General features: G+C 33.7%; 50 protein-coding genes and 1 tRNA gene (2 of these 51 only partly in view). 24 read left to right on the top strand and 27 right to left on the bottom strand.

Translation table 11 applies throughout. The features are described from left to right. The 6 genes from P178_RS0112810 to P178_RS0112780 form a co-directional block, all read right to left on the bottom strand. Positions 1–1338 carry the 5' portion of an AAA family ATPase gene (locus P178_RS0112810; protein ID WP_027066590.1) on the bottom strand. Its footprint begins 1287 nt before the window's first position, so the window shows 1338 of its 2625 coding nt (coding positions 1–1338); the start codon lies at positions 1336–1338; its stop codon lies off the left edge, out of view. A 3-nt stretch (positions 1339–1341) separates the two neighbouring features. Then, on the bottom strand, positions 1342–4047 hold the full coding sequence (locus P178_RS0112805) for a DNA methyltransferase (protein WP_027066589.1): 2706 nt from the start codon (positions 4045–4047) through the stop codon (positions 1342–1344). Further along, positions 4047–4253, bottom strand: coding sequence for a helix-turn-helix domain-containing protein (locus tag P178_RS0112800; protein ID WP_027066588.1), 207 nt, complete (start codon positions 4251–4253; stop codon positions 4047–4049). The genes P178_RS0112805 and P178_RS0112800 overlap by 1 nt, the downstream gene beginning before the upstream one ends. Positions 4254–5582: 1329 nt before the next feature. Further along, entirely contained in the window at positions 5583–6248 is a 666-nt protein-coding gene (locus tag P178_RS21985) for a recombinase family protein (protein ID WP_081819445.1), read from the bottom strand. A 462-nt stretch (positions 6249–6710) separates the two neighbouring features. Further along, positions 6711–8276 (bottom strand): trypsin-like serine protease, encoded by a 1566-nt coding sequence (locus tag P178_RS0112785; protein WP_027066586.1) that lies wholly within the window; start codon positions 8274–8276, stop codon positions 6711–6713. A gap of 17 nt (positions 8277–8293) precedes the next feature. Beyond that, positions 8294–8701, bottom strand: a complete 408-nt coding sequence (locus P178_RS0112780; protein ID WP_155941641.1) for a hypothetical protein — start codon at positions 8699–8701, stop codon at positions 8294–8296. Between the two features lie 1491 nt (positions 8702–10192). Here P178_RS0112780 and P178_RS21980 point away from each other — a divergent pair. Continuing rightward, a complete protein-coding gene (locus tag P178_RS21980; RefSeq protein WP_027066584.1) occupies positions 10193–10609 on the top strand; it encodes a BfmA/BtgA family mobilization protein in 417 nt (138 codons plus the stop codon). Then, positions 10609–11292, top strand: a complete 684-nt coding sequence (locus P178_RS22695) for a hypothetical protein (RefSeq protein ID WP_051638294.1) — start codon at positions 10609–10611, stop codon at positions 11290–11292. The genes P178_RS21980 and P178_RS22695 overlap by 1 nt, the downstream gene beginning before the upstream one ends. A 4-nt stretch (positions 11293–11296) precedes the next feature. On the opposite strand, the gene P178_RS0112760 is transcribed toward P178_RS22695, so the two are convergent. Together P178_RS0112760 and P178_RS0112755 are read right to left on the bottom strand one after the other, a co-directional pair. Further along, the gene (locus P178_RS0112760; RefSeq protein WP_027066583.1) at positions 11297–12508 is read right to left on the bottom strand and encodes a site-specific integrase; all 1212 of its coding nucleotides are present in this window, start codon (positions 12506–12508) and stop codon (positions 11297–11299) included. 238 nt (positions 12509–12746) lie between these two features. After that, a tRNA-Ser gene (locus P178_RS0112755) sits at positions 12747–12831 on the bottom strand. Between the two features lie 158 nt (positions 12832–12989). Between P178_RS0112755 and P178_RS0112750 the strand changes: the two genes are divergently transcribed. From P178_RS0112750 to P178_RS0112730, 5 genes are all read left to right on the top strand, one after another. Continuing rightward, entirely contained in the window at positions 12990–13997 is a 1008-nt protein-coding gene (locus tag P178_RS0112750; RefSeq protein ID WP_027066582.1) for a glycosyltransferase, read from the top strand. A 106-nt stretch (positions 13998–14103) separates the two neighbouring features. Continuing rightward, entirely contained in the window at positions 14104–16020 is a 1917-nt protein-coding gene (locus P178_RS0112745; RefSeq protein ID WP_027066581.1) for a BatA domain-containing protein, read from the top strand. Positions 16021–16046: 26 nt separating this feature from the next. Next, positions 16047–17306 carry a dihydroorotase gene (locus P178_RS0112740; RefSeq protein ID WP_027066580.1) on the top strand — a complete coding sequence of 420 codons (1260 nt, stop codon included), beginning with the start codon at positions 16047–16049 and terminating at the stop codon, positions 17304–17306. Between the two features lie 2 nt (positions 17307–17308). Further along, positions 17309–17638, top strand: a complete 330-nt coding sequence (locus P178_RS0112735; RefSeq protein WP_027066579.1) for a hypothetical protein — start codon at positions 17309–17311, stop codon at positions 17636–17638. Between the two features lie 3 nt (positions 17639–17641). After that, entirely contained in the window at positions 17642–18301 is a 660-nt protein-coding gene (locus P178_RS0112730; RefSeq protein ID WP_027066578.1) for an alpha/beta hydrolase, read from the top strand. Here the strand turns inward: P178_RS0112730 and P178_RS0112725 are convergent. Next, positions 18298–18813: an anthranilate synthase component I gene (locus P178_RS0112725; RefSeq protein ID WP_027066577.1), complete on the bottom strand. Its 516-nt coding sequence runs from the start codon at positions 18811–18813 to the stop codon at positions 18298–18300. The two genes, P178_RS0112730 and P178_RS0112725, sit on opposite strands and share 4 nt — an antisense overlap. A gap of 2 nt (positions 18814–18815) precedes the next feature. Continuing rightward, complete coding sequence (locus P178_RS0112720; protein WP_027066576.1) at positions 18816–19592, bottom strand: MBL fold metallo-hydrolase; 777 nt, start codon at positions 19590–19592, stop codon at positions 18816–18818. Positions 19593–19762: 170 nt separating this feature from the next. Between P178_RS0112720 and P178_RS0112715 the strand changes: the two genes are divergently transcribed. Then, positions 19763–21217, top strand: coding sequence for a nicotinate-nucleotide adenylyltransferase (locus P178_RS0112715; RefSeq protein ID WP_027066575.1), 1455 nt, complete (start codon positions 19763–19765; stop codon positions 21215–21217). A gap of 77 nt (positions 21218–21294) precedes the next feature. Here the strand turns inward: P178_RS0112715 and bcp are convergent, their stop codons facing one another. Continuing rightward, positions 21295–21747 carry a thioredoxin-dependent thiol peroxidase gene (gene bcp, locus P178_RS0112710; protein ID WP_027066574.1) on the bottom strand — a complete coding sequence of 151 codons (453 nt, stop codon included), beginning with the start codon at positions 21745–21747 and terminating at the stop codon, positions 21295–21297. 55 nt (positions 21748–21802) lie between these two features. Between bcp and P178_RS0112705 the strand changes: the two genes are divergently transcribed. Further along, positions 21803–22465, top strand: coding sequence for an endonuclease III domain-containing protein (locus P178_RS0112705; protein WP_027066573.1), 663 nt, complete (start codon positions 21803–21805; stop codon positions 22463–22465). A gap of 231 nt (positions 22466–22696) precedes the next feature. On the opposite strand, the gene P178_RS0112695 is transcribed toward P178_RS0112705, so the two are convergent. The 3 genes from P178_RS0112695 to P178_RS0112685 form a co-directional block, all read right to left on the bottom strand. Then, entirely contained in the window at positions 22697–23278 is a 582-nt protein-coding gene (locus P178_RS0112695; protein ID WP_027066572.1) for an RNA polymerase sigma factor, read from the bottom strand. A gap of 410 nt (positions 23279–23688) precedes the next feature. After that, positions 23689–23832 (bottom strand): hypothetical protein, encoded by a 144-nt coding sequence (locus tag P178_RS23455; RefSeq protein ID WP_177214965.1) that lies wholly within the window; start codon positions 23830–23832, stop codon positions 23689–23691. Between the two features lie 74 nt (positions 23833–23906). Beyond that, positions 23907–24488 (bottom strand): RNA polymerase sigma factor, encoded by a 582-nt coding sequence (locus tag P178_RS0112685; RefSeq protein WP_027066571.1) that lies wholly within the window; start codon positions 24486–24488, stop codon positions 23907–23909. A 242-nt stretch (positions 24489–24730) separates the two neighbouring features. Between P178_RS0112685 and uvrA the strand changes: the two genes are divergently transcribed. Together uvrA and P178_RS0112675 are read left to right on the top strand one after the other, a co-directional pair. Continuing rightward, on the top strand, positions 24731–27511 hold the full coding sequence (uvrA, locus tag P178_RS0112680; protein WP_027066570.1) for an excinuclease ABC subunit UvrA: 2781 nt from the start codon (positions 24731–24733) through the stop codon (positions 27509–27511). 151 nt (positions 27512–27662) lie between these two features. Beyond that, complete coding sequence (locus tag P178_RS0112675; RefSeq protein ID WP_027066569.1) at positions 27663–28877, top strand: hypothetical protein; 1215 nt, start codon at positions 27663–27665, stop codon at positions 28875–28877. Positions 28878–28950: 73 nt separating this feature from the next. Here P178_RS0112675 and P178_RS0112670 read toward each other — a convergent pair whose 3' ends face one another. The 3 genes from P178_RS0112670 to P178_RS0112660 form a co-directional block, all read right to left on the bottom strand. Continuing rightward, positions 28951–29820 (bottom strand): RluA family pseudouridine synthase, encoded by an 870-nt coding sequence (locus P178_RS0112670; RefSeq protein WP_027066568.1) that lies wholly within the window; start codon positions 29818–29820, stop codon positions 28951–28953. Between the two features lie 133 nt (positions 29821–29953). Further along, positions 29954–30529 (bottom strand): DoxX family membrane protein, encoded by a 576-nt coding sequence (locus P178_RS0112665; protein ID WP_027066567.1) that lies wholly within the window; start codon positions 30527–30529, stop codon positions 29954–29956. Positions 30530–30641: 112 nt separating this feature from the next. Further along, complete coding sequence (locus tag P178_RS0112660) at positions 30642–30866, bottom strand: hypothetical protein (protein WP_027066566.1); 225 nt, start codon at positions 30864–30866, stop codon at positions 30642–30644. Between the two features lie 229 nt (positions 30867–31095). On the opposite strand from P178_RS0112660, the gene P178_RS0112655 reads away from it, so the two are divergent. Continuing rightward, positions 31096–32133: an AI-2E family transporter gene (locus P178_RS0112655; protein ID WP_027066565.1), complete on the top strand. Its 1038-nt coding sequence runs from the start codon at positions 31096–31098 to the stop codon at positions 32131–32133. Here the strand turns inward: P178_RS0112655 and P178_RS0112650 are convergent, their stop codons facing one another. The 4 genes from P178_RS0112650 to P178_RS0112635 are packed head-to-tail and all read right to left on the bottom strand — an operon-like array spanning position 32134 to position 37524. After that, on the bottom strand, positions 32134–33588 hold the full coding sequence (locus tag P178_RS0112650) for a polysaccharide biosynthesis C-terminal domain-containing protein (RefSeq protein WP_027066564.1): 1455 nt from the start codon (positions 33586–33588) through the stop codon (positions 32134–32136). Then, complete coding sequence (locus tag P178_RS0112645) at positions 33588–34859, bottom strand: glycosyltransferase family 4 protein (protein WP_027066563.1); 1272 nt, start codon at positions 34857–34859, stop codon at positions 33588–33590. Before P178_RS0112645 ends, P178_RS0112650 begins: the two co-directional genes overlap by 1 nt. Then, a complete protein-coding gene (locus tag P178_RS0112640) occupies positions 34859–37294 on the bottom strand; it encodes a YfhO family protein (protein WP_027066562.1) in 2436 nt (811 codons plus the stop codon). The genes P178_RS0112645 and P178_RS0112640 overlap by 1 nt, the downstream gene beginning before the upstream one ends. Positions 37295–37326: 32 nt before the next feature. Then, a complete protein-coding gene (locus P178_RS0112635; RefSeq protein WP_316930013.1) occupies positions 37327–37524 on the bottom strand; it encodes a DUF4834 domain-containing protein in 198 nt (65 codons plus the stop codon). Positions 37525–37667: 143 nt separating this feature from the next. Between P178_RS0112635 and P178_RS0112630 the strand changes: the two genes are divergently transcribed. Further along, the gene (locus tag P178_RS0112630; protein WP_051638293.1) at positions 37668–38753 is read left to right on the top strand and encodes a transporter; all 1086 of its coding nucleotides are present in this window, start codon (positions 37668–37670) and stop codon (positions 38751–38753) included. 88 nt (positions 38754–38841) lie between these two features. Continuing rightward, positions 38842–39960, top strand: a complete 1119-nt coding sequence (locus P178_RS0112625; RefSeq protein WP_027066559.1) for a hypothetical protein — start codon at positions 38842–38844, stop codon at positions 39958–39960. Between the two features lie 70 nt (positions 39961–40030). Here P178_RS0112625 and P178_RS0112620 read toward each other — a convergent pair whose 3' ends face one another. The 3 genes from P178_RS0112620 to P178_RS0112610 all read right to left on the bottom strand — a co-directional run bounded on the left by P178_RS0112620 (position 40031) and on the right by P178_RS0112610 (position 44585). Beyond that, a complete protein-coding gene (locus P178_RS0112620) occupies positions 40031–41290 on the bottom strand; it encodes an aminotransferase class I/II-fold pyridoxal phosphate-dependent enzyme (RefSeq protein ID WP_027066558.1) in 1260 nt (419 codons plus the stop codon). A 118-nt stretch (positions 41291–41408) separates the two neighbouring features. Next, positions 41409–42449 (bottom strand): PLP-dependent cysteine synthase family protein, encoded by a 1041-nt coding sequence (locus P178_RS0112615; protein WP_027066557.1) that lies wholly within the window; start codon positions 42447–42449, stop codon positions 41409–41411. A 78-nt stretch (positions 42450–42527) separates the two neighbouring features. Beyond that, on the bottom strand, positions 42528–44585 hold the full coding sequence (locus P178_RS0112610; RefSeq protein WP_036146777.1) for a S9 family peptidase: 2058 nt from the start codon (positions 44583–44585) through the stop codon (positions 42528–42530). Between the two features lie 125 nt (positions 44586–44710). On the opposite strand from P178_RS0112610, the gene P178_RS0112605 reads away from it, so the two are divergent. Both P178_RS0112605 and P178_RS0112600 read left to right on the top strand, forming a co-directional pair. Next, on the top strand, positions 44711–45037 hold the full coding sequence (locus tag P178_RS0112605) for a YbaB/EbfC family nucleoid-associated protein (protein WP_027066555.1): 327 nt from the start codon (positions 44711–44713) through the stop codon (positions 45035–45037). A gap of 41 nt (positions 45038–45078) precedes the next feature. Then, positions 45079–45531 carry a thioredoxin family protein gene (locus P178_RS0112600; RefSeq protein ID WP_027066554.1) on the top strand — a complete coding sequence of 151 codons (453 nt, stop codon included), beginning with the start codon at positions 45079–45081 and terminating at the stop codon, positions 45529–45531. A 414-nt stretch (positions 45532–45945) separates the two neighbouring features. Here P178_RS0112600 and P178_RS0112595 read toward each other — a convergent pair whose 3' ends face one another. Beyond that, complete coding sequence (locus P178_RS0112595; RefSeq protein WP_027066553.1) at positions 45946–47046, bottom strand: OmpA family protein; 1101 nt, start codon at positions 47044–47046, stop codon at positions 45946–45948. 183 nt (positions 47047–47229) lie between these two features. On the opposite strand from P178_RS0112595, the gene P178_RS0112590 reads away from it, so the two are divergent. Beyond that, complete coding sequence (locus tag P178_RS0112590; RefSeq protein WP_027066552.1) at positions 47230–47556, top strand: YegP family protein; 327 nt, start codon at positions 47230–47232, stop codon at positions 47554–47556. Here the strand turns inward: P178_RS0112590 and P178_RS0112585 are convergent. Continuing rightward, a complete protein-coding gene (locus tag P178_RS0112585; RefSeq protein WP_027066551.1) occupies positions 47542–48564 on the bottom strand; it encodes a threonine aldolase family protein in 1023 nt (340 codons plus the stop codon). The two genes, P178_RS0112590 and P178_RS0112585, sit on opposite strands and share 15 nt — an antisense overlap. Positions 48565–48585: 21 nt before the next feature. Next, a complete protein-coding gene (locus P178_RS0112580) occupies positions 48586–50994 on the bottom strand; it encodes a zinc-dependent metalloprotease (RefSeq protein ID WP_027066550.1) in 2409 nt (802 codons plus the stop codon). Between the two features lie 194 nt (positions 50995–51188). On the opposite strand from P178_RS0112580, the gene P178_RS0112575 reads away from it, so the two are divergent. The 7 genes from P178_RS0112575 to P178_RS0112545 all read left to right on the top strand — a co-directional run. After that, positions 51189–52652, top strand: a complete 1464-nt coding sequence (locus P178_RS0112575; protein WP_027066549.1) for a circularly permuted type 2 ATP-grasp protein — start codon at positions 51189–51191, stop codon at positions 52650–52652. A 9-nt stretch (positions 52653–52661) separates the two neighbouring features. Next, positions 52662–53609 carry an alpha-E domain-containing protein gene (locus P178_RS0112570; RefSeq protein ID WP_027066548.1) on the top strand — a complete coding sequence of 316 codons (948 nt, stop codon included), beginning with the start codon at positions 52662–52664 and terminating at the stop codon, positions 53607–53609. Positions 53610–53638: 29 nt separating this feature from the next. Next, positions 53639–54490 (top strand): transglutaminase-like domain-containing protein, encoded by an 852-nt coding sequence (locus tag P178_RS0112565; protein WP_027066547.1) that lies wholly within the window; start codon positions 53639–53641, stop codon positions 54488–54490. A 64-nt stretch (positions 54491–54554) separates the two neighbouring features. Beyond that, positions 54555–55656 (top strand): peptide chain release factor 2 gene (prfB, locus tag P178_RS0112560; protein WP_143099084.1). Its coding sequence is split into 2 segments (ribosomal slippage): positions 54555–54620 and positions 54622–55656, totalling 1101 coding nucleotides; the frame shifts between segments, so codons are not numbered across the junction. Positions 55657–55722: 66 nt separating this feature from the next. Then, positions 55723–56067: an arsenate reductase (glutaredoxin) gene (gene arsC, locus P178_RS0112555; RefSeq protein WP_027066545.1), complete on the top strand. Its 345-nt coding sequence runs from the start codon at positions 55723–55725 to the stop codon at positions 56065–56067. An 86-nt stretch (positions 56068–56153) separates the two neighbouring features. Further along, the gene (locus P178_RS0112550; protein WP_051638292.1) at positions 56154–56669 is read left to right on the top strand and encodes a hypothetical protein; all 516 of its coding nucleotides are present in this window, start codon (positions 56154–56156) and stop codon (positions 56667–56669) included. A 4-nt stretch (positions 56670–56673) separates the two neighbouring features. Beyond that, on the top strand, positions 56674–57671 hold the 5' portion of the coding sequence (locus P178_RS0112545; RefSeq protein ID WP_027066543.1) for a TonB-dependent receptor domain-containing protein. 1495 nt of this gene lie beyond the right edge of the window; 998 of the gene's 2493 nt are visible here — the first part of the coding sequence; it begins with the start codon at positions 56674–56676; its stop codon lies beyond the right edge, outside the window.

Genomic DNA, 57671 nt, shown 5'->3' with positions numbered 1-57671 from the left:
AGGGACTTGTTCTTCAAAGTTAAAATCAAGTCTTTTCAAATTTTCTATTGCTAAATCATACTTTTCTTTAGCTTCGTCAAATGTTTTTTGAATATCATTTTTTACAAAATCTTCAAATTTTGTAAACCTTTCTCGTGCCTGTTCTTCTAAACCTTGAAGACAAAGTGGACAATTACTATTATCTGACACATTTGGAAAACTTTCTGTTTGGGTGCTTTCGTTGTAAAATTTTCTTGCACTTTCCCATAAAATTTTCCAAGCATTATTTCCAACACCTTGTATTGGTAAATCTGAAAATGCTGTATTTGAGGATTCCTCTAGTGCTTTTTTAGCTGTACAAAAATCATTTAAAATCAGCTTAAGATTGTTTAGATATTGACCTGTTAAGTTATTCTCTAAATTTTGATATTTATTTATCAAAATTTCAAATCGATTGATTTTCTCCTCGTTAGCTTTTAAGTTTTTATTCGGGTCAGCTGCTTTTAATTTATCTATCTCCTTAACAAGAGTTTCAACTCTTTCGCTTTTTGTAGCATTCCATTTTGATTCAGCTCTTAATTCATCTAAAGTTGAGTTTGCATTTAGGTTGTCAAGAAATAATTTTGCGGTTGTTTCTACTGGAACTTCTAACAGTTCGTAGTTAAACTTTTGCATTGATGGACTGGAAAGCTCTAGGGTTAATTGTGCTTCAACATTTTTTACAGCTTCTGCCAATTTTTCCACAATAGATAAACCTTGAGGTATAAAAGCTATTTCATCTTCACCCTCAATGTAATGGTTTGCACTAAATGTGTCGAATACATCAATTTTTTTTAAAGTGTTTTCACTTACTTTTTCATTGATAAGATTGACAGTTGTGAAGTTTATTCCATCAGAAGTATATTCGACATCTGCTTTTTTATCATTTCCTGCACTAGTTGGGTCATATAAATTGGCATTTATTTTAGGTTTCAGACCTCTCGTGTTACAAGAATGCTTTAAAATACTTACGTAACTAGATTTTCCTGAACCATTATCTCCATAAACAATAGTTAGTCCATTTGGTGCAAACTCTAATTCACTTGACTTAGATAAAGCATTTATGTTATCTATGTTAGTGATTTTGGAAAGTAGGATATTATCATCATTTGCAGAGCTATCGGCAAAATCTCTTAAATCATCAAAATCAACGGCATCAAACTCAAAATCAGAAAGCCCAAAATCAACCTTACAAATTTCCTTTAATTCAGAAATGTCGGTTTCAGAAAGTTGACTGTTTCTAATTAAACGGTCAACAGCTACTTGCCAAAAGGAAGGCTTGTTTGCTACCCAATCTATTATGTCATTCAGTATTGGCATATCTTATTTTTTGACGGTCTTTTTTCTTGATTTCTTCTGCTTCGCAAACAGCGTATCCTTCTGTACCATTTCTTCATATTGCTTAAACAAATACTCTAAGCGCTCGGTATCGTTTTTAAAAGGTTGCAAACGGTAACATTGCTCTATGGCAGTATCGAGTGCTTGATGCGCTTGTAGCAAACCTTTGGGCATTGTGGTTGGGTTGTACAAAGTTGCCATTGTTTTGCTCGGGTGTTTGGCTCGCTCATCCAAAATATCAAAGACATATTGATTAAGGTTCTCCTTTTGTTTGGGGGTGATTTCTGGAAAGGGGAAGGTGTTGTAGCACAATTGAGCTGAATACCTATAATCCGTTTTTAATTTTCCACTAATTGCCCTTACCCAAACCATATGCATTCTTGAATGAATTAACCCAAAAATCCAAGGCTCTGCATCATAAACAATATTGGTAGCATCCGATACGATAGTGACACTATTGAGATAAGCTAATGGAATATACGTTCTACTTTCTGATGAAACACGGGGAACAATAATCCCATCTGTTTCTCGGTAAGAAATCTGCCTAAAACGAAAATCATATTTAGCATAATCTCTTGTTGATTTTGCTTTGCTTTCTAAGCGAAATTTGTAAAGCTTAATTGTTCTTTCTTTTATAAGAGGGATTTCCTTCGCTACTTTCTCGTCTTTTGGCTCTATCCATAAACAATATCTAGAATGCCCATTTAAAAAATCCCCTGCACTAGTATATTCTTTAATGTATTTTTTACTGCTGGGATATTTCGAAATTAACTCCTCAGCCTCTTGCTTACTTAAAATCAAATTACCATCATCAGCTGGTTTATTTCCCATAACTAATGGTGGAAATCCTTTAGGCGGTTTTGATTTTGGGAGTACAATCACGTTTGTATTTTTAATTAGATATGGACCGATACTTTTTACCGTTTCAACATAATTGTTTTCAAATAGTAGTATCCTATCGACTTTTGAATGCGAAATGCCAATTATGGCTACTGTAACACCTGCATTTCCTTTGGCATTATTTGTCCATTTAAATGATTTTACTGCAAAATGTATGAATACGTCCAATGCAAATATTTTGCTCCACAAAATCGGTACTTGCACTCCTTGTGTTATAGAGTTTGTTGTAACAAATGCTGCTTTTGAACTTGTGTTGGATATATAGTTTGCAGCGAGCAAAAACCAAGTACCTATATAATCAAGTCGATTAAGATTATCGGTTTTGAAGATTCTATGCATATCTTCACGCTGTTCATCTGAATGTAAGTTGCTTCCCAAATAAGGCGGATTTCCAATTACATACACTTCGTCCTTATCCGTAATTGGACAAACTTCTTTCCAATTTCTTCTAGTGGCATTTCCTTGTTGTATTTGTCCTGCTTCTTTGAGTGGTAAAATCGGCTTGCTTTTACCGTAATCAAAAAGCATTTCTTCAAAAACACGGTTCATTTGGTGTTCTGCTAACCAAAGCGAAAGAATTGCCATTTCGTGGGCAAAGTCGTCTATCTCAATGCCGTAAAACTGTGAGAGATTTACAGAAGTCCATTTAAAGGTGGGGTTGGGTTCTAAATCGGTGATTTTTTGCAAAATCTTAATTTCCAACAAACGAATTTCCTTGTAGGTAATAATCAAGAAATTTCCACTACCACAGGCTGGGTCAAAGAATTTTATTTTAGAAATGCGTTGAATCAATGCATTGAGCTGTTTTACGGTTGTTGCATTTTCAAACTCCTCATACAATTCGTCTAAAAAGAGCGGTTTAATGAGTTTCAGAATGTTTTCTACCGAGGTATAGTGCATTCCCAAATCACTGCGGTAATCTTTGTCAACCACCGCCTGTATCATAGAGCCAAAAATGTCTGGATTGATGTCTTTCCAGTTCAAATCGCCCAATTCAATTAAAATTTGTCTGGCTTTCTTATTGAATTTAGGTGAACTTATTTTTTGCCCAAATAAGCCACCATTTACATATGGGAATTTGGCTAAAAAGTCTGGATAATCTTTACCACTTTTACTGTCTAAACGGTCAAATAATTCATCTAAAAATGTATGGGTGTCCTTTCCGTTTTCTGCGGTGTGTTGAGCCAATGTATTTGTAAAAATACTGTCCTGCTCAAATATTTCTGTGTCTTCAGCAAAAAAGCAAAACAACAATCGAGACAAGAAGATATTGAGGTTGTGAACGCTCTGTTTTGAATTGTAGATGTTTGGATTTTCCTCAATCAACAAATCGTACAAAGAAGCCATTTTATAAGAAGCGTTTCTATCGGCTTCATTGTTATTGCTTGCATTATAAACCTCACTGCCTGCCAACGGAAAAAAGAAGTCGAAATAGTTTGGTAGCTCCTTTACTTTGATATCTAGGTTTTTGCCTTTTTGAAGGTCTTTGGCAACTATTTGTTTATAGTCGGTAACAATTGCAAATCTTGGTTTGTGTTTTAAGATTCGCTCTTCTTTTGTAATGGTGTCAATACTGCTAAACAGTTTGTCAGTCGCTTCAACTTTGAAAAAGATTTTGTTCTTGTAAAGTATTTCGCCATCTACATTGGATAAGTTGTAATCTCCTTTTTTTAGTCGAGTTACAGAAGTTTTTGAAATGCCGTAGGCAACCAACAAGTCAAAGACAAATTCATCTTTCGAGAAGTTGTCAATCAGGTTCTGAACGCTATGTTGTATTTCATTTGATTTCATTAGTTGTCTTGTTCAGGTTTGTTAGAAACTAGCAATTCTTTAATGTCTACATTTAGGATTTCTGCAATCTTGTATAGGTCGTCTATGCTTGGTTGTCTTTTGTTTTGAGCATAAGAGTGAACCATATTGTAGCTCTTTCCCAATTGCTCAGCTAACCAAATTTGCTTAATTCCTTTCCTATCCAAAACCTCTTTAATTCGGTTCATTTTGAATCTTTTTATTCATTCCATCAATATAGAAAAGTTTTTATGAATACTCACTTAATGAGTATAAAAATTATCACTTTGTTTGGGTATCGGTGGGGAAGGCCAAGCTCTTTTGGTTTTTTAGCTTTGGATTTGCGTGTCGTCAAAAACCAAATATGCTTGACTGTACGGTGGCTTTTTTTTAGCTTACAGGTAACTTACCGGCTAAGCTTAGTACAGTGGCATAGAAACATCTCGTTTCCGTCCAGTTCCGAATAGCTTTTGGTTATGTTGTGTATTTCTCAAGGTAAATATTTTCTAAAGTTCGTAATAATCTATTCTTCGATTCTCTTTGTAATTCGAAGAAACCTTTAATTATTGCTTTGTCTATAGTTGCAACCATAACTATTAAAATCCCTATCCCAATTGCAAAATTTTTATAAAGTTCGAGAAATTGGTCGATGTCTTTGCTGTAGTTAGCCTGTCCACTTAGAAAACCTCCAAAAAGAACACTAACCAATATTATTAGCGAATTCCATAAAAAATTGAATCTGTATTTATTCTGACTGTGATATTTAACGGTGTCGATTAAAAAAAGTAAATTGTCTTTTTTTAGTAAATCTTTATTGTCCAATATTTTTGTAAGCTCTTTCTTTCGGATTTTAAGAATTGTTTTTGCGTCCCAACGCTTTTTTTTTGAGTGCGTAACTATAATACTTTTCAATAACTTTTTGCGTAGCATATTGGTTAAGCGCTGAGGACAAAATTGCTGTAATAAATATTGGTATTAAGAGTAATAAATAATATACATTTCGTTCTGGTATTGATTTTTAAATCAGTATTCCAAAAAGTAATATGGCTATTAAAACTGGAAGAACGGAAAGTATTTTTGCTGTTCTACTGTATCTATTAAAGATTAGGACACGATTTGATAGCACTTTATTTAAAAATAAAATTTCTTCTATATATTTCACTTAGCAATAATTATTTTTTTGGAACCATTGAAAACAAAGTAAGGATATAGATAATATAATCTATATGTCCTTTATGTCAGTAATTTAATCAAAACCCTTGTGCTATCAACAATTGCTAATATTAAGCGGTATAATATCCGATTGTAAACGATTCCGATTATAATACATAGTCCTTGTATATGAATTTTTAGCTTCTTTTTTGATTCAACCACAAGGTGTCCTATCTCTTGACCGTATCCATAAATATGGAATAATTCCAAAATATGGATGATATGTTATTATTAGAGTTACCACTAAATGTCCTAGCTTATGATTTCAGCAAACTGATTGCAAATTATAGCTTTTTGCTCATTCTTTTTACTGATTTCTGTAATCATCACCGTATTTTCAAATGTCGTTTGCAATATGCATCTTCCATTTCCTGCTCTTGATCCCAAAACACGACTCCACATTCTTTGCAGTTTCGTCTACCCTGGATCGCAAGATATTTATATAAGGTGGGTTTGGATTTTATCCCCACCAATTTCATAATATCAACAATAGGTAATTTGTTCTCTTGGTAATATGATGCGGCCAACATCGCCTTTTGCTTTGCTTCTTTCCCAAGTCCCTTTTTACGCCCTAGTTGTATTCCCCTTCTTCTAGCGCTTTTAAGACCGGCCGTTGTGCGCTCAATAATAATGTCCCTTTCTAATTGGGCCACGGCCCCGAACAATGTAATTATAAATTTACCGTGTGCGGATGTCGTATCTATGAACGGGTCATTGATACTTTTGAACTTAACGCCAAGCTTTTCAAATTGTTCTACCAATTTTAATAGGTGGGAAATACTTCTGGCTATTCGGTCCAGTTTCCAAACGATAACCGTATCTCCTTCTCGAAGTTTAGAGATCATCAAATCTAGATCGTGGCGCTCGGCCTTGGCACCTGAAGAAACATCCCGGTAGATGTTTTTCTCGGTGACACCTTCTTTTAAAAGGGCGTCGATCTGTAAGCCGGGGTTTTGGGTCTTAGTACTGACCCTTACATAACCAAATAGCATAATGAGTATAATTATAGCTCTAAAAATAAACTAATAAATTATACCGATAAAATGAACCGCTATTTATTTGAAATGTTTAAAGAATAAAAAAGTTCAATAAAACGGTCGTTTGTTTATACTTTTTTAGTTCCGTAAAACGTGAATTACCAGAACTTTTAAAAAGAACGACAAATGGAACTGGATAAGGATTTGTTTGACGCGAATATCGATAGTCCCATAAAACGGCCGTTTTATGGGACCCAGAATTCTGCACTTATCTTCAAATAACTAATGAAAATAAACAATTTGTCATACCCATATAATCGATTTCTAAAATCCATTTGAAATTCTGCCCAGATAAATCCATATCTGAAATTGCTATGCAATATATTCTAGCGAATCTTAAACCAATAAGATTGTTTCAGCTTTCCCTACTTGTCCATTAGGTAAATGTAAATTTCTTAAGGTTTTAATAGTATAAATTTATTCCTTGATTATTTTGTGGGTTTCCTTTATCTTATCCGAAACAATTTCCAGTATGTACAACCCTTTTTTAAGAGCTGTTATATCTAAATCAAACTTCTCGTTATTAAAAGTTCCCTTACCATTCATAACCTCAATGTTGTTTAAATCAATAAGTTGGTAGCCAAAAACATCACTATTCCCAATTTCCGCTGATTTAAAGTCTCCAAATGTGGCACTCTCCTTGGAGATAGTAATTGTTGTACTTGCGGGATTAGGACTTATACGATAATAACCGTATCGCCCAGGTATTGGTCCTGTAAAGAAAGCTGAAACTTGACCAGTACCACAGGTATTCTGATTTCTCACCTCAATACGGATACTATTCTCCGTATAATAAAATGTTGTTGTTCTTCCAGTAGTTGTACGTGAAAAAGAATTGTTAACATACCAATCATAAGGGCTATTACCGCTACCACCGTTTATGGTCACATCAATATAGTTGCTACTTGAACTGTATATACTAATGGACATCGGTGTTTGTCCCTCAACCTGATTTACGTTTAAACGTTCCGTAAATGTGGATCCATTGTTGGAAGTTGCCCTTAACCACCCACTTCCAGATGTTGATGCATTAGATGCCCTTATTATAGCAGAAGTATTGTTTTGTGATACTATTTGTATGTTTCCCGATGCAGTCCATGTTATATTTCCGGTTCCATTCTGCAAAGTATACGTGCTGTTGGTATTACAGACCAAATTATTCCCAGTGATATCAGGTAATTGTAAATTGTTACTTATCCAGCCCCTATAATTGAACAGTCTTGTATATATGGTCGGTTTATTATCTTTTGGAGATTCGCCCCAGCTGCTACAACCAGTAAGAAATCGTTGACTGCTTTTTAGAACGGTTGCCGGCCCTCCGCTATCCCCTCGGGACACGCCTGAATTTACCAACCTTAACGCAAACATATTATTTGAAACAGTAACGTTTCCAGTATTAAGGTTGTTCGCAGAGTTATTAGATATAATGGGCATATCCAGTGTCTGCAAAATATTTGATGGAGTAGTTGCGGTTCCATCCAAAGTATTTCCCCATCCGGTCACCCTAGCCATTCCCCCGGGCAGTGCATCAAAAGCGCTATCAGTTAGTTGAATTGGCAATACGTCGTTGTTATAGTTAAGCGGAGCGGTAATCCTAATAAGGGCAACATCGTTTTCTTGGGTTGCCGGATTGTAATTGGGATGCCTAATAATCTGCGCCACATTTCTATATTGTCCGGTAATGAGGTCATTTCGTTGTGTTATCCCTGCGGATATCGTTATTTCATTTACTCCGATTACATTACCCGTGTTGAAATTTGTTATACAATGGGCTGCGGTCAATATCCATTCCGGAGTTAAGATAGAACCCCCGCAAATATGTTGATTTCGTGCAGCCAATATATGGTATGTACCTGATCCTCGCATTGATATTTGCCAAGGATTCTGGTCTATTGTAGTATTATTGCCTCCAATTATACGCTGTTGGGCATAAGTAGCCGCAAACATTAAGGACATCAGGATTAGTAGGAATTTTTTTTTCATAGTTTTTATATTTATGACTATTCTTCGAGAAGGGTGAAACCTTTGTAATCGTTCGTCACAAGTCCATGCGCTCCAGTAAGACACGATATTAATTTTCCTGTTATTTCAACATCTGAACCTTCATCTGACTTAATTTTTTTTACTGGGAAAATCCTTATGGTCTTTTCTCCATTGATTTCGAACAACGAGGGCAGATGTGTTTCAGCATCCACTTCATAATAGGTCTTGATACCGTTGAAGAAAGGCTGACCATCTTCCACAACTCTTACTTTTGCCGGAATGGCTTCGGTCAGCTCAATAAGTATGTCAGGCTCTATACATAGAGCATTAAGGTCGACATCTTCATTTTCTTGACCATTGGAACAGGACATCATCATTGAGATGCAAAGAAAAATCATCGTTTTGATCAATACTTTTGATTTCATAAAGATAAATTTAGTTAATATTAATTAAAGTAGGAAAATACTTAGATTAAAGTCGATAAACAGTTCATCCGACAAAGATTTCTTTTAAGATGTGGAAAAGTCGAAAGAGTTGCTTAGTCTCCGACGCTTTATGACTCTGTTTCATGTGTTTTTATACAAGAATCGACCCCTATCCAATCTGCCTGCTGAAGATTTAATTTCCTTTACTCCTTTATTTCTTTTATCTCCGGTATGGTATCCGTTTTTCATTAGGCTTTCGTCTTTGGGCATAAAAGAGGAATATGACAGTTTAAAAGAAGCGTTTGGGAGCCGTTCTGTAATGTCATCTCAGCATATCAATTTGCACTTGGAATATGATTTCAAGAGAAAAAGCAAGGAATACCACTTTGATATGGACAGAATGGAATCATTGATAATCCCTTGATTTTATCACTAATGAACATTTCATCCCAATTTTGGATGAAGGCCAAGTAGAAATTTTGATAGTTCTCTAAAAAGGAACCTTTTACGGCACTACAATTTATCTCTGACGTTCAAATAAACCTGTTTCCATTTAATTAGACGAGTATGTTTAATCCCAGGTTTATTTAGAATTAGATAAATCTAAGATTATAATTTAGATAATTGACAAATAGGATCACTCAGCACATTCCCTTTCATTTTGCGAAAAGCTCCATTGCAGGAGAAAGCGCTTCACTACAAAAGGTCTTGAACACAATCCTGAATTTTGACTTTCTATTACGCCTGCCAGTCAATTTTCTTCTTTCCGTTGTGCTGGAAAGAGACACTACTTTCCCGAGCTAAAATTCAGGATTACGTTCGCCAGAACAAATACCACGTTGACACTTTCCTGCACAAAGAATTAAAATTTGAGTTGGGACGAACTGCATAATCATTCGCACGCTCACTTTTATAAGTTCTTACCCAATCTAATTTTAGGTAGGGTTACAGAAAAGGTAACGGCGATGGCGCTATGGGAAGTAACTGATTAAAACTGGAATGAATGGTAATCCGTATTATTTTGCTATAAAAAATAGCGGTAACTAACTGGAAATATAGCATTCCATATCAAAAGAAAAGGAATACGCTCAAGATATAATAAGTAGCTGATCTTAAAGGAAAATGAATGTCAAAATAAAGCAATAGAAACCATGCAAAATGAATTCGAAAAGTATCGCAAATATCTAATTGTCAATCAATTAAAATTGAATAACTTCTGTTTATTACTAAAAAATATTGATATTCCAAGCGTATAAAATAGCTTTTCAAAAGTAGTTGGAAAGTATGAAGATCCTGAAATGAAATGAAGGAATCGAATAGCAAGAGGGTAACACGCTAAAGCTATGTTTCGTTTATTCGATTTTGCCATAAACCTAACGTTTATATGGGTTAACAGGGTTTATTCAATATTTTGAATCTATGGATTATCGCTGCTTTTTAGTAAAAACAATCGTTAACCGCCGTGAATAGGCATCAATTTTACTAAAAACTATGGATAAGGGATATGAAAAAGAAGAATTTGAAACACTAAAGATTAAAAGTTCAGTAGCCGGTCATTTTAGAAAATTTAGTAAAATGTTATCAAGGTCCCAGTCGATGACATTACTCCTGATGATGGACTTTTTTGAAGAAAATGGAATTTCACCGACAGAGAATTTAGGACCACGGATGGAGACCTTGGAAAACAGGATTTCTTTGCTGATAAAGAAACGCATGAACGGAATGATCGCGATACTGAAGGATATCGAAAAATCCCAGACCAAACCTACGGCGGCAATGCTGTATGCCCTCTTTGAACAAACCGAACCGGTCAAAAAGCCAATGATGGTAGAGAAAAAGTACTTCAAAGAAAAAAAGCAGGTACGGTACCAAGAAAGAAATAACGATAACAAAATCACGGGAATGTGATGGAAAAAGTGAACTACATCGCTCACCTGAATGCCGTCTTCGAAAAATTAAACGAGGACGATAGGGTCAAACAAGGGCACATTACCTTGTACCTGGCGTTCTTCCAGAAATGGAACAGGGAGTACTTTAAAAAGACCTTGACCATAAATAGGACAGCCATAATGAAAAGGGCAAAGTTCAAATCAAAAACGACTTACCACAATTATCTGAAGGATTTGAACGACTGGGGATATCTAGTTTACTTTCCCTCCTTTCATCCGGCAAGGGGCTCAAGAGTAAGGCTTCCCATTTTCGGGACAAGTAGTGGTACAACCTCTGGGACACTTCCACGTCAAAATTTGGCCAGCAGCGTACCGGAACCTGGCCAAAATCTGGTACCTTCTTTTAAACATAAAACAAAAGAAAACTTAAATAAACTGGAAAGACCAAAAAATGGCCGGGCTGTTTTAATTTTTTTTAGAGAGAATAATTGGCAGGAAACGGAAGGTAGAAAATTCTATGCCTACTATGAATCAAAAAATTGGAAACTACGAGGAGGTCTAAACATCAAAAACTGGAAAGCGCAAGCTAAAAAGTTTGTAGAGAAGGGTATTGAAGGTAAACAAGAATTGACCACGCCAATTTCTGGCTATCTAAAAAAACTTCAGAGTAGGGTTGAAAGAAATTTTGAAGACCCACTTTAAAGATTTACATAAACTTATTTCTTAAAACTGCCATGTCTTTTCCTACTTTCATATCCAAAATCTTGGCGTAATGTTGCGTGGTTCGCAAATTCGTATGACCGAGCATTTTACTAACGGATTCTATAGGAACCCCATTTGTAAGCGTCACCGTTGTTGCAAAGGTGTGCCTGGCTAAGTGGAAAGTCAAGTTCTTCACAATACCACAGCAATCTGCAATTTCTTTAATATACGAATTCATTTTTTGATTGCTCAGTACGGGCAGAACCAAATCTTTTTCTTTCAAAAGCTCATCATCTTCGTATTTTTCAATGATAGCCAGGGCAATGGGTAAGATAGGAATATTACTTCTAGTATCGGTTTTGGTCCGTCTGGTTTTAATCCATTTCTCGCCGTCTGAACCTATTACGATATCGGCATTGGTCAGTTTCTTAACATCTGCATAGGCTAGGCCTGTGAAACAACAAAAGACAAAGATGTCTCGTACTTGATCTAAGCGTTTTATCTTAAATTTTAAATCGATAATACGTTGAATCTCCCCTTCGGTTAAAAATTCACGCTCAACAATTTTCAGCTTTCCCTTCCAATTTACAAAAGGGTCTTTATCGATCCAATCATTCGCATAAGCTATGCGAATGATTTTTTTAAAATTGGTAATATATTTAATTGCGGAGTTATGCGCACACTTACGGGTCATTTTAAGGTAGTATTCGAAGCCTGTAATGAACTTGTGGTCCACATCTTGGACCGGAATATCATTTTTCTTGTACTTCTTCCTAATATATTCCGTGACGTGTTTTTTACAGGTGCGATAGCGTTCCGCTGTACCAGGGGAGAAACCCTTGCCTATAAGACTTTCGACTTCATCATTATGTTCCTGGAATATTTCTAGGAGCATTTTTTTTATTTTGTCCTTGCCCAATAGTACATCGCGCATATCAGAAGCGGAATAAGAAGCTTTGTCCTGTTCAAAATTCCTCTGAATCGAATAAATTCTATTTTTTATATCGCTTAAATGTCTATTGATTTCTTGAGCATCAGCAGAGTTTCCCATCACTAGTTGGGTTCGAGAGTTCCACAAGTCAAGGTGGACTTTTCGGTGGACGCTAAATTCTGACCGACGGCTGTCAAGTGTTATTCTCAGGAAAATCGTAGTCTTACCTGCAGAATTTACTTTACTTTTTTTGATGAAAAATAGAAGGGAAAGTGGACGTGACATAATTTTGAGCTTAAATTTGCTTTAATTTAATCAAAAAATCACAATTAATAATTATTGTAAGAAACTTATTATCAGTTATTTATGAATATCTGGTGGACCTTTTTGGATTTACTCAACCTCCACCGAATTAGCCCCTTTTAGAATGATATTATTTGATATTAAATGAAATCAATAAAAATGAAAAACCCTGTAAATCAACGATTTACAGGGTTTTTGGTGCCTTTTAAAGGACTTTTCGCGGAGAAAGAGGGATTCGAACCCCCGGAGGTGTGACCCTCAACAGTTTTCAAGACTGCCGCATTCGACCACTCTGCCATTTCTCCTGAGTGCCTCATCAGGTATTCCCTGAATGCGGGGGCAAATATATAAAGGATTTCTTATCTAATAAAGCCTTTTCTTATTTATTTTTAAACTCTTTATTTCTGTCGAATAAAGAATCATTTGAAAAGATTGAATTTCAGTTATTTATTACCTTTCCGCCATGGTAAATTCGTTAGTAAGCATACTAATCCCTTTTAAAGATGTTGAAGATTATTTGGAAGAATGTCTCAATTCTATTCAAAACCAGACCTATAAAAATTGGGAAGTGATTGCCGTTAACGATGGTTCTGTAGACAATAGCCTGGCAATTGCCACTAAATTTGCAACTTTAGACAAACGTTTTAAAGTCTTATCTAATGATGAGTCTGGTATTATAACCGCACTTAGAAAAGCTTATAAACATTGTAAAGGTGAATACATATCCCGAATGGATGCCGATGACCATATGACTCCAGACAGAATACAAATAATGGTACATTCTTTAATAGATAATGGAAAAGGTAGTCTTGCCGTTGGAAAAGTTAAGTATTTTTCAAAACATGGCGTTAACGATGGTTATGACAGATATGAAAAATGGCTAAACAAATTAACGGAAACTGGCACAAACTTTCAAGAAATATATAAAGAATGTGTTATACCATCTCCATGTTGGATGGTTCATAAATCTGATTTTGATAACTGTGGCGCGTTTACCCCAGATAGATACCCAGAAGATTACGATCTTGCATTTCGCTTTTACGAAAAGGAACTAACATGTATACCTTGCACCTCTACCCTACACTATTGGCGAGATTATGATAACCGAACCTCAAGAACAAGTGAGCACTACGCTCAAAATTATTTTCTGGATATAAAATTACACTACTTCCTAAAATTAGAATACCAATCCACTAACGAAATTGTAGTTTGGGGTGCAGGTAAAAAAGGCAAAAAAATAGCCAATACTTTAGTCCAAAAAAAGATTCCTTTTCATTGGGTTTGTGACAATCCCAAAAAAATAGGAAAAGACATTTATGGAGTACAGTTAAAACACTTCTCGATATTGAAAGATATTAAGAATTCAAAAACAATAATTACCGTGGCCAATGAAGAAGAACAGTTAAGTATTCACTCATTTTTTACAGAATTAAATAACACTTCAGCTAAAGATTATTTCTTTTTCTGCTAGCGATTATCTTAGTTTTAAAACGCTTTAAAAATCAAATAAATAATAGTTCAATTCTCGTAAGCTTCTAAATTCAAAATAATTATCTTTGCCCTAATCACAACAAGGAATGCAATTTAAATATCCAGAACTACTTTGGGGTCTTTTACTACTACTCATTCCTATATTAATTCACCTTTTTCAATTACGTCGATTTAAGAAAACGCCTTTTACAAATGTAAAGTTCTTAAAACAAGTTGTTTCAGAGTCAAGAAAAAGTAGCTCCCTAAAAAAGTGGCTATTACTATTTACTAGAATGGGTTTGTTAGCTGCGCTGGTTTTTACTTTTGCACAACCGTTTATAGCAAATGATACCGCACTTCAAGAAAAAGAAACTGTTTTTTATTTAGACGATTCTTTTAGTATGAACGGGCAAATTGAAAATGTAAATCTTTTCAAAAACACCATTCAAGATTTCATCAAATACATACCTAATGAGCAAAGGTTTACTTTGTTTACTAATAAACAAGTGTATAAAGATGTTGAAGTAAAAGACATTCAAAACGAATTACTGAATCTTTCTGTAGCCGCAGAGCAATTAGCAATTGCTGAAATTGTTTTAAAAGCTAATACATACTTTTCAGATAATGCAGCATCACAAAAAAACTTGGTGATCATATCTGATTTTCAGCAACGTATGGGTAATCCAGCAGCTATCGACTCCACCAAATACATTAATATTAGTTTTATAAAACCATCAAACACCATACTGCTCAATACCGCTATTGATTCTGTTTTCATTGCAGAACGAAATAATGAAAATATAGAACTTGTGGCGTTATTGTCAACAAATTCTGAAGAAGAAACCATACCGGTTTCTTTATTCAACAATGATAAACTTATAGCAAAAACAGCAGCAAAGTTTGATGTCACTAAAAATTCTGAAGTTCGCTTTACCATAAATACGAACGAGGTTATTTTAGGGAAAGTAGCGATTAGCGATACAGGGTTGGACTATGACAACCAATTCTATTTTAACATTGATGAGAAATCAAAAATCAAAATTTTGGTCATCGGTAATTCATCATCAGATTTTTTAAAACGTATTTATACCGAAGACGAATTTGATTTCTCTACAAGCACCTTAGCGCAATTAAACTACAGTACTATTGAGAATCAAGACTTAGTAATTCTTAACGAGGTTCAAAAACTTCCTGCTTCTTTAATAACAGCTATTAAAACTTTGAGCAACAATGGTGGCAGTTTTGTTTTAATCCCATCTACTGATGGTGAAATTGAATCCTATAACGAATTGGCTTCATCATTCTATAGTAGCCAATATGTAAACGAAGTCTCTCAAAAAATGTCAATTGCTACTGTAAAAACTGAGCATCCATTATTTGTAAATGTATTTGACAAGAAGGTCACAGATTTTCAATTCCCATCGGTAAACCAACGTTTTAAATTTAAAACTAAAGCGCCAATAGCTTTAGAATTTCAAAATAAAGAACCTTTCTTGTTAGGCGGTAAAAATGCTTTCTTTTTTGCCGCTGCAATCAATAATGATAATTCTAATTTTAAGAATTCACCACTCATAGTTCCTGCTTTTTATAATATGGGAATGAATAGTTTAAAACTTCCCCCATTGTATGTTACAATTGGAAGTGATGTAGAAATTGAGCTACCGGTTACCTTGCAGCAAGATGATATTATAAAAATAGCAGACAAGGAAAATGAATTTATACCACAACAACGAGTTCTTCCTAAAAAAGTACAGATAAATTTTACTGAAAACCCCAAATCAGCTGGTATTTACAGAGTGAAGCATAATGAGCAAACTTTAAGACACATTAGTTTTAATAATAATAGAAAGGAGAGCGAATTACTTTATGCTCAACTTCCAGAAAACAACAATCAAACGTCATTATCAGATTTCTTTTTAGAAAGTCAAAAAAACAATGCTATAAACGAGTTTTGGAAATGGTTTGCTATTTTAGCATTCGCATTTGTTTTAATTGAGACGGCACTTCAAAGATTCTTAAAATAAGCTAATAACGAACCACCCGTAAACCTATGAACACACTCTTAAAATCAGTAACTATAGTAAATGGGAATACAAAAAACCTTCATTTAAAAAAGAGGGATATTCTTATTAAAAACGGAGTTATAGATGCTATTGAAACAAACATTGAGCCTACAGGTAAAACAAAAGTAATAGACATAAAAAATCTACATGTTTCAATTGGTTGGTTTGATAGTGGTGTTAGTTTTGGAGAACCGGGCTATGAAGAAAGAGAAACTATAGAAAACGGATTGCTAACAGCTGCGAAAAGCGGATTTACAGATATTATTTTAAATACCAGTAGCCACCCAACTCCAGACTCATCTTCAGATATAGTTTACTTAAAAAATGCTGCAAAAGAACAACTAACAAATTTACACCCACTTGGAAACCTTACTGTAAAAGGCGAAGGAGAAATACTTGCCGAGTTGTACGACATGCAAAATGCCGGAGCTAAAGGTTTTTATGACTTTAAGTACCCAATGTCTAATGCCAATCTTTTGAAAATAGCCTTACAGTACGCTCAAAATTTTGGAGGATTAATATTTTCTTTTCCGTTGGATAAAAGTATATCTGGTAAAGGAATTGTGAATGAAGGCATTACAAGTACTAAACTAGGTTTAAAAGGAATACCAGCCCTAGCTGAAGAATTACAGGTTGCAAGAGATTTATTCATCTTAGAATATACAGGTGGCAAACTTTTTATACCCACAATTTCTACTGCAAACTCTGTGAAGCTAATTGCAGATGCCAAGAAAAAAGGGCTACAAGTTTTTTGCAGTGTAGCAGCACATAATCTTTTAATTACAGATGATGCGCTAGAAGATTTTGATACACAATATAAAGTAATGCCGCCATTAAGGACTGCAGCGGATTTAAAGGCTTTGCAAAAAGGGGTTAAGAATGGTACTATAGACTTAGTAACGTCTGACCACACCCCTTTAAATGTTGAACTAAAACATGTTGAATTTGACAATGCCGATTTTGGTTCAATAGGTTTAGAAAGCATATTCGGAATTCTTAATAATCTATTAGGATTTGAAGAATCCGTTTTATTACTGACCAAAGGAAGGTCCATTTTTGGTATGGAAGAAATAAATTTAGAGGTTGGTCAAGAAGCTAATCTTACTCTTTTTACTACAGAGGAATCTTTCGAATTCTCAGAACAACATATTATTAGCACCAGCAAAAATGCCATTGCAATAGGTGAAAAAATGAAAGGAAAAGTAGTTGGAACTATTGCAAACAATCAATTAGTATTAAATAATTAACAATGGAGAAATCTCCCGACATACCAGGAAAAACTACGGCTATCATAGCCTATTTGACCATTATTGGTGCAATTATAGCGCTTTCAATGAACAATGAGCCACAGTATCGTTTTGCAAGAATACACACACGCCAAGCTTTTGGTCTACACTTGATGTTTCATGGCTTTGCTTTATTTTCAAGTGTTTGGTTCAATCAATACGCCCTTTATGGGTTATACCTTTGTTACATAGTATTATGGATATATGGTTTTATTGGCGCCTTAAGCAACAAAGAACAAATAGTACCAATAGTAGGTCCATCTTTTCAAAAATGGTTCACTTTTATTAAATAAACAATGACAACAGCTCCCCTATCTTTAGAACACATTATTAGACCTTCTAGCCTAACCGATAAAAAACCACCAGTACTTTTTATGCTGCATGGTTACGGTAGTAATGAAGAAGATCTTTTTTCTTTTGCTCCAGAATTACCAGAAGAATTATGCATTATAGCGGTACGCGCACCTTATATATTGCAACCTTACGGTTATGCATGGTATGCAATTAACTTTGATGATGAAAAAGGCAAATGGAGTGATGATGAGCAAGCCATTGAATCTCGTGATAAAATCAAAAATTTTATTGGTGAAGCATGCTCCACATATGGCTTGGATGAAAGTAACGTAAACCTTTTAGGTTTTAGCCAAGGCACAATTCTTAGTTATGCAGTTGCATTATCTTATCCTGACAAAGTAAAGAATGTAATTGCGCTAAGTGGATATATCAATGAAAAAATACTGGTAGATTCATATGAGGAAAACAATTTCGACAGCCTAAATTTCTATTGTTCGCATGGTGATATGGACCAGGTGATACCGGTAGATTGGGCTAGAAAAGCACCAGAGCTTTTAAAGAATTTGGGTGTAAAACATGTCTATGAAGAATTTCCTGCAGGACATGGAGTTGCTCCGCAGAATTTCTATTCACTTAAAAAATGGATTTCAGATAAAATCTAATTACTACGCGTATACAATAGGTGGTCTATTAAGGTAAAATCTACCCCTAGATCATCTTTTACTTCGTATTTTATTAATAATTCTCCCCAATATTTTCCGTCAGAGAAATCGGTTAAAATCCATTTATGGTTTAGAACTTTAATTTTATTGATTTTAAAATCATTCTGCATTCCCTCATAAGGTACTAACGGGTTACCCCCCTTTTGAGCATTGGTCTCCAATAATTTATCCGCAACATAAGCCGCAGGGTTTTGTAAGTTCAATTCCTCAAAATAAGCAAGGGCATCATCATTATTTTCCAAAGAGAAATATTGCATATCCAGAACCTTTAGAGAAGATTTTTGGACTGAATCTTTTAATTCTTCTACCTGATTTTCTAATCTTTTAATTTTTTCTGTTTTAGCTTCAGCTTTTTGAGAATAAGCTTTAGCCATATTACTACTACTAACCATTAAATACAGGCATATTAAGGATACAAATAAAAATAGGTAAAGAAATATTTTACTCTTCATAATTAAATGGTGATTGTTAAATTATCGTATGCCAAATGTACATTATTCGGCAGCATAATTTCTACTTCGTCATGAAAACCAAGTAAATGACTAATATGGGTAAAATATGCTTTTTCTGGATTTACTTCTTTTATAAAGGCAAGAGCCTCGTCTAAATTGAAATGAGAGATATGTGGTTCTATTCGTAATGCATTTACTACTACAACTTTAGAGCCCTTAATTTTTTTTAATTCTATTGGATCTATAGATTTTACATCAGTTAAATATGTAAAGTCCCCCACCCTGTAACCAAATACCTGTAGTTTATTATGCAAGACATTAATTGGAGTAACTATTTCATTACCAATAAGAAAGGGTTCATTATTCTCAACAAAATTTATATCAACTGATGGAGCTCCGGGATATCTATTTTTCTCCTCAAAAATATAATCAAATCGTTTTATTAAAGACTTTACAACCCTTTTATGGGCATAAATTGGAATATTACCTTGTCTAAAGAAAAAGGGGCGAATATCATCTAAACCAGCAGTATGATCTGAATGTTCATGTGTATATAAAATGCCGTCGAGGTGTTTTACATTGTGCCTAAGCATTTGCTGACGAAAATCTGGTCCGCAATCAATAACATAGTTAAATTCTTTCCAAGAAAGTAAAACTGATACCCTAAGCCTTTTGTCTTTTGGGTTATCGCTTAAACATACCGGGTGTGTGCTTCCAATAATTGGAATACCTTGAGAAGTTCCCGTTCCTAAAAAAGTGACACGTAAATTATTAATCATGTGTTACAAATTTAATTCCTTTTTAATAAAATAGGTGGCTGAAAATTATAAGATCACTCTAATTAAAAGGGAATAAAAACAATAACCGAAACTTATGCCATTTTTTTGCCGCTATTGCCCTTTGTAACAACCATTCTTTATAACTTTGTTAAAAGATAAACAGGTAAAAAATGGCATCGGTATTAAAACGAGATAGTGTCTTTGAAAACATTCCCTCTATAAAAGCAAAAACCCTACGTATAAATCTGAACCCAGATATATATGGAACCTTCGCTGAAATTGGCGCCGGTCAAGAAACTGCCCGTCACTTCTTTAGATCTGGTGGTGCATCTGGTACAATTGCTAAAGCAATGAGTGCTTATGACAAAGATTTTAGTGATGCTATTTATGGTGTTGAGACGGATGGGCGATATGTAACCCAAGCGAGACTTAAAACCATGCTTGACTATGAAATGCAATTGATGGAGGAGCGCATTAGTCGCGATAACCACCCAGACAGGTTGTTCTTTTCATATGCAAACACAGTTGCTACCATTGATTTTTCTAAACGTTACAAAGGTCATGGTTGGATCGGCATTAGATATCAATTAGACCCAAAGCAGAAAGATTATGATGAAATAATCCTTCATATTCGTTTTAAGCAAAATGAAGCAAGGTTACAACAAGAAACGCTAGGTATTCTTGGTGTTAACTTAATTTATGGCGCTTTTTACAAGTACCATAAACCTAAGAAAATGTTGAAATATCTGTATGACCATATAGATAAGGATACACTAGAGATTGATATGATCAATTTCTCTGGGCCAAACTTTAAAGAAGTAGATAACCGTTTGATGAGTCTTCAACTTATTAAAAATGACATGACAGATGCTGTTATGTTCGGTCCTGATGGAAATAATCTTTTACCTGCAGCAGTTCTTTATAAAAAGAATATTTTGGCATTACGTGGTAGTTTTAGACCGGTAACCAAAGTAAACTTAGATATGTTTGAAAAATCTTATGATATTTTCATTCGTGATAAAGGCGTTGATCAAAACAACACTATTGTTATTTTTGAAATAACACTATCTAATCTAAAAGCCTCTGGAGAAATAGATGAGCAAGATTTTATGGATAGGGCAGAATTACTTTGTTCATTAGGACATTCTGTAATGATTTCTAAATTTCAAGAGTATTACAAACTAGTAGAGTATTTTAATAATTATACTAAAAATAGAATTGGTCTTACCATGGGTGTAAACAACCTTGTAGACATATTCGATGAAAAATACTATCGTCATTTGAGTGGTGGTATACTTGAAGCTTTTGGTAAGCTTTTCTTTAAAGATTTACAAGTGTATCTATACCCAATGAAAAACCCAGATACCGGTCAAATAATGACTAGTAATAACGTTAAGGTTCACCCACGTATGAAAGAATTGTACAAATTCTTTAAGTACAACGGCAAGGTCATGGACATCATAGATTACGAACCAGATGTTATGCATATTTTCTCTAGAGATGTTCTTAAAAAATTAATGAACAATGATGAAGGATGGGAAAAAATGCTTCCTGAGGGAATTGCTGAAATTATTAAACAAAAGCAATTGTTCACAAGAAAAAACGAAGAGCAAGAGACTGAATAATCTGTTGACCGCTATAGTATAAAACAAAAAAAACGTCCATTTTTAATGGACGTTTTTTATTTACAATTTATTCAATATCAGCCTAATAACTGAGCAGCATGGTCTTTTGTCTTAACCTTATCTATTACTTTAGTTACGATTCCTTCACCATCAACCACAAAAGTTTTTCTATGAATACCATCATATTCGCGACCCATAAATTTCTTTAGTCCCCAAACACCAAATGCATTAACTACTGTATGATCTTCATCTGCTAATAATGGAAATGGAAATTCATATTTCTCTTTAAATTTCGCCTGTCTTTTTTCAGAATCTGCACTAACCCCTAAAAGTTCATAGCCTTCAGATTGTAATTCTTTATAATTATCCCTTAAATTACATGCCTCAGCAGTGCAACCCGGTGTACTTGCCTTAGGATAGAAAAAAACAATAAGTTTTTTTCCTTGATAGTCCTTTAAACTAACTGTATTTCCATCTTGATCTTTAACAGAAAATGGAGGGACTTTATCACCAACTTTTAACGTATTCATAAATGAAGTTTTATAAATTTGTGTTTAAATATTTTCAATCAAAATTAAACAATTAATGACGAAAGCCGAAAAAATAGCTTTTACAATTTCTAAGCTTCAAGAACTATATCCAGAAATTCCTGTGCCTCTGGATCATAAAGATCCATATACTTTATTAATTGCAGTTTTAATGTCAGCACAAAGTACAGATGTTAGGGTTAATAAAATTACTCCCCTTCTATTTGCCAGGGCAGACAACCCTTATGATATGATTAAATTGAGTGTAGATGAAATAAGGGAAATTATTAAGCCCGTTGGGTTATCACCAATGAAAGCAAAAGGAATTCATGGGTTGTCACAAATATTAATAGATAAACATAATGGCGAAGTACCCAAAGAACTTGAATATTTAGAGGAACTTCCTGCCGTAGGTCATAAAACTGCTAGCGTAGTTGTATCACAAGCTTTTGGTATACCGGCATTTCCTGTAGATACCCATATTCATAGATTGTTATATAGATGGGGATTTACAAATGGCAAAAACGTAGTGCAAACAGAAAAGGATGCTAAGAGATTATTCCCAAAAGAAATTTGGAACGATCTTCATTTACAAATAATATGGTATGGTAGAGAATATTCCCCTGCAAGAGGGTGGGATTTAGAGAAAGATATTATCACAAAGACAATTGGAAGAAAAACCGTACTTAATAATTACTATAAAAAGAATAAAGCCCGCTAAAAGCGGGCTTTATTACTAATTCAAAAATGTTTCGAATTCTAAATCTTCGTATTCAAACTCAAATAAAGCTTGTGAATAGCTCAATAAGAAGTTGATTGTCTTCGGACAAACTTTGTTAAATCCGGTCTGTTCTTGGTAATTTGAGTAAATTTTTTCCATACTTCCTACATTGTTACACTAAAATAACGACGCAAATTTGGAAATATTGTTTACTCTGCTCTCTACCCTAAATTAATTCGTAAGAACTATATTGTTTTTTTCAATGATTTTTCTAAGATTAATTAAAGCATAACGCATTCTCCCTAATGCAGTATTTATGCTAACCCCAGTGTTTTCAGAGATTTCTTTGAAACTCATATCTTTATAGATACGCATTAAAAGAACTTCTTTTTGATCATCTGGTAATTCTTCAACCAATTGTCTTAAATCAGTATCTATTTGATTTTTTATTAATTGTTTCTCGGCATTTAACTTATCATCTCCAATTACAGAGAAAATATTAAAGTCATCGCTGCCTTCAAACATTGGCATTCTTTTGTTTCTTCTGAAGTGATCTATTATAAGGTTATGAGAAATTCTCATTACCCATGGTAAAAATTTTCCTTCCTCACTATACTTACCTCTTTTTAAGGTTTTAATTACCTTAATAAAAGTGTCTTGAAAAATATCTTCTGTGATATCCCTATCTAAAACCTTAGAATAGATAAAACTAGTAATACGTTGATTGTGTCTGTTAATTAAAATTTCAAGGGCCCCTTCGTTACCGCTGATATAATCTTTAACTAATTCTGAGTCTTCAATTTGTAGTTTCATACGAGTTACTTTCTTTAATTGGTTAAGATTGGGAAAATCTTTTTAGTTAATTGGTTTGTTTTTTATTTCTGATATAAAACTAGAGAAAAGGGGGGCTGCTAAAAAAAGTATGTTGTCAAACTGCGTATTTATGATGTGAAACATCGAAAAAGTATATTTCCACACAATAAAAAGAATTTCAGATAGTTCCGTTGAAAAATTGTAGGAAAGGATAAAACCACCCAGAATCCGCCAAATGCCCTTAAATATTGACACTACAATAGAATACCTATATATATAATGGTATTAAAAACCATCTTATCCTACAATAAATAAAGTGTAAACAAACTAAAATTAGTAGAACCAATCTCGGTTGAAACGAAAAAACCCTTAGGCAATGCCTAAGGGTTTATATATTGGTAAACATTCTATTAGTTTAAATTACTCTCAAACTGCAATCCTTCTGCTTCTGTGATATTCAAAGATTTAGAATAAGAAAGTAAAAACTGAATTGTTTCAGGTTTTGCTTTTACTAATGTGTTCTTACTTTTATTCTTCGTGTATAATTTTTCCATGTTACTAGTTGTTTAGGTTCATCTAAAGAACGACACATGTATGAAGATAGTAGATCCACTCGACCTGTAACCAATTAATTCGTTAAAACTATACTATTGGCTTCTACAAGCTTTCTTAGGTTAATTAAAGCGTAGCGCATTCTACCTAAAGCAGTATTAATACTCACACCAGTATTATCAGAAATTTCTTTAAAACTCATATCCTTATATATACGCATTTCTAAAACCTCTTGCTGATCTTCTGGTAACTCTTTGATCATACGTAGCAAATCTGAATCTATTTGCTCTTTAATCAATTGTTTTTCAGCATTTAAGCGATCATCACCTAGTAATGAAAATATATTATAGCTTTCTTTACTATTATACATTGGCATTCTATTATGCTTTCTAAAATGATCAATGACCAAATTATGGGCAATACGCATAACCCAAGGTAAAAATTTACCTTCTTCATTATAGGCACCTCTTTTTAAGGTACGTATCACTTTCATAAATGTATCTTGAAAAATATCTTCGGTTAGTTCACGGTCACCTACTTTAGAGTAGATAAAACCTGTTAAACGAGAATTATGACGGTTGATTAGGGCTTCAATCGCTCTTTCGTCTCCTTGAATGTATTGTTTTACTAATTGGGAATCTTCAACTTGTACTACCATAACGTTACTTATAGGGTTAAAATGCAGCCCCAAATTCAATGAATAAGGGTCCAGTGGTTAAATTCTAACTTAAAAAAGTAATGTTGCGTTATAGGCGAATTGAATTTTAATGAGATTCCAAAGATATAAAAAAATAAATAGTCTTATAAAAATGTGAAAGTTTCTTACACAATATTTAGATAAGCTTCATTTTTTAGTTCAGAAAAAAGGCAAAGCGTATCTTTGTAATCATAGATATTTGTATGCCTACATTAGCCGAAGTAAATCCGAAAGAAAACATAATAATTAAGGGTGCAAAACTGCACAATCTTAAAAATATAGATGTCGTTATCCCTAGAAATAAACTCGTAGTAATTACAGGTTTATCTGGTTCTGGTAAATCTAGCTTAGCTTTTGACACACTATATGCAGAAGGTCAAAGACGCTATGTAGAAAGTCTTTCTTCTTACGCAAGACAGTTTTTAGGAAAATTAGACAAACCAAAGGTCGATTATATAAAAGGTATTGCCCCGGCAATTGCCATAGAGCAAAAGGTTAACTCTACCAATCCTAGATCTACAGTTGGTACCACTACCGAGATATATGATTATATAAAATTATTATACGCTCGTATTGGTAAGACCTTCTCTCCTATTTCTGGGAAAGAAGTAAAAAAACATACTGTTACAGATGTAGTAAATCATGTAAAAACATATGATGAGCAGACTAAGCTTTTACTTTTGGCACCTATTACCATACGCGAAGATAGAGATGCATTAAAATCATTAGAACTTTTTTCTAAACAAGGTTATGCTCGAATTAAGTATAAGGGCAAAGTTTTACGTATTGATCAGGTTCCAGAAGATATTGGTAAAAATTTTGACCTGGTTATTGACAGAATAATAACCAAAGACGATGAAGATTTTTATAATCGTTTAGCAAATGCAGTAGATACAGCATTCTTTGAAGGTAAAGGAGAATGTATTATTGAGCAATTAGAAGACGGCAAACAAACTCCTTTCAGTAATAAATTTGAGTTGGACGGCATGTCTTTTCTTGAGCCAAATGTTCACCTTTTTAGTTTTAACAATCCTTATGGTGCTTGCCCTAAGTGTGAGGGCTATGGTGATGTTATAGGTATTGATGAAGATTTAGTAGTACCCAATACAGCGTTATCGGTATACGAGAATGCTATTTTTCCTTGGCGTGGCGAGAGCATGAGTTTTTACCGTGATCAGTTGGTAAACTCTGCTTACAAATATGATTTCCCAATTCATAAACCTTGGTATGAACTTACTGAAGAACAGCAGCAACTAGTATGGGATGGAAATGCCCATTTTATAGGGCTACATAAATTCTTTGGAATGCTAGAAGAGAAAAGCTATAAAATACAGAACAGGGTGATGCTTTCTAGATATAGAGGCAAAACCAAATGTAATGTTTGTAACGGTAAACGTTTACGTCCAGAAACAGATTATATAAAAGTAGGTGGTGCATCAATCTCTTCTTTGGTAGGTTTATCTATAGAAAAACTAATTGTTTTCTTTAATGACCTTAAACTAAATGATAATGACGCTACTATAGCAGCAAGGCTTTTAGTAGAAATAAATACTCGATTAGGATTTTTAGATAAAGTTGGTTTAAACTATTTAACAATTAATCGTAAATCTAACACCTTATCTGGTGGGGAAAGTCAACGAATTAATTTGGCAACATCTTTAGGCAGTAGCTTAGTAGGCTCTATGTACATATTAGATGAACCAAGTATTGGTTTACACCCAAGAGATACAGAAAATCTTATTGAAGTTTTAATATCCTTAAGAAACTTAGGTAATACCGTAATTGTAGTAGAACATGACGAAGATATCATGAAGGCTGCAGATGTAGTTATTGACATAGGTCCTGAAGCTGGTACACATGGTGGTGAGGTAGTTGCTCAAGGAACACTTAAGGAGATATTAAAATCTAATTCTTTAACTGCGCAATACTTAAATGGTAAAATGGAGATTAGGGTTCCAAAAGAGCGTAGAACTTCTAAAAACCATATTACAATAAAAGGTGTTCGCGAGCATAACCTTAAAAATATAAATGTAACCTTTCCTTTAGATATGCTAACGGTGGTTACAGGAGTATCTGGTAGTGGTAAGAGTACCTTGGTTAAAAAGCTCTTATATCCTATTATCTTAAAAGAAACAGGAGGATACGGAGAAAAAGCAGGTCAACACTCCGCTGTAGAAGGAAAATTTAAGCATATAAAACATGTAGAATTTGTTGATCAAAACCCAATTGGTAGATCCTCTCGTTCTAATCCTGTTACGTATATAAAAGCATATGATGATATTAGAAACCTATATGCCAATCAAAAATTAAGCAAAATAAGAAACTATCAAGCCAAGCATTTTTCTTTTAATGTAGATGGTGGGCGTTGCGAGAAATGTAAAGGTGAAGGTGAAATTACTGTAGAAATGCAGTTCATGGCAGATGTACATTTAGAATGTGAAACCTGTGGTGGTAAACGATTTAAAAAGGAAGTACTTGAAGTAACCTTTAATAATGCAAATATTGATGATGTTCTTAATATGACTATTGATGATGCCATTCAGTTTTTTGAAACTGGAGAGCAAACCAAGATAGTTACTAAACTAAAACCGTTACAAGATGTAGGTTTAGGCTATGTAACCTTAGGTCAGTCATCTTCTACCCTATCTGGTGGAGAAGCCCAACGTATTAAATTGGCATCCTTCTTAATTAAAGGAAGCACAAAAGACAAAGCGCTTTTTATTTTTGATGAACCAACTACTGGTTTACATTTTCATGATATTCAAAAATTATTAAAGTCATTTAATGCCCTAATTAAAAAAGGACATTCTATTGTTGTAATAGAACATAATATAGAATTAATAAAATGTGCCGATTATATAATTGACCTGGGACCAGGTGGTGGAGAAAATGGCGGTCAATTATTAGCGGAAGGTACTCCAGAAGAGGTCATAAAAAATAAAAAATCATATACCGCTAGTTACTTAAAAGAGAAACTAATGTAATTTAAACACCCACAAAAAATACACAACCCATTGATTATTAATAATTTAATCAATGGGTATTTTTTTTGGCACGCTGTTTGTAATACACTAAGGGAATGTAAATATTTACATTTAGAACAACTGCTCAAGGGGCAGATTTAAACCTTATATTATGAAAAACTTAGTACTACTTTTTACAGCGATGATTTTAGGCACCACAGGTGTTTTCGCCTCAGGTATTAGCGAAGATAAGGTTGCAAATAGCAATACTTATAGATACGATAACTCTTTTATTTTTATAGAAAGCGGAATTACTTTTTCTGTTTATCCAGATGGTGAATTTGATTTCTATATCGAAAACCAAGTAACCGGTAGAAAAAATGGAGTAACATTTAATTCTGGTTATGATTATAGTCCATTTGCTCAATACGATGATTATGGAGCAGTAATTCAAGTAGAGAATGTGCCTATTTTTTATGACTATTATGGTCGTGTAAGCGAAATTGGTGATGTTGATATTAATTACTCAAATAATAGAGTACGTAGTGTAGGTAATATGCATGTATACTACAATAACAATGGCTTCTATGATTACCATACAGGATATATTAATGTATATAATAGAAATTATGTATACCGTCCTTTTCACAGATGGTTTGTTAGACCGGCAATAGGATTTAGTTTCGTATATAACAGTCCTTACAGAAGATATTATACACCTGTTAGATATTCTTATTACAGTCCTTATAGAAACAATTATAGAAAATCTTATGTATCAGTTGGCAAGCAACATAGATATAATAAAATTAGAAATAACAGATCTACCATTTACAGAAACGATAAACGTGTAGCCGTAAGAAACAATTCTTATAGAAGTAACAGAAGTGTAGCAAAAAGAAATAATGCTATAAAAAATAATAGAACAATTGCTTCTAATAATAAGACAAGAACTAATAGAAGTTCTACTGTCAACAGGTCTACAACAGTAAGACGTAGTAACGCCAATAGCGGTAGATCTACACAAAGCAGAACAGTAACTAGAAGTTCATCTAACAATGGCACGGTTAAACGTGGTAACAGCTCGGCAGTTCGTAGCACACCAAGTAGAACGGTTACTAAAAGAGAGGTAACAAAAACACCAAGAAGTACAACTGTAAAAAGAAGTACTACAACATATAAGAAACCAGTTAGCAGAAGTTCAAATACAAGAACTGCAACGAATACAAGAACGCAACGTAGTAGTACCGCTAGAACAGCGACTAAAAGTCCATCTAGAAGTACAAGTACGGTAAGTAGAAGTTCAAGTTCTAGAAAGGTTAGTAAAGCTCCATCTAGAAGCTCAAGCTCTAGAACAAGTACTGCTACTAGAAGTAGTAGAAGAAATTAAAAATAGTTTTTAGGTTGGTTAGTTGTTTAGCGCCGTAATGAATACGTTCATTACGGCGCTTTCTTTGCACTAATCATTTATCCTTTTTAGGGAATAGTTTTTTAAACTTTTTAGGAAGTTCTAAAACAACGTGCAAGTTTTCATTAGTTACAGGATGGTTAAACTCAATGGATTGTGCATGTAAATACAAGCCCTTTCCTTTTAATTGAAGACCTTCTAAAAAATAGGTAGCATCACCTAATATAGGGTTTCCTATACCCAACAAATGTTTTCTTAATTGATGACGTCTACCAGTTTGTGGGTTCAATCTAACTAAGTTGAGAAAAGTAAATCGTTCAGATTTTACCGTTTCAACAACTTCAAAAGTAGAAATTGCGGGTTTACCATCTATATCCAAATCTATTGTTCCGCTAGTATTCATAGCTCCTATAGTAATCGCATAATAGGTTTTACTAATATTCTTATGCTCAAATAGTCTATTTAAATCAGTAATTACACTACTCGTTTTTCCCACCAAAAGCAATCCAGTAGTGGCATAATCCAAACGATGTGCTGGTTGGGGATCTACAGCATCTTTAGCCAAGCTATACTTTAAATTTTGGGCTAAAGCATTTGCAACGGTTTTGAATCCATTTCCACTAACAAGTATACCTGCAGGCTTATTAATCACTGCCAAATAATCATCTTCGTATACTATTTCTAGCTTTAATAATAAACGCGTATTTCTTTCTTTTTCTAACGGATGGTGATACTCAATAACCTCACCTCCTGTAATTAATGTAGCCGTTGTAGCAATTGAACCATTTACAAAAAGCAAGTTTTTTTTTATCGCTTTTTTTAAAGCCGATTTAGTAGAAATCTGTTGAAATACCCCTACTCCATATTCTTGCAACCTTACAGGGCTTGTATTCTTCTTAGAAATATGGGTTTCTTTTAATTGCATAATAGTTATGTATAAGAATAGAAGGGTTGCGAACCATACGGATATAGATAAGCTATATTTCTAAATCTTACTACTTATTTTAATTTTGGAAGATTGTCAAATTTAAATATTTGATGATTTTATTACCAATAGTTTATTTCGCAATCCAGTTAAGGAATAATTTAATAGGCCTCGTAAGAATAGCAAAAATAATGTCCATTAGAAAACCAAAAATTGGCAAAATTATATATACCCACCATTTGAATTTAAACTTTGTGGCAATTCCGACATTTAAACTTTTCCATGCAATTATAATTTTGTCTTTATAATATAATAATATTATCAAATCAGATAAAATCATTCCGCAAATTCTTATTGGAAGCGCAAAGCCTAGTACACCAGTTGTAAAAGCAATATCTATAATTAAAATTTGAGTTAAAATTGATAAAACTAATAAAGCTCCAATTAATACAGTTCTATTAAAAATCAGCAACAATCCACCTATAATTTCTAAAACACCCGTTGAAATATTAAAAAATGTACTTCTTCCATAGAGATGCCACGCTACATAAAAACTATCAATATCTTTAATGGGTTGTTCTAATATTGATGCGTCGTAGACTCCAAACTGACTTAAAGTCAATTTACTCCAACCATAATTAATCATATAAAAAACCAAATACCAGCGTAAAGCTAATATTCCGAAATCAATAATTTCATCTTTTTTCAATATTGTAATATTTTTTTCAAATTAATCACATTGTGCCACGTAACAGTTGATCTATAGTGCATTGTCCATTTGCCTAAACCAATTTAAAAGTACAATTGTCAAATTTTTAGATTTAAGAATCTATCGAAGAATTTTCTTTAAAATTTTTCTTTTTCTTATCGTTTTCTTTTTTAAAAAATCCAACAATCCAGATTCCAATTCCAACTAAGCTTACCAGAGTAACATCAGATAATATTTCGTTGGTTTCGCCATATAAAAATTTACCAATAAGTCTTACTGACCATGAAACTATGATTATTACTATTCCTATTTTTTGAAGAAGGTTACTATTTTTCATAGAACAATATTTATAGACTTCCTATTAGTGTATATGAATAATAAATTGTTACAAGAAGCAGAAATTATTTTTCTAAAAAAAATAGCAACAATGGAATAAAGTTAATCAGTATTTAACAGAAATCTACAAGATATATTTTTGGACTACTAATATACCCAAGTGAGTTAATCCCCCTGGGTTTATAAACCTAATTTTCGTCCAATTCTTGAATTCTCTTCAAAATACATTTATGAAAAAAATAAATCATAAAATACTAAGGCAACTAATTATACTGACATTGATAATTTTTCTTGGAGGGCTAATTATTAAGTATATGCTTCCTTATATTTCTGGTGTTTTAGGAGCATTAACTTTATATGTAGTTCTTAGAAAGTGGATGCTAAAACTTATAAACAAAGGGGTTAAAAGAACATGGGCTTCAATGCTATTGATTTTTGCTTCCTTCGTTGGCATTTTTGTTCCAATAACAGGTGCCGCATTTATGCTAAGCTCACAACTAGATAATTTTACCGATAAATCTGAGCAAGTAACCAAAGCTTTTAAAGAACAATTATTTCAACTAGAAAAATATGTTCAATACGATATCTCATCTGCTATTGACCCAGAACAAGCTTCTGGTTGGTTAACAGATAACTTACAAGGTTTTGCAAGTGGTACTTTCAACATTTTAATCTCTTTAGGGATTTTATTATTTCTGCTTTATTACATGCTAAAAAGTCCAAAACAATTAAAAGAATCGCTTTTAGAATACATTCCATTAAGTAATAAAAATTTGGTTACATTAGGTAAAGAAATAGACAATGTTGTTCGTTCAAATGCCATTGCAATACCCTTAGTTGCTGTAGCTCAAGGTTTCATAGCTCTTATAGGATTTTATATTTTCGGAATTGAAAATCCGCTTTTTTGGTTTGTAATCGTAACCATAGGATCAATGATTCCATTCATTGGTACATTCATTGGCATATTTCCAGTATTTGTATTGAGCCTTGCAAGTGGCGAAGATTTTCAAGCATGGGGAATATTACTCTATGGCATCCTTGTAGTGGGCATGACCGATAATGTAATTCGTTTATTTGTACTAAAAAAACTAGATAGCACACATCCGCTAATTACATTAATTGGAGTATTAATTGGTATCCCTTTGTTTGGATTTGTTGGACTTATTTTTGGTCCGCTGATTATAAACCTATTTTTAATAATCGTTAAAATTTACAAGCAACAATACGGTCTTCAAAAAGCACCACAAAAAAGTGCGAATCAAATGTAATTAGCGATTTAGAAATTTATTCAAAACACCATACACGTCTTCTGATATTTTAAAACGATACAGAATACCTACGTACAAAACAATCATTAATATACTTTTTAGACCAATGTTTATAATGGGATGAAATGGGAATGAAACAAAAGAAAATATAGCACCAACTACTATAAGCAATGCCAGAACTTTAAATGTTTCATTGGTAAATGGAAGTATTTTAAACTTAAGTTTTACATACCCTAATTTTAGAGTATTGTAAATAAAGAAAGCGCTAAAACTAGCAATAGCCGCACCATTGATGCCATAATTAGGAATTAACCAAAGATTAAAAACAATTGCTAAAGCAGCCAATAATACGCCGAAAAAAAGGATAGAACGGTAATAATCAGAATTGAATAAAATAGAATTATTATTACCTAAAAGTGCATCATACACCTTAACCAACCCTACCCAAAATACAATCATAAATCCACCAGAATATTTTTGAGGAAGTAACTCATAAAGTTCATTTAGGTTCAATAAAATAAGTAGGAAAAGAATCCCCGAGACAATAAATAGTGTCAATGAACTTTTTTGATATAGCTCCTTAAGGGCAGACTTATTTTTCTCATTCAAGTATTTAGCTGTAAGTGGATAGGTAATTTGATGCATCGCTTTTGTTGGCACAGCTATAGTTGAAGCAATAAAACCGGCAACAGCATAAAATGCCACATTTTCCAGTTCTAAAAAATTATTCAACATTACCTTATCGACCTCCATTAAAACGATTGCTGTGGATCCACCAAGAATTATTAACCCACTGTATTTTACAATAGTTACCCAATTAGAAGGCAGTTTAAAATTTAGATGTGGTTTCCGTAAACTATAAGCATAGATTTTCATAATTATGGTACGTACTAAATAAAAGCCTACCAATGCATTTATAAAAAAATCAATATCGATTACCTTAACCCATAGAAGTATCAATAATATAGTTTGACCAACTCTACAAAAAATCTCTTTCATAAAATTACCAAACATCGATTTCATTCTAATTCTAGCCCAGGCATAAAACACTTCAAAATATGCCATAGCCATACCTACTAAAAAAATATGCCAAACATAATCACGGACAATAGCATTCTGCCTTGAAAGTAAGTTACCTATAGCATCATTTGCTATATAGCTTACAATTGCAATAGGTATAATAAGAATCAAAGGAAGTAAAACCATTAATATCAAAAATGAATCTTGACGCTCCTCGTTTTTAAAATTCGAATAAAATTTAACCAAGCTATTTGGAACACCAAAAGCCAAAATTGGTGTTAAAACTGCAGACACAGATAAGATAACCTGTATTAATCCATAATTATCTGGTTGCATAAAATTGGTGTATAAAAACAAGGTATTGGCAGCACCTATTGCAAAACCTATATAGGTTACAATAGTGTTGTTCAAAGACTGTTTTAGTACGATCCCCATTAAATATATTCAGCTAATTTTCGGGTGAGCTCCCTTCTACTATATTGCTCAATAGCATTTGAGTCTATTTGCAACTTACCCACTTGAAATTGTTCAAACCATTTTAAAAGTACGTTTTTCAAAGCAATATCATTAGAATGGTCAAATATGTGTCCAGTTTTAGTTTCTTCAACTATACTAGCCACTTCCCAGTTTTTAGGACCAATACCTAAAATTGGTCGTTTCGCTGCCATGTATTCAAATAACTTACCGGGAATTATACCAATGGTATCTTGCGAATCTATTTCAACTAATAATAATATTTGAGAAGTTTTTTGATAAGCTAATGCCTCTTGATGAGAAACATAGCCCTCAATTTCAATAAACTCATACAAACCCAAATCTTTCAAAGTAGCCAGTATTTCATTACTAACTACGCCAACAAACCGAATACAAAGCTTATTCTTAAAATCAGTATTACTTCTTACCAATTCAGATAAGACTTTCCATAGCTTAATAGGGTTTCTACCACTTAATAAGGAACCTATATGTGAAATAGTAAATTTGGAATCAAGCTTAAAATTGGTCTCTTCAACGTTGTCAAATCCATTAGTTATCACCTGTATTGGCTGACAAGTTATATTTTGAAATTCTTGTTTTGTAGTCTTACTAGTAACAATAATTTTATCCGCAGCATTTAAAACATTAGACTCTAATTTTTTATGTTTCTTTTCAGAAGATGTAGTCAGTTTAAGTTTTTTATGATAACCTATGGTTGTCCATGGATCTCTGAAATCGGCAATCCAGTTTAATGACCGAGCTTGTTTTAAATAATAACCAATTAGATGTACACTATGTGGCGGCCCTGTAGTGATAATGGTATCTATTTTTTCTTTATCTAAAACCTTCTTTAAAAAATTAACCGAAGGTTTCACCCAAAATTTCCGTGCATCGGGTATAAAAAGATTTCCACGTACCCACAATAAAAGCTTTTCAAGAAAAGACTGATTTTTACTCTGAATAATTCCTGAACTAATACGCTTTGTTTTCTTACTTGAAAACAAGGAAGCTATACGGTATGGCTCCGTTATTTTATGTCTATAAATAATTAAATCAGAAGGAATTTCTTGCAAAAAAGATTCATCCAATAAAGGATAATGTGGGTTATCAGGAATATAAAGAACAGGCTCAATACCGAAGTCTCTAAGGTATTTAACAAATTTGAGCCAACGTTGAACTCCCGGTCCGCCAGCAGGCGGCCAATAATAAGTAATGACCAGAACCTTTCTCATTATACTTCTTCTTCTTTTTTAGACCTCCAAAAAGAAAAACCTAATCCGCCGACTATAACAAGACCTAATAAAATAGTACTAGCTAAGGTAATTTTACTACCTACAACAACTACATTAGGTTCAAACTTAAACTCAATTTTATGCTCTCCAGAAGGAACATTAAGTGCTCTTAGTACATAATTGACTTTGAAATAATCACTTTGTTTTCCATCTATATAAGCGTTCCATCCATTTTTATAATACATTTCAGAAAAAACTGCCACGCCTTCGTTGCTATTTTTAGATGAATATGTCAAGTGATTTGGTTCATAGTCTACCAAAGAAATAGACGCCGTTGAATCTACCTGATATTCGAACGGTGAAATATCTTTAAAGTTAGAAGAATTAATAACCGCAACATTTTTGGTATCCAAACTGTCTAAAGCCATAATTTCCGCATCCGCATTGACCACCGGTTTCAATTGTGAAATAAACCAAGCGTTTCCATTAGCATTAGGATTTTCAATCGGAAAAGAATTCCCCTCCTGATCTTTTCTGATGACATATTTAATATTCATCATATTTAGAATAGACATGTTACCATTATATACATGAAAATCGAAAAGGTCTTGCATACCCGCTGGCTTAGCCGCATGGTAGCCTGTTATACTTTGATGAAAATAAGCTGTTTTTGCAGAATCAAAACCATCTGTCTGATCAAAGACACGAAACACACCATTATCTTTAGCTATTATTTTATCTGCTGCAGATTCTTGAAAAGGCTCTAACATTTTACGTTTAGACACAAAATTGTCATTATTAACGTATCGTAAATCTACCCCAACTAAATCCACCACCACTAAAACCCCGATGGCAATAATCAAGAAATTCATTTTCAATTTCTCTTTCAGATACAACCAAATCAACAATGCAGTACCTAGCGCAAAAGCTAACGAACGTAATAAATCGCTAGTATAAACACTCTTACGATCCAAGCGAAGCATTTCTGGCAACTGCTCCAGACCGGTCATTCGCAAATTATCATCAGCAGCGCCTACAAAATGAAAAGCACCTTTAAAAATGAACAACACAACACCTAGACCTAAAATTATTGCGGCAGACAAAGTCAAAGACCTCATTTTATCAGCTTGTGGCACTTTATCTTTAAACAACTTTTTCAAGGCAAGAATAGCCAAAATTGGCACACATAGTTCTAAGACAATCTGTATAGAAGATACTGCCCTAAACTTATCGTACAAAGGAAAATAGTCGATCATAAAATCAGTAAGAATACTAAAATTTTTACCCCACGATAATACCAATGAAAGTAGAGACCCAAATAACAACCACCATTTATGTTTTCCCTTCACCAAGAATAAACCTAAAATAAACAGGAAGAATATTACGGCTCCTAAATATGCAGGTCCAGAGGTACCTGGTTGTTCACCCCAGTATAAAGGTAGCCCGCTTACAAAATCTAAAGCACTAGATCTTGGCAAACCTTTATCAATTAAATAATTAAAAGACTTAGAATTCTCGCCTAAATTTTCTTGGCTTCCTCCACCAAACAAACGAGGAACAAATAAATTCAATGATTCTGTAATACCATAACTCCAATTGGTAATGTACCCTTTACTTAAACCACCGGTATCTTCCTTTGGTGAACCATCTGGATTAATTGTTAATTCACTTTTACCACGTGTACTCCAATCGGCATATTCCTTAGTAGCCATTAACCCTGTAGCATTGGCTGCAATACCTAAAGTTACTGCTAACAATAAAATACCAACTGAGATAAAAAAATGTTTTAGCTGTTTCTCCTTTATAGCATAAATTAGATAAACTACACCTAACACTAATACTAAAAGCATGAAATAATATGTCATCTGATAATGGTTGGCCGTAATTTCTAAAGCCATGGCCAATGCAGTCAACACAAACCCCCAGAGATATTTTTTCCTAAAAACTAACACAATACCCGCTAACAGAACAGGTAAATATGCCAGAGCATGTGCCTTGGCATTATGCCCAGCACCTAAAATTATAATAAGATAGGTAGAAAACCCAAAAGCTAAAGCTCCTACTATTGCTAGTTTATAATCAACTTTTAAGCAACAGAGTAAAATATAAAAACCTATGAAGTACAGAAATAGGTAATCTGCCGGTCTTGGTAAAAAACGAATGACACGGTCTAATTTTTTAATATAGTTATGTGGATAATTTGCCCCTAATTGATAAGTTGGCATACCGCCAAAGGCACTATTTGTCCAGTATGGTTCTTGGTCTTTAGATTTTCTAAAATCATTTTGTTCTTTCGCCATTCCCGTATACTGGGCAATGTCATGCTGATACATCACTTTCCCTTGAAGAACAGGACTAAAGTATGCCAATGCAGCAATGATAAAAAATACGACAACAAAAAAATGGATGAAAAAGAATTTTAAGCCTTGCTTCATTTGCTAAATAAGTAGTGTTTTTACAAAGATAACTAGTCTAGCTCTTCAAAATCAATGTATTCACCTACTTTTTCAGAATCTGCCTTTTTTCTTGATGGTTTTTTATTGATAATAACACTCTCTTCTTCTTGTTCTTCAAAAGGGCGTTGATTATCAAACGCTTGCCTAAAATGCGATTCGGTTTTCTTTGCTGCGTAATTCAATATTTTCGGCGCAAATAACTTTGCCAAAAATTTTAGCAAGTAATACACCAAAAGAATAATTAATATAGTTTTTAAAAAAGCCATTTATTACAACTTATATATATCAAAAATACAATTATCACGTTGTATATAAAGAATCATACTATTAAAATAAATATAAAATCGTGTTCATGAATAGTCTTTTTGCCTACACTAAATCATATCAATACGTATTAAGCTTCATCTTTCTTCTACCTCTGGTAGGTATTTCTCAATATACTGATGTTATAAATTCTAATAGACCAGGAATTTCTGTTAGTGCTTATGCCGTTGGAAAAAATGTAGTACAGGCAGAAATGGGCTTATTTTACGAACAACAAGATCATAGTCTATTAAACACCCAATCTGATATTTGGGGCACCGATATTTCGTTACGCTACGGACTTTTGTTTGAAAAATTAGAATTGAATTATGAAGGCACATTCCAAGACCAAAACATCACCTATTCCAATTTTGATTTACTAGCCAAAAGAAGAGATTTCTCAAGAAATCGATTAGGACTAAAGTTTCTTGTTTATGACCCTTTCAAAAACCCTGAAGCCAACAAACCAAATCTTTATAGCTGGAGAGCTAATAATAAATTCCAGTTTAAAAATCTTTTACCAGCCGTTTCTCTTTACGGAGGTGTAAATTTTGTGCTAGGAGACAATCCTTTCTTTATTGGAGAACCAACACTGTCTTACCGAGGTATGATCGCTACCCAAAGTCGTTTAACTCCAAGATTTGTTTTAATTACAAACACTGCTTATGATAGAATAAGTACCGATGATCCAGAATTGAGTTACACCATTTCATTATCACATGCATTTAGAAATCCAAAATGGAGTGTTTTTGTTGAGCACCAAGGCATTCAAAGCGATCGTTATGCAGATTTATTAATACGTGGTGGTATAGCGCATTTACTTAAAGAAAATTTGCAGTTAGATTTTAATATGGGTGCCAGTTTAAAAAACACACCTTCTCGTATATTCTTTGGATTAGGTGGATCTTACCGTATGGATTTCCACAAGGATAGTCTTAAACCAATTGAAGACCAGGAAGCTGATCAAAATGGCGGAGCTATAGATAAGAAGGCCATGAAAAAGAAAAAGAAGGCTGACAAAGAAAAAGGTAACGGAGCTGAAGATATTGACTTAGGTCCTTCAAAAAAACAACTTAAGAAATTAAAAAAAGCAGAAAAGAAGAAAAAGAAAGATAGTAGCGAGATAGACTTTTAACTCAAAGCTTTCACATTCTATTTTTCACATTCAACTACTTTACTTTGTTGATTAATATTACTAATATTGGCACTTCTAAAGAAGTTCAATGATCACACTACATGAAGCCAAAACAAAGCAAGATTTAAAACGCTTTGTAACCTTTCCTTTCTCCCTATACAAAAATAACAAGTATTGGGTACCTCCTATCATCAATGATGAATTAGAGAGCTTTGACAGGGATAAAAACCCAGTATTTAAAGATGCTGAAGCATGGTTTTTTCTTGCCATGGATGAGGGCAAAATAGTTGGTCGTGTAGCTGCGGTAATTAACCACCTAGAAATAAATCAGCAAAATGTAAAAAAAATGCGTTTTGGTTGGTTCGATTTTATTGATAATCCAGAAGTTTCAAAAACTTTATTGGACAAAGTTGCTGAAATAGGCAAAAAACACAACCTAGAATATATGGAAGGGCCCGTAGGCTTTTCTAACCTGGACAAAGTAGGTGTTCTCGTGGAAGGTTTTGACCATATTGGTACTATGATTACATGGTACAACCACGCTTACTATAAAGATCATTATGAAAATTTAGGCTTTGTAAAGGAAAAGGAATACATGGAAAATAAGTTTCCGGCTAAAAATGCAGACCCTAAACTTTTTACAAAATTGAATGATTTGGTAAAAAGACGTTACGGACTCAAAGAAGTAAACTTTACCAAAACAAAAGAGGTGATGCCTATGGCAGACGAGATGTTCGATCTTTTTAATGCAACATACGCAAACCTTTCTTCATTCGTACCTATTACAGAAATACAAAAAGCTTATTTTAAGAAGAAATACATAAGCTTTATAAATCCTGAGTATATAAAGTTTGTAAAGGATAAAGAAGATAAATTAATTGCATTTGCCATTGTTATGCCTGCATTTTCTGAAGCATTACAGAAAGCTAAAGGTAAATTATTTCCGTTCGGGTTATTCCATTTACTACAAGCCAAGAAAAATAGCAAAGATGTTATTTTCTACCTTATCGGCATAGACCCAGAATACCAAAACAAAGGAGTAACAGCTGTTATTTTCAATGAGTACCACAAAACCTTTACGGATAAAGGAATTGATATGTGCTACAGAACACCAGAGCTAGAAGAAAATATTGCTATAAAACAAATGTGGAAGCACTTTGACCCTGTGGTTTACAAACGAAGAAGAACCTATAGAAAATCACTTTAATAAAGCATAAATAAAAAGCCCGGAATCTAAAATTTGATTCCGGGCTTTTTATTATAATATCATGGAGCTTTTATTCTCCCATTGCAGCAGCTACAGCCGCAGACAATCTTTTGTATGTACCGTTTTGTAAACGCTCACGAATAGAAGAGAATGCTGTTAACGTTTCTTCCACATCTTGCAAAGTATGTGTTGCCGTTGGTATTAAACGTAAAAGAATTAATCCTTTAGGTATAACTGGGTAAACTACGATAGAACAGAAAATACCATGATTTTCACGTAAATCTTTTACCAAAGCCATAGCTTCTGGAATACTACCATTTAAATAAACTGGTGTAACACAGCTTGTAGTAGTACCAATATCAAAACCTTTTTCTTTTAATCCGTTTTGCAACGCATTTACGTTTTCCCAAAGTTTAGCTTTAAGCTCTGGTTGGGTACGTAACATATCAAGACGCTTCAATGCTCCCTTCACATAAACCATTGGTAAAGACTTAGCGAACATTTGCGAACGTAAATTATATTTTAAGTAATCTATGATTTCTTGATCAGCAGCAACAAATGCACCAATACTTGCCATAGACTTAGCAAACGTAGCTAAGTAAACGTCAATACCATCTTGTACACCTTGTTCTTGACCTGCTCCTGCACCCGTTGCACCTAAAGTACCAAAACCGTGGGCATCATCAACTAACAATCTAAAAGTAAACTTATCTTTTAAAGCTACAATCTCTTTTAATATGCCTTGTTCGCCACGCATACCAAAAACACCTTCAGAGATAACTAATATACCCCCACCAGTTTGTTCTGCCATTTTGGTAGCACGCTCAAGGTTTTTTTCTAGACTTTCAACATTATTATGAACAAAGGTAAAACGCTTACCCATATGCAAACGCACACCATCAATAATACAAGCATGACAATCTACATCGTAAACTATAATATCATCTTTAGTAACAAGGGCGTCAATAACAGACATAAAACCTTGGTACCCGAAATTCAGTAAATAAGAAGCTTCTTTATCAACAAAAGCGGCACACTCTTGCTCTAATTGCTCATGAAACTCCGTATGACCACTCATCATTCTTGCACCCATTGGGTATGCAGAACCATATTCAGCAGCCGCCTCTCCATCAACCTTCTTAATTTCAGGAAGATTCGCCAAGCCTAAATAATCGTTGATACTCCAGGTGATAACATCTTTTCCCTGAAATTTCATTCTATTAGAAATAGGACCTTCCAATTTAGGGAAAACAAAATATCCCTCTGCTTGTGAAGCCCATTTACCTAAAGGGCCTTTATTCGCTAAAATTCTATCAAATAAGTCTTTCATTGTTTAATTTGGATCTGTCTGCAAAAGTAAATAAATTTGATAAAAATTCATAAATTATTTACAATGCAAAAAAGTGGGCTATAAACCCACTTTTTTTATATAATATTTTGAATACTAATTATTTTATGTATTGAATTTCCTGCGTCTCCTCAACTGTATTATTATTCAAGAAACCTTGATCTTCCATCCATTGATCACTGTAAATTTTACTCATATAACGTGAGCCATGATCTGGAAAAATACACACAACATTACTATCCTTGTTAAATGTATTTAATTCATCTAATTGTTTAATAGCTTGCATTACCGCACCACTTGTATAACCAACAAAAATACCTTCTGTTTTAGAAATTTCTCTTGCGGTATGTGCACTTTCAGCATCGGTGACTTTGATAAACTCATCTATAGCACTGAAATCTGTAGCACCAGGAATCAAGTTTTTACCTAACCCTTCTATTCTATAAGGATAAATTTCATTGGTATCCAACTTTCCTGTTTCATGATATTTTTTCAATACAGAACCAAAAGCATCAACACCAATAACTTTAATATTAGGGTTTTGTTCTTTTAGAAAACGAGCAGTACCTGAAATTGTACCACCTGTACCACTACAAGCAATTAAATGTGTTATTTGCCCACCTGTTTGTTCCCAAATTTCAGGACCTGTAGATTTATAGTGTGCCTCCATATTCAGTTTATTAAAATACTGATTTATGTAAATGGAGCCTTTTGTTTCTTTATGTAATCTCTTAGCCACCTCATAATAAGATCTTGGATCATCTGCACTTACATGCGCTGGGCAAACATATACTTTAGCGCCCATAGAGCGGAGCATATCTATTTTGTCTGGTGATGATTTAGAGCTAACCGCCAAAATGCAATCGTACCCTTTTATGATACTAGCCATTGCAATACTAAAACCGGTATTACCTGAAGTTGTTTCTATTACCGTACTGCCTTCGGACAGTAAACCCGCCCTCTCTGCCTGCTCAATAATATGAATCGCAATTCTATCTTTAGAAGAGTGACCTGGATTGAATGCTTCTACCTTGGCGTAAAAATTACCTGTAAGGTTTTCTGCTATTCTATTTAATTTAACTAATGGAGTATTACCAACTAGTTCTAAAATATTGTTGTAAGCCCTGATCTCATTTTTCATAAGGGGGATCAATGTTTAGTTATTTTTAAAATCGAAATTTGTTAAAATTTCCGAGGCAAAGTTACCATTTTTTTTCCACTATGCGATTTTTCCTTCCAAATCTAAAAGAAAGGCATATTCCTTTGCTACCTCTCGCAAAGATTCAAATCTACCCGAAGCACCGCCATGACCTGCTTCCATATTGGTATTTAATAACAATAGATGGTTATCCGTTTTTAACTCCCTTAATTTAGCTACCCACTTTGCAGGCTCAAAATATTGCACTTGAGAATCATGCAAACCTGTTGTAACTAACATGTTAGGGTATTCTTGAGCAATAACATTGTCATAGGGAGAATAGGACTTCATATAATCGTAATATTCTTTCTCGTTTGGGTTGCCCCACTCATCATACTCGCCAGTAGTAAGCGGAATAGAATCATCTAACATCGTAGTTACAACATCCACAAACGGCACTGCAGCAATTATTCCATTATAAATATCTGGCTGCATATTTATAATTGCGCCCATTAATAAACCACCGGCAGAACCACCCATAGCGTATAAATGATTTGCACTCGTCATATTTTGTTCTATCAAATATTTAGAACAATCTATAAAGTCTGTAAATGTATTTTTCTTTTTAAGTAATTTACCAGTCTCGTACCATCTACGACCTAAATATTCGCCTCCTCTAATATGTGCAATAGCAAATACAAAACCTCTATCTAACAAGCTTAATCTAACAGTAGAGAAATAAGGGTCTATAGTAGAACCGTATGATCCGTAGGCATATTGCAAAATAGGAGTATCCTTATTTAATATCGTATCTTTTCTATAAACGACCGACATTGGTATTTTTTCTCCATCTCTAGCAGTTGCCCATAAACGAAGTTCTTTATAATTTTCTTTATCAAATTTACCACCAAGAACTTCTTGCTCCTTTTTAACTTCCTTCGCTTTAGTTCTCATGTTAAAATCAATAACAGAACTTGGCGTTGTCATCGAGTTGTAAGAATACCTTAAAATCTCTGTATCAAAATCAGGATTACTACCAACATAAGCAGTATAAGTTTCACTTTTAAATGGTAAAAAATATTCTTCAGCACCATCCCACCTAACAATTCTAATTTTATTGAGTCCGTTTTCACGTTCAGATAATACGTAGTACTCTTTAAAAATATCGATATCTTCTAGAAGCACTTCTTGACGATGGGGAATAAACTCTATCCAATGTTCAGAATATGTTTTCTCTTCTGATGTGCGCATCAACTTAAAATTCTCTGCTTTATCCTTATTCGTTAAGATGTAAAAACTATCCTCATAATGAAAAATAGTATACTCTAAACCTCTTACCCTGGAAGAGAAAACCTCAAACTTACCATCAGGATTATCAGTAGATAGTATCTGAAATTCAGAAGTTAATGTACTAAAAGAACCAATTACCAAATATTTTTTAGATTTAGTACGGTAAATAAATGTACTAAACGTATCATCCTTTTCATGAAAAATCAACACATCATCAGAGGTTGGTGTTCCTAATTTATGTTTATAAATTTTATCTGAACGTAGCGTTACTGGATCTTTTCTGGTATAAAATAAAGTTTCATTATCATTCGCCCAAACGCCACCACCAGTTGTATTCTCAATTTTATCTTCTAAAATTGCACCTGTTTCAAGATTCTTGATTTGTAAGGTGTATTGTCTTCTAGAAACAGTGTCTACACCAAAAGCCGCAAGTTTGTTATCTGGGCTTATTGCGATACCACCAAGACTAAAATAATCATGCCCTTTTGCCATATCATTGCAATTAAACATAATTTCCTCAGTAGCTTCTAAACTATGCTTAAATCTAGAATAAAGAGGATACTCCCCTCCTATTACATAACGAGTACTGTACCAATAATCATTCAATTTATAAGGAACAGAAGAATCATCCTCTTTAATTCTCCCTTTCATTTCTTGAAAAAGAGATTCTTGAAAATCTTTAGTATGTCCTGTTAAAGCATCATAGTAATCGTTCTCTGCCTCTAAATATGAGATAACATCTTTGTTTTCCTTTTCATTTAGCCAATAATAATCATCTACCCGAACATCATTATGAATAACTAATTCTTTCGGGATTTTTTTCGCCTTTGGCGGATGTTTAATACTCATACAAACTTCATTATAAAATAAGAAAGCAAAAATAAGCTTAATTCATAGACCCCCATTTTATTGGAAGCAAAAACTGAAATACTCGTATTTTTAGTATTTTTACATCCTAAATTTAAAATGAAATTATGTTTGGAGATATGATGGGCATGATGGGAAAACTCAAAGAGACCCAACAAAAAGTTGAAGCAACAAAAAAAAGATTAGATACGGTAACACTAGAAGAAAAATCTAATGATGGTTTAGTTGCTGTGACTATTACTGCCAACAGAGAAATAAAGAAAATAGCAATAGATGACAGTCTTTTACAAGATAAAGAGCAATTAGAAGACTACTTAATCTTAACTTTAAACAAAGCCATACAAAACGCAACTAGAGTTAATGAAACTGAACTTGGAGCCGTTGCAAATGAAGGCATGCCCAATATTCCAGGAATGGACTCGTTATTTAAGTAAGATTGGCAGGTTATTTGCAATTAACCTTTAAAATAATGATTATGAAGTACTTTGTTTTTTTTCTGATGATCCCGTTATTAGCTTCTGCACAAGCAGATTCTAATACCGTAGATGATTCTAAATGGCTTACTAATTATGATACTGCTATTTCAAAAGCAAAAAAACAGCATAAAAATGTACTCGTTTATTTTACAGGGAGCGATTGGTGCCCACCTTGTAAAATGCTTAAAACTGATTTGTTTGACACAAGTGAGTTTCAAGAATTATCAAGCAATTACATTCTTCTTTATATTGATGTTCCAAGAAACAGAGACTTGTTGACTGAAAAGCAAATGACCCATAACAAGGAATTGCTTAACAAATTAAATAAGAAAAAAGTTTTTCCTTTGCTAAAGGTTATTGATGATAAAGGAAAAGAGTTAGATCAACTATCGGGCTATAGTATGAACGGTGTTATTGATTCACATATTAAACTACTAGAAAAGAATAAATAGACTAGTTTAGTTTAACGAATAAAAAGAGGGCTTACAATAGGTAAGCCCTCTTTTTGATTTAGAGTTTTATTTCTAAAAATTTAACTGATTATAATTCATTCAAACTGTAATTAAAACCATGTACCAATGCATAATTCATAATATGCCTAAACTACGTTTAATACTACTATTTGTTCCATATAAACAGTAACCAGCTAATAACAACATCACTTTTGTAAAAGATGTGCTTTATAAGCCATGACATTTCCCCGCTAGAATAGCTATCATTACATTATTATTAATCAATAGGATCAAGTATATAGAACAAGAAGACTAATGTCTTAATCTTACACAATAATTGATTACCATTTAAAACATGTGCACATAAAAAGAGCTTACTTATGTAAGCCCTTTATAATTTCAATATACTAAATACTAGTTGTTGATTAATCTAAATTGAGTTCTTCTGTTTACTGCATGCTCTCTTGCTGTACAAGAAACACCATCTTTACATCTGTTTAATAATTTAGTTTCACCGTAACCATTTGCTACTAAAAGACTAGAGTTAACACCTTTAGTAATTAAGTAATCTGCAACTGCTTTAGCTCTTCTTTCTGAAAGATCTTGGTTAGAAGCTGCACCACCTTGAGAATCTGTATGAGAAGCTAATTCAACTTTTACCCCAGGGTTTTGAGCCAATACCGGCAACAATCTGTTATCGATTAAGTTTCTAGCTTCTGCAGTTAACGTTGCGCTACCAGACTCCCAGTTAATAGGTAAAGCTTGGTACTCAACTAAAGCACATTCTACTTCTTTCCAAGTAGTTAAACCACCTTTTTCTTTTAAAACTTCTTTAGAGATAGTAGTAGTTTTTGCAGGAACTAATTCCTCAACTGTGTAAGCATCTTTATCTAAAACTGTTTTAGTAATTTCTCTGTATTCAGCAGGAATAATTTTTTCAACTACAGTAGCAGGAGAAATTAATACTGATTTAGTATACGAACCATTTTTAGAACCTAATGGAGTACTAGTTGTAGAAGCGGCACTTGCAAGAACTTGAGTTGAAACTGTTTCAAATTGTGCAGGATAACCTTTGTAACACCAGTATCTACAATCATCTGGATTACCTGACTCACAATCAGGAGCTGCAACACCCAATTCCCATTGTGCGTAAGCCGGCTTAATTTCTAAAGTTTGTGTACTTGGAGAAAAAGAAGCAGGTATAACCTGTAAAGAGTTTCCTCCACCTTTAGATACATAAGTTACAGTTTCAGTACCCCACTTTGCAGGAACAACTGTAAGAACTTTTTCTTCTGGTCTTACTAGTACACGCTCTGTAACCGTTTTAAAAGTAGCAGGAACCGTCTTTAAAACTTTATAAGAAGGATTAGTTGTAACGGTAGTTACTTCATTTACATAAACATCAGGAGTGGTACAACGTACATAACATTTACCTGGTTCTGGGTTTGATGGCAAATCTTGTGCCATTGCAAAAGAAGCTGTGAATGCAACTGCTAGAAATAATACTTTTTTCATTTTGATAGTGTTTAAAATTAATAATTGGTTATTTATATTTATTTGTTTGAACATTTGAGTTTGTCGTTTCAGCCAAGAGATAAAGTTTATTTTGAAACCTCAACAACTGCCTCAATGATTAAGACACAGTATTAATTGAAAAGTCACTAAAAAGCAGAGAAATAATTAATTATCTTTAATGATATGATTAAAATCAATAAAAAAGAGGGAGGGTCATTTCAGTTTATGCTGAAGTCTAATAATGGTAAAACTTTATTGGAAAGTATAACCTTTACAAGTGAAAATGAGCTAGATAAGACTTTAAAAGATATTAAGGCGCTAAAAGATTCCAACGGAAAATTCTTTGAACGCAGAACAAACACCGATGGTAAGTTTCTTGTAGAATTAAAAAATTCTTTTGGAAAAATAATAGGCTCCAGTGGATTGTACTCCTCTGAAGCCGGTATGGAAAATGGAATTTTAAATATTTCTAATAGTATTGATAAAGTAACAAAACTAGATAGACAGTAATTGTTTTAATAATTCTTCATGCATATCATCTGTATAATCTAAATGAGTAACCATTCTTAGTTTACCTTGCCCCATTCCAATAATCAGAATATCTTTTTCCTTCAATTTATTTACGAACTGATCACTTGTCATAAAAGTTTCATCTATCTCAAATATGACAATATTCGTTTCAATAGGTTCTACCTTTTTTATAAATGATTTAGCAGCTAGCGTTTTTCCAATTTCTTTCGCTTTTTTATGATCTTTTGCCAATCTATCTACGTGATTATCTAACGCATAAATTGCAGCTGCAGCTAAAAATCCAGATTGGCGCATACCACCACCAAATATTTTACGAATACGAATAGCTTTATCCATTTGCTCTTTACTTCCTAAAAGCAGTGAACCTACAGGACAACCTAATCCTTTACTCAAGCAAACACTAATTGTATCGAAAAGTTGGCCGTATTGCAGTGCTGTTTCATTTTTTTCGACCATGGCATTCCACAAACGAGCACCATCTAAATGGTACCCTAATTTATGCTCGTTACAAATTTTTCTAATATTTTTAAGCTCATTAAAATCCCAACATGTACCACCTCCTTTATTGGCAGTATTTTCAACACATACCAAAGTTGTTAATGGACTATGATAAAAATCTGGAGGATTGATTACAGACGCAACTTGAGATGCAGTCATTGTACCTCTATCACCATCTACAAGCCTACAAGAAACTCCGCTATTAAAACTAACTCCGCCACCTTCATAATTATAGATATGTGCATACTTATCGCAAATTAACTGCTCGCCAGGCTGGGTGTGCAATTTAATTGCAGTTTGGTTGGTCATGGTACCACTAGGAAAAAATAACGCAGATTCCATTCCAAATAGTTTAGCTGCTTTTTCCTCTAAAGCATTAACTGTTGGATCTTCTTTAAAAACATCATCACCAACAACAGCCGACATCATTGCGTCTAGCATACCTGCAGTAGGTTTAGTTACCGTATCACTGATAAGATTAATTTGCATAGATAAACTGTAAAAATTGAATTAATGGAAACAACTCATTCCAATTGGCGAACCATCAGGAATCTTAGGCGAAGGTATTACTTTGAACAATTCTGGATGCTCTCTAAATGTTTTAATTCTTTTAACCATTTCTGCACTAATTGCATTTGAGCCAGAATCTTTAATCAATTGAATATTCAACTCATTTAATTTTTGAGATGCAATCGCATTTACCTGAGGATGAACGTTTGTATGCCCTGCCAAATTCATAATATGAAATAACACTCTAAAATTAATAATGGTCTGGGCTTCACTTAAATAAGCATCTTTCTGCTTCTTATTTATAGTGGCTGCAATCAATTTATCTAAAACCTCATCTAAACCAACATTATCTATAGCAATTGCTTTTTGTTGAATTAGTCTTGATGCTTTCTCTGGATGTAATAAAAACGTCAACGTCATATCTGAGGCAGTTTCAACGGCAGAAAGCGCATCAAAAGAAACTCCAGTTTTACCATTAATAGATTCTCTTGTTCTAGGCGTACCAAAAGCACGTGGTGGAAACAAGTTTAATTTATCCTTAGGTATTGCGATTTCATTGGCATCTAACGTCTTTAGAACAACTTTTAGGGCTTCTTCTTGCATTGCTTTATCTGCAATAGCAACAACTTCTTGTCCACCCCCTTTTATGGCATAGTTATATTCTAACCCTCCTATAACCTTCGCTACACCTTCCGTCTGGTACCTATGAAAGAAATAAAGTGGTACAAATACATCTTCTAAAACTGAATATGGCGTACCATCTTGAATATTATCAACAGAGAAATTATTTATAGCCACTTTACGCAGCTTTAACATATCATCTAATTCTTTACTAACATCAGTTCCATTATCCCATAAATGAGCCAATACATGGGCACTACCTTGTGGCCGTGCATCTTGATCTGTAATATATCGTAGTCCATCAGCCTTGGCTTTATCCAAAATTTTGTTCAGACCTTCTTTTTCATTTTCACCGTCATTAAAATTCTGATATGAATAAGCCACTGTAACCTTATCCCAATCCCCTATTCCTACTTCATAGGCTTTTGCAAAATCAACTTCACCATTTATTAATGAAAACTGCGGATGCGGATAATCCATAACCGATGACTTATCAGTCGTACTCGCCGCATAATTATGTGCAAAACCCAAAGTATGTCCGATTTCATGAGCTGACAGCTGACGAATACGGGCAATTGCCATTTCTAACATTGGCTGATAGTTATCATCTCGCTCAGCAAAAGGCTTGTTCATTAATGCTTGGGCAATTAAGAAATCTTGACGAATTCTTAAACTACCTAAACTTACATGACCTTTCATAATCTCGCCAGTTCTTGGGTCGGTTATACTACTACCATAGCTCCATCCTCTGGTTGAACGGTGTACCCATTGAATAACATTATAACGAACATCTAAAGGATCAGCATCGTCTGGTAACATTTTTAATTGAAAGGCATCTTTATAGCCAATTGCTTCGAAAGCTTGGTTCCACCAACGACCACCTTCTAAAAGTGCAGAACGTACAGGTTCGGGCGTACCATTATCTAAATAATAAATAATTGGCTCAACCGCTTCACTAATTGCTGCTGTTGGATCTTTTTTCTCTAAACGGTGTCTTCTAATAAATTGCTTTAAAATATTAGATTCTACCGGCGTTGCGTAATCGTAATAATTAAAGGGAGAAGAACCTGATCTTGGGTCAAACACACGTTTTTCATATTTATCATCTGGCAACTCTATAAAAGAATGGTGTTCAGCTACAGTAACCAAATTAGCATTTGGGGATACACTTCTTATATAAGCTCCTTTTGCTTCACCCTTAAAAGTCATGGTAACATCAAATTCCACGTTTTTAGGAAATGCTTTAGTTCTATCTAATGCAAATGCACTTTTAGATTTATCTAAGCTATACGAACCTTGCTCTGTTCTTTTTAAACGGTTAGACACACCGTGAGCATCTTGCATTAAAAAATCGGTAATATCAATAACATACGTACTGCCTTTCTCTTCTACAATAGGAAAACCGAATAAAACTGATTTAGCAAAAGCTTGCTCTACAGATTTACGTTCTAATACATTATCTGTAATCGCCCTATATTTCATATTCGGTTGAACCAACAATAGTTTGTTACCAGCTTTCTTAAAAAATACTACTTGCTCATCTCCTAATTGACCTCGATCTAAGCCTATATCATTACTACCAATACCACTACTTAAAGAGTATACGTATAAAAATTCTTTGTTTAAATTATCGACTTCAAGATAAATCTTGTCCGTATCCTCATCATAGTAAAAGTCATAAAGTCCCTCATACTTTACAAAATCTTTCTTCTTATCGCTGAACTGAGCGGATAACATATTAAAGGACAGTATTACCAACCCAACTAGAAGTACATAATTCTTTCTCATTCTCTATTAGTTTTCCCTAAAAGTATAGAAAAACTAACGAATGAAAAACAGTAACCATGAACTAAATTATAAATACCATACTTGTTAAAAAAGCTATTGAATTATTATAGAATAAAGAAAAATACTACCGATTATTGTAAAAATGACATTTGTTTATTGGTTTTTATCATGTACCTTTTAACAAAAGAATATCTATGACCAACATTGAAAATCAAATATTTTCTTCTTATCAAAGAAATCCAGATTTATTTGACGAAATCTATGATAAGAATGGAAAAATAAAGGAGGTATATCAAAAGCTATTCAACCTTTACGGCGAACATTCAATCAATGACTATGTTTCATTAAACAATAAAGCCAAATCTTCTTTTTTCAATCAAGGAATTACTTTTCAAGTGTATGGAGAAAACAATGTGCAGGAAAAGATTTTTCCGTTCGATTTATTCCCTCGAATAATTGATCAAGAGGAATGGGATATTATAGAAAGAGGATCTATACAAAGAAGTAAAGCACTTAATTTATTTCTTTGGGATATTTATCATGACAAGAAAATTCTCAAAGATAAGGTTGTACCTATAGATTTAATTACGTCTTCTGCAAATTACTTAGATCAAATGAACGGTGTAAATCCGCCAGGTGGCATTTATAACCATATTTCTGGCACAGACGTCATAAAACACAAAGACGGCAAGTATTACGTTCTTGAAGATAATATAAGGTGCCCATCTGGAGTAAGTTATGTTATTTGTAATCGTACTGCGCTTAAAAAAGCACTCTTCGGTGTATTTAATCACTACCAAACCCATACAGTAACTAATTATGCCGAAAACTTATTAGAGCTATTGGAATCTGTTAAGCCTAAAGGTGTAGATATACCAACCGTTGTAGTTATTACACCAGGTATGTACAATTCCGCTTTCTACGAACATTCTTATTTAGCCAAAACTATGGGTGTAGAACTTGTAGAAGGTCGTGATCTATTTGTAGAGAATGATTTCGTTTATATGAAAACCATAAAAGGACCAGAAAAAGTAGATGTTATTTACAGAAGGGTTGACGACCAATTTATTGACCCGTTAGAATTTAATCCAGATTCCGTTCTTGGAGTCCCTGGATTGTTCGCCGCATATAAAAAAGGAAATGTTACCTTGGCCAATGCACCAGGTACAGGTGTAGCAGATGATAAAGCTGTTTATACCTATATGCCACAAATTATCAAATATTATTTAGACGAAGAACCAATACTTAATAATGTTCATACCTACCATTGTAGTAGACCAGATGAGTTGAAATACGTACTAGAGCATATTCATGAACTTGTTATTAAACCAGTTGATGAAGCTGGAGGTTATGGAATTTCCATAGGAAATATTCTTACCAAGGCTGAAATAGAAAAAGTAAAAGCTGAAATTAAGGAAAGTCCAAGAAAATATGTTGCACAACCCATAATGTCCTTATCGGTGCACCCTACGTATATAGACGACACCGAATCTTTTGAACAACGACATGTTGATTTAAGAACATTTACGGTTCTAGGAAAGGATAAAGAATTTGTTTTAAAGGGTGGATTGACACGTGTAGCCTTAAAAAGGGGAAATTTAATTGTAAACTCATCTCAAGGAGGCGGATCTAAAGATACTTGGGTCCTAAAAAAATAAAGAAATTATATGTTAGCAAGAGTAGCAAATAACCTATTTTGGATGGGACGTTATATAGAACGTTCAGAACACGTAGCAAGATATTTAAACGTAAATTATTTCTCTTCTTTAGACGCACCCAATCTTAAATCTCAAGACCGACAATTTGTTCTAAGGTCTATGCTATTTATGGTAGGAGATCCAGAAGAAGATGCGGATAAATTTTTAAAAGAAGAAGACGTACTTTATAAAATTGGGTTGGACCCAACCTATGGCGCATCAATTATCAACAATATTAAATTCGCAAGGGAAAATGCCAATAGTGCTCGAGATTTAATTTCAACAGAACTCTATGAGGCCATCAACAAGTTTTATCATTTCGTAATCAATTACAATAAAGACGTTTTTGTTAAGAACGGATTGCATGATTTCACCACCCATGTAGCTGAAATGACAGATATCTTAAGAGGAAAAATACGCGGAACATTGTTACATGATGCTACATATGCTGTAATTTCAATGGGCATAAATATTGAGCGCGCCACTCAAATTACAAGAATGATCAATGCTAAATTCAATGATGCATTGCTTTCTCAAGGAGAGGAAAATGATAGATTCAGTAAGAGTTTCGAATGGACAACATTATTAAAATGTGCAGAGTCTTATGATATGATGCGTAGATATTATAAAAAAACCCCAACAAGCATTTCTACCTTAGAATTTCTAATTCTTAATCCAAATTGCCCGCGATCTGTAATGAACTCTTTAAATCAGGTTAACCAGCATGTAAAGATGCTTAACCCCGAAAAGCGATATAATAAAGATTCAACTGCTTTTTTAATTGGCAGAGTCAGGTCTGAATATGAGTTTAAATACATTGAAGAAATAGACAAGGATATTAAGTCATTTATAGAGAATATTCTTAAAAGTCTTGTGGACATTAGTGACAAGGTAGATGAGGAGTTTTTTAACTATTAGACAAGTTAAAAAAGGTATCTTTGAAGACTATGCCAAGAGATTTTGAAGTAACGTATAAGGCCGAAAATATTTATGACGATTGGGTACATGATGCACATTGGCAATTTTTAATAATTCCCTTTGAAAACGAGAGTCAACATGAGGTGCAAATTGAATTTTCCAATTCACTTTATGCCAATACTGAATTCTCTATTAACGGGTTTGGCTTTAAGACCTTAAGAGTTCATCCGAAGAAAAAATTCAAGCAAATTTCTTTTGAAGCGAAATTCAAATTCAAGAAGGAAGAAATTGATCCTTATGATTTTAATATAAATTCAGACTTATCAATTGAATACAATGAACTAGGGCATTTCGACTTTAAGATAACTCACGAGCGTTTTTTAAAACAAACTATATATACCAAATTAAATAGCACCCAAGACCTGCTTTATAAATTCGATACTACTGTTTCTATTTTTCAAAATCTTGAAAATTTAAATCATTGGATTTATAAATTCATTCAATTTAAAACCGGCGTTACCAAAGTAGGCACACTATTAAAAGATTTGCTATTGAATAAACAAGGGGTTTGCCAAGATTTTGCACATTTATTCTGTGCGTTGGCAAGAACAAACGGTATACCCACAAGATATGTATCTGGTTATCTAGATCAAAACAGTGGTTATATGGGCGACTCTCAAATGCATGCTTGGGTAGAGTGCTATATTCCTGGTATTGGCTGGAAAGGTTTTGACCCAACCAATAATATTTTGGCAAACACAAATCATATTAAAGTATGCCATGGAAAAGATTATAATGATTGCTCACCCTTAAAGGGTATTATACATACTGGAGGACAAAATAAAACCACGCACACAGTTATGGTTCAAAGTCAGCAATAGGGATTCCCAAATTAACTTCTCAAAGTATTCAAAAGAGTATTATTTTTACCTAAAATAGAATTGTATGAACATTAATATAGACCATTACAAAGGTCTTATAGATCGCCTTGGTGCGTTAAGGAGGTATCTTTGACATTGATGCCAAATTAATAGAAATAGAGAACGAACAAGAAAAAACCTTGGCACCAGATTTTTGGGACAATCCTCAAGAAGCTCAAGCTCATATGAAGTTTATCCAGTCTAAAAAACAATGGGTAGACGACTATAATGCTGCCCAAATTTTAGTTGCGGAGCTAGAAGTTCTTATAGAGTTTCAGCAAGAAGGGGAAGTTTCCGAAGCCGAAGTAGAGAGTCAATATGAGAAAGCGGTAAGTACTCTTGAAAAAATGGAGTTCAAGAACATGCTTTCAGAGGAAGGTGATGAATTACCCGCTGTACTGCAGATTACAGCAGGTGCAGGTGGCACCGAAAGTTGTGACTGGGCAGCCATGCTTATGCGCATGTATATGATGTGGGCAGAAAAGAATGGGTACAAAATCAAAGAACTTAACTACCAAGAAGGTGATGTTGCGGGTATTAAAACTGTTACATTAGAAATCGATGGTGAGTTTGCCTTCGGTTGGTTAAAAGGTGAAAATGGCGTGCATAGACTGGTACGTATTTCACCATTTGATAGTAATGCAAAACGTCATACATCATTTGTGTCCGTATATGTATATCCTCTGGTAGATGATAGTATAGAAGTAGATGTAAACCCTGCGGATATTACCATTACTACAGCAAGGTCTAGTGGCGCTGGTGGACAGAACGTAAACAAAGTAGAAACGAAAGTTCAATTGACACACCACCCTTCTGGAATTCAAATTTCATGTTCAGACAGTAGAAGTCAACATGACAATAGAGCTACAGCTATGAAAATGCTAAAGTCTCAATTGTATGAGATTGAACTTCGGAAAAAAATGGAAGCCCGTCAAGAAATTGAATCTTCTAAAATGAAAATTGAATGGGGCTCACAGATTAGAAATTATGTAATGCACCCATACAAATTAGTAAAAGATGTTAGAACAGGTCAAGAAACGGGTAATGTGGATAACGTTATGGACGGAGACATTGATCAGTTTTTAAAAGCTTTTCTAATGATGATGGGACAGAAAGAAGAAGAATAAAACAAGACATTCCTACTCATGAATATTCATGAGTAGGAATGTCTATATGTAAAACAAAAACATATCATGATTAAAATATATCATAATTCTAGATGTAGCAAATCTAGAGAAGGACTTAAAGTACTTGAAAATTCTGGCAAGAAATTTGAAGTAGTAAATTATTTAGAAGATATACCTACAAAAGATGAGTTAAGAAATGTAATAAGTTGTCTTGACATTAAACCAATAAATCTAGTTCGTAAATCTGAAGCAATTTGGAAAGAAAAATTCAAAAATTCACCGTTAACTGATGAGGAATTAATTGATGCAATGATTACTTATCCTAAGTTAATTGAAAGACCAATTATAATTAACGGAAATAGCGCTGTGATAGGGAGACCTGCATCAAACATAAATTCTTTATTAAAGTAGAATTTATTATAATTTCCTTATAATTATCTTAACAAAGAATTAACCATTTACAGTTAAACCATAGTATAACTTTATAATCTAATCATATGAAAAAAGTAATAAAATATAGCGGTCTAAAGTTTTTAGTACTGCTATTAATTCTATTAGGAAGTTCTGAAATTTATGCACAATATGGTTATGGGAATAACGGATATGGATCTAGAGGTGGCTACGGTTACGGCAGTAGACAAAGAAGTTCTATTCCAGATGCCCAAACACCAGCTGAAGAACCTAAACCAAAAACCGCAGAGGAACTGGTTGATGGCGAAATGCCTAGAATTACCGAAGCGCTTGCATTAAATGATTTTGAACAAGCTGTATTAAGCTCTGTTTTAAAGAAGTATGTGCAAGAGCGAATAGAAGCTCAAATATTAAAACTTCCACCAGAAAAAATGGCTGAAGTTTATGAGAATATTACAAAAAGGCAAGATGTTGAATTAAAAGCAGGTCTGCCAATAGAAAAGTACGAAGCATTTGTAGCACTTCAAAAAGATGGTGTTGCAAAAACTTTGAAGAAGAATAAAAAGAAGAAAAAAGAAAAACGAAAGAAATCCAAAAACTGACTTAATGAAACAACTTTTCCCTTTACTCCTACTCCTAGCACTATCATTTAATTACGTAAATAGTCAAAGACCGGGAGGAGACCGGGAAAGAGGTCCAATTGTTATTACCGGAAAGGTTTTAGATAAAGATGATAACCTTCCCTTGGAATACGCAACATTAGTTCTACAAAGTGTAAGCAATCCTGATCAAATTACAGGTGGTATTACTGATATAGATGGAAATTTTGAAGTTGAAGCAAAAGCTGGCAAATACAATATCTCCATTGAATACATCTCATACAAAACATATAAATTACCTAATCAAACTCTAAGTGAGTCTACAGATTTAGGTACCATAAAACTTGCTTTAGATGTTGCTCAGCTAGAAGCTGTAGAAGTTGTTGGCGAAAAAACTACCGTAGAAGTTAGGTTAGATAAGAAAATCTATAACATTGGTAAAGATTTAACCAATAGTGGAGCAACGATTACAGATGCGCTAAACAATGTACCCTCTGTTGATGTAGATGTTGAAGGAGCTATTAGCTTACGTGGTAACGAAAATGTTAGAATATTAATAAATGGTAAACCATCAGCACTTGCAGGGTTTGGATCAACAGATGCCCTTACGCAACTACCAGCAGATGCAATTGAAAAAGTTGAAGTTATTACTAGTCCTTCTGCACGTTATGATGCTGAAGGTACTGCTGGTATTTTGAACATTATACTTAAAAAAGAAAAAACTCTCGGTTTTAATGGATCTGTAAATACAACTATTGGCTATCCTGTTAATAGTGGCATTTCTGTTAACGCAAATTTGCGTACAGATAAATTCAACTTATTTAATACTACAGGATACAGCTACAGAGATGCCCCTGGAAATGCCTTTTTCGATAACACTTATTCTTCAGGTTCTTTTGACAGAATTTTTGAAGATAGAGAATACAGTAGATTACGTAAAGGATTCAACACCAACTTAGGTTTAGAATATTTCCTCACCGAACAGTCTTCCTTAACAGGAAGTGT

The organism is Maribacter sp. Hel_I_7, assembly GCF_000688315.1.
Lineage (GTDB): Bacteria > Bacteroidota > Bacteroidia > Flavobacteriales > Flavobacteriaceae > Maribacter > Maribacter stanieri.
The sequence above is the reverse complement of the archived record's forward strand: the minus strand, read 5'-3'. Positions and strand labels throughout refer to the sequence as shown.

What these genes read in the sequence shown, in the direction of transcription:
- P178_RS0112805 (WP_027066589.1), bottom strand. Translation starts at nt 4,047, where the DNA reads ATGAAATCAAATGAAATACAACATAGCGTTCAGAACCTGATTGACAAC.
- P178_RS0112705 (WP_027066573.1), top strand. Translation starts at nt 21,803, where the DNA reads ATGACGAAAGCCGAAAAAATAGCTTTTACAATTTCTAAGCTTCAAGAA.
- P178_RS0112610 (WP_036146777.1), bottom strand. Translation starts at nt 44,585, where the DNA reads ATGAGTATTAAACATCCGCCAAAGGCGAAAAAAATCCCGAAAGAATTA.
- P178_RS0112760 (WP_027066583.1), bottom strand. Translation starts at nt 12,508, where the DNA reads ATGTCACGTCCACTTTCCCTTCTATTTTTCATCAAAAAAAGTAAAGTA.
- P178_RS0112650 (WP_027066564.1), bottom strand. Translation starts at nt 33,588, where the DNA reads ATGGGGATCGTACTAAAACAGTCTTTGAACAACACTATTGTAACCTAT.
- P178_RS0112685 (WP_027066571.1), bottom strand. Translation starts at nt 24,488, where the DNA reads ATGGTAGTACAAGTTGAAGATTCCCAATTAGTAAAACAATACATTCAA.
- arsC (WP_027066545.1), top strand. Translation starts at nt 55,723, where the DNA reads ATGATTAAAATATATCATAATTCTAGATGTAGCAAATCTAGAGAAGGA.
- P178_RS0112620 (WP_027066558.1), bottom strand. Translation starts at nt 41,290, where the DNA reads ATGAAAGACTTATTTGATAGAATTTTAGCGAATAAAGGCCCTTTAGGT.
- P178_RS0112725 (WP_027066577.1), bottom strand. Translation starts at nt 18,813, where the DNA reads ATGAAGAGTAAAATATTTCTTTACCTATTTTTATTTGTATCCTTAATA.
- P178_RS0112750 (WP_027066582.1), top strand. Translation starts at nt 12,990, where the DNA reads ATGGTAAATTCGTTAGTAAGCATACTAATCCCTTTTAAAGATGTTGAA.
- P178_RS23455 (WP_177214965.1), bottom strand. Translation starts at nt 23,832, where the DNA reads ATGGAAAAATTATACACGAAGAATAAAAGTAAGAACACATTAGTAAAA.
- P178_RS0112585 (WP_027066551.1), bottom strand. Translation starts at nt 48,564, where the DNA reads ATGCAAATTAATCTTATCAGTGATACGGTAACTAAACCTACTGCAGGT.
- P178_RS0112575 (WP_027066549.1), top strand. Translation starts at nt 51,189, where the DNA reads ATGACCAACATTGAAAATCAAATATTTTCTTCTTATCAAAGAAATCCA.
- P178_RS0112740 (WP_027066580.1), top strand. Translation starts at nt 16,047, where the DNA reads ATGAACACACTCTTAAAATCAGTAACTATAGTAAATGGGAATACAAAA.
- P178_RS0112605 (WP_027066555.1), top strand. Translation starts at nt 44,711, where the DNA reads ATGTTTGGAGATATGATGGGCATGATGGGAAAACTCAAAGAGACCCAA.
- P178_RS0112580 (WP_027066550.1), bottom strand. Translation starts at nt 50,994, where the DNA reads ATGAGAAAGAATTATGTACTTCTAGTTGGGTTGGTAATACTGTCCTTT.
- P178_RS0112640 (WP_027066562.1), bottom strand. Translation starts at nt 37,294, where the DNA reads ATGAAGCAAGGCTTAAAATTCTTTTTCATCCATTTTTTTGTTGTCGTA.
- P178_RS0112590 (WP_027066552.1), top strand. Translation starts at nt 47,230, where the DNA reads ATGATTAAAATCAATAAAAAAGAGGGAGGGTCATTTCAGTTTATGCTG.
- P178_RS0112720 (WP_027066576.1), bottom strand. Translation starts at nt 19,592, where the DNA reads ATGATTAATAATTTACGTGTCACTTTTTTAGGAACGGGAACTTCTCAA.
- P178_RS0112600 (WP_027066554.1), top strand. Translation starts at nt 45,079, where the DNA reads ATGAAGTACTTTGTTTTTTTTCTGATGATCCCGTTATTAGCTTCTGCA.
- P178_RS0112670 (WP_027066568.1), bottom strand. Translation starts at nt 29,820, where the DNA reads ATGCAATTAAAAGAAACCCATATTTCTAAGAAGAATACAAGCCCTGTA.
- P178_RS0112745 (WP_027066581.1), top strand. Translation starts at nt 14,104, where the DNA reads ATGCAATTTAAATATCCAGAACTACTTTGGGGTCTTTTACTACTACTC.
- P178_RS0112570 (WP_027066548.1), top strand. Translation starts at nt 52,662, where the DNA reads ATGTTAGCAAGAGTAGCAAATAACCTATTTTGGATGGGACGTTATATA.
- P178_RS0112595 (WP_027066553.1), bottom strand. Translation starts at nt 47,046, where the DNA reads ATGAAAAAAGTATTATTTCTAGCAGTTGCATTCACAGCTTCTTTTGCA.
- P178_RS0112675 (WP_027066569.1), top strand. Translation starts at nt 27,663, where the DNA reads ATGAAAAACTTAGTACTACTTTTTACAGCGATGATTTTAGGCACCACA.
- P178_RS0112715 (WP_027066575.1), top strand. Translation starts at nt 19,763, where the DNA reads ATGGCATCGGTATTAAAACGAGATAGTGTCTTTGAAAACATTCCCTCT.
- P178_RS0112800 (WP_027066588.1), bottom strand. Translation starts at nt 4,253, where the DNA reads ATGAACCGAATTAAAGAGGTTTTGGATAGGAAAGGAATTAAGCAAATT.
- P178_RS0112785 (WP_027066586.1), bottom strand. Translation starts at nt 8,276, where the DNA reads ATGAAAAAAAAATTCCTACTAATCCTGATGTCCTTAATGTTTGCGGCT.
- P178_RS0112730 (WP_027066578.1), top strand. Translation starts at nt 17,642, where the DNA reads ATGACAACAGCTCCCCTATCTTTAGAACACATTATTAGACCTTCTAGC.
- P178_RS22695 (WP_051638294.1), top strand. Translation starts at nt 10,609, where the DNA reads ATGGAAAAAGTGAACTACATCGCTCACCTGAATGCCGTCTTCGAAAAA.
- P178_RS0112780 (WP_155941641.1), bottom strand. Translation starts at nt 8,701, where the DNA reads ATGAAATCAAAAGTATTGATCAAAACGATGATTTTTCTTTGCATCTCA.
- P178_RS0112660 (WP_027066566.1), bottom strand. Translation starts at nt 30,866, where the DNA reads ATGAAAAATAGTAACCTTCTTCAAAAAATAGGAATAGTAATAATCATA.
- P178_RS0112695 (WP_027066572.1), bottom strand. Translation starts at nt 23,278, where the DNA reads ATGAAACTACAAATTGAAGACTCAGAATTAGTTAAAGATTATATCAGC.
- P178_RS0112735 (WP_027066579.1), top strand. Translation starts at nt 17,309, where the DNA reads ATGGAGAAATCTCCCGACATACCAGGAAAAACTACGGCTATCATAGCC.
- P178_RS0112645 (WP_027066563.1), bottom strand. Translation starts at nt 34,859, where the DNA reads ATGAGAAAGGTTCTGGTCATTACTTATTATTGGCCGCCTGCTGGCGGA.
- P178_RS21980 (WP_027066584.1), top strand. Translation starts at nt 10,193, where the DNA reads ATGGATAAGGGATATGAAAAAGAAGAATTTGAAACACTAAAGATTAAA.
- uvrA (WP_027066570.1), top strand. Translation starts at nt 24,731, where the DNA reads ATGCCTACATTAGCCGAAGTAAATCCGAAAGAAAACATAATAATTAAG.
- P178_RS0112565 (WP_027066547.1), top strand. Translation starts at nt 53,639, where the DNA reads ATGCCAAGAGATTTTGAAGTAACGTATAAGGCCGAAAATATTTATGAC.
- P178_RS0112630 (WP_051638293.1), top strand. Translation starts at nt 37,668, where the DNA reads ATGAATAGTCTTTTTGCCTACACTAAATCATATCAATACGTATTAAGC.
- P178_RS0112615 (WP_027066557.1), bottom strand. Translation starts at nt 42,449, where the DNA reads ATGAAAAATGAGATCAGGGCTTACAACAATATTTTAGAACTAGTTGGT.
- P178_RS0112655 (WP_027066565.1), top strand. Translation starts at nt 31,096, where the DNA reads ATGAAAAAAATAAATCATAAAATACTAAGGCAACTAATTATACTGACA.
- P178_RS0112550 (WP_051638292.1), top strand. Translation starts at nt 56,154, where the DNA reads ATGAAAAAAGTAATAAAATATAGCGGTCTAAAGTTTTTAGTACTGCTA.
- P178_RS0112625 (WP_027066559.1), top strand. Translation starts at nt 38,842, where the DNA reads ATGATCACACTACATGAAGCCAAAACAAAGCAAGATTTAAAACGCTTT.
- bcp (WP_027066574.1), bottom strand. Translation starts at nt 21,747, where the DNA reads ATGAATACGTTAAAAGTTGGTGATAAAGTCCCTCCATTTTCTGTTAAA.
- P178_RS21985 (WP_081819445.1), bottom strand. Translation starts at nt 6,248, where the DNA reads ATGCTATTTGGTTATGTAAGGGTCAGTACTAAGACCCAAAACCCCGGC.